Below are 57,671 nucleotides of genomic sequence, written 5' to 3' on the forward strand. Positions count from 1 at the left end.
TATCGGTGCGCGACGCGGCGCTGTACAAGCCCAGCATGCTTGCGCCTTCCCCGTTTCCGACCCTGAAAAAGCCGCTGACCTGCGTCGCGCTCTGCCTGCTCTGCGGCAGCGCGCTTGCCGCTTCGCCCACCGACTATCCGCCGCGCAAGCCCGGGCTCTGGGAGATGAGCTTGCAGACCGGTGGGGCCACCGGCGCGAAGACGCTCGCGGCGCACGTCACCCAGCAATGCATCGACACCGCGAGCGACAAGGCGATGCGCGAGATGGGCATGGGCATCGGCGAGAAGATGTGCAGCAAGCAGGAAATGCGGGCCGAGGGCGGCGGCTTCGTCGTCGATTCGGTGTGCCGCATCGACCTGGGCAGCGGCACCGCCAGCACCGCGACCACGCACGGCGTGATCAGCGGCGACTTTGGTTCCGCCTACCGCATGGTCATGCGTTCCACCTACGACCCGCCGATGATGGGCCGGACCCAGGGCGAGACCGTCATGGAAGCCAAGTGGCTCGGCCCCTGCAAGGCCGGCCAGAAGCCAGGCGACATGGTCATGCCGGGCGGGCAGACGATGAACGTGCTGGAAATGATGAAGCAGCAGCCGAAGAAGTAACGAGGCCGCGCCCGTATTCCGCTCAACCCATCAGGCTGACGTGGGCAGACACCACCCGCCAGCCTTCGGGCATGCGCACCCAGGTCTGGCTTTGCCGGCCGATGCGGTCGCTGCCGGCGCGCCTGAACTCGACGTTGGTCACGGCGAAGTCCTGGCCGAAGCTGGTGACCGAGGTGGCGGTGATCTCGCGCTCGAGGTTCACCGCCGGCCGGCCCTTGCGGAAATCGCGGATCGCGTCGTAGCCGTAGAGGTTCTCGCTCGCGCCATAGCGCAGCGTGTGGGGGGAGTTCCAGAACAGCATGTCGAGCACGGGCACGTCATTGCTCACGAGCGCTTGCTGGTATTGCGCGAAGACGGCTTCGACTTCGGCGAGGACGTCGGGGAGATTGATGGCGGTCATGGCGGCAGCGTAGTGCAAGTTGCATGCCGAATGGCTTCGCCACGTCGCCGATCCATCGGCGGTAGCGCTAACGCGTCGGTAGAATCGCAAGAATGAGCAGTTCCGCCAGCCCCACACGACGTCCTCGGCGCGGCAGCGGCGCCGTCACCCTGCATGACGTGGCCAAGCTGGCCGGCGTGGCGCCGATCACCGCCTCGCGGGCCTTGAGCAAGCCTTCGCAGGTGTCCGCGGACGTGCTGCGCAAGGTGACCGATGCGGTGAGCCGCACCGGATATGTGCGCAACGTGCTGGCCGGCGGCCTGGCGTCGGCGCGCAGCCGGCTGGTGGCCGCGGTGGTTCCGACCATCTCCGGGCCGGTGTTCCAGCAGACGGTGCAGGCGCTCACCGATGCGCTGGCGGCGCACGGCTACCAACTGATGCTCGGCCAGAGCGGGTACGTCGATTCACGCGAGGACGCGCTGCTCGAAGCCATCATCGGGCGGCGGCCCGACGGCATCGTCCTGACCGGCATCGTGCATTCGGCCGAGGGGCGCAAACGGCTGATGGCCGCGGGCATTCCGGTGGTGGAGACCTGGGACCTGACGCCCACGCCGCTCGACATGCTGGTGGGCTTCTCCCACGCCGAGGTAGGGCGCGCGGTGGCCGGATTCCTCGTTGCGAAGGGGCGCAAGTCGCTTGCGGTGGTGGCTGGCGATGACGAGCGTTCGATCCGGCGGCTGGCCGCCTTCCGGGAAGCGGCCCAGGCCGCCGGCCGGGGCGAGGTGCCGGTGGTGCGGATGCCCGCGCCGACCACGCTCAAGAGCGGCCGGATCGCGCTGGGCGAGTTGCTGGCACGCAGCCCCTCCGTCGACGCGGTGTTCTGCAGTTCCGACCTGCTCGCGCTCGGCGTGATGACAGAGGCGCAGTCGCGCGGCATCGCGGTGCCCGGCCGGCTGGCCGTGGTCGGCTTCGGTGACCTGGAGTTCTCGGCCGACCTGCATCCCGCGCTGACCACGGTCCGCATCGATGGCACCGCGATAGGGCGCCAGGCCGCCCAGTTCATCGTCGACCGGGCCGAAGGGCACGAGATCGCGCAGCGGGTGGTCGACGTCGGTTTTTCCATCGTCGAGCGCGAAAGCGCCTGAGTCTCCTTCAACCAGGTGACCGAAGGACTTGACGGCATGAACGGTAGCGCTATCATTCAATCTTCGACAAATAGATAGCGCTACCAAACCGAGATCGGCGCGAATTTCCAGGAGACAAGCTCATGAAGCAAGCAATCGCGGCGCTCGCCATCGGCGTGGCAACCGCCACAGGCGCCTTCGCCCAGGCTTGGCCCAGCAAGCCGGTGACCATCGTCGTGCCGTTCCCGGCCGGCGGTTCGACCGACATGGTGGGCCGCGCGATCGGCACCAGGCTCGGCGCGAAATTCGGTCAGTCCTTCGTGGTCGACAACAGGGCCGGCGCGACCGGCACCATCGGCGCCACGCAGGTCAAGCGCGCCGCGCCCGACGGCTACACCTTCCTCGTGACCTCGCTGGGCCCGCTGGTGATCGCGCCGCACCTGATCAAGGGCATGCAGTACGACGCGCTCAAGGACTTCGACCCGATCACCGTCGCCGTGCAGGCGCCCAACGTGCTGGTGGTGCCGGCCAATTCGGCGATGAACAGCGTGGCCGACGTCATCGCCAACGAGAAAAAGAACCCCGGCAAGATGACCTTCGCCTCGTCGGGCAACGGCTCCAGCGACCACCTCACGGCGGAGGTGTTCTGGCAGCAGACCGGCACGACCGGCCTGCACGTGCCGTACAAGGGTGGGGCGCCGGCCATCACCGACCTGCTGGGCGGCCAGGTCGATGCGTCGTTCCAGAACGTCAACGCCGTCGTGCAGAACATCAAGGCCGGCAAGCTCAAGGCGCTGGCCGTCACGGGCGACAAGCGCTCGCCGGTGCTGCCCGACGTGCCGACCCTCGGCGAAGCGGGCGTGAAGGGCGTCGACGTCTATTCCTGGCAGGCGCTGGTCGCGCCCAAGGGACTGCCGGCGGACATCAAGGCGCAGATGCACGAAGCCACTGTCGCCGCGCTCAACGATCCGGGCGTGAAGCAGCAGTTCTCGGCCATCGGGCTCGAGGTCGTCGCCAACACGCCGGCGCAGTTCGCCACGTTTCAGCAGGCCGAGTACGCGCGCTGGAAGAAGGTGATCGAGATCGGAAAGATCACGGCGGATTGAGTGTTGCTCCGCCCCAGCTTGGCCTCACTGCGCGTGGAGCGCCCACCCCCACCGGAGGCGACACCGACGGGTCGGCAACGCCGGCTCCGCAGTTGCGCTTGGCTCGTCCCCAAGTCGCCGCGCACTTCGCGTATCTGCTCCCACCCCGTACCGGGGGCGACACCGGTCGCCCGGCAAGCCGGTCCCGGGGAGTCTCACGAATCTTGATCGCGCTCGTCGAGATGCGCTTGCCCGACGAATCTGATTGCGCTTGATTCGGGCTCCCATTACTGTCACACCCCCACGTAGAACCATGAACGCACCCGCTTCCTCAGCCACCCCCGTCATCACCGAGTTGCGCGTGATTCCCGTCGCGGGCCGCGACAGCATGTTGCTCAACCTGAGCGGCGCGCACGGGCCGTTCTTCACGCGCAATCTGCTGATCCTCACCGACAGCTCGGGCAACACCGGCGTCGGTGAAGTGCCGGGTGGCGAGAGGATCCGGCAGACGCTGGAGGACGCGCGCGAGTTGATCGTCGGCCAGCCGCTCGGCTCGCAGCAACGGCTGGTGCAGGAGGTGCAGCAGAAGTTCGCCGACCGCGACAGCGGCGGGCGCGGCTTGCAGACCTTTGACCTGCGCATCGCGATCCACGCGGTGACGGCCATCGAGTCGGCGCTGCTCGACCTTCTGGGCAAGCACCTCGGCGTGCCGGTCGCGGCGCTGCTCGGCGAAGGCCAGCAACGCGAGGCGGTCGAGATGCTCGGCTACCTGTTCTACGTCGGCGACAAGGCGAAGACCGACCTGCCCTATGCCAGCGACCCGGGCGCGGACAACGACTGGTTCCGCCTGCGCCATGAAGCGGCCATGACGCCCGACGCCATCGTCAAGCTGGCAGAGGCCGCCCACGCGCGCTACGGCTTCAACGACTTCAAGCTGAAGGGCGGCGCGCTGCGTGCGGAAGAAGAGATCGAGGCCATCGTCGCGTTGCACGAGCGTTTTTCGCAGGCACGCGTCACGCTGGACCCGAACGGCGGCTGGCTGCTGAAGGACGCGATCCGCCTGATGCGCGACATGCGCGGCGTGGTCGCCTATGCCGAGGACCCTTGCGGCGCCGAGGAAGGCTTTTCGGGCCGCGAAGTGATGGCCGAGTTCCGCCGCGCCACCGGCCTGCCGACGGCCACCAACATGATCGCCACCGACTGGCGACAGCTCAGCCATGCGCTGGCGCTGCAATCGGTCGACATCCCGTTGGCCGACCCGCACTTCTGGACCATGGCCGGCTCGGTGCGCGTGGCGCAGACCTGCCGCGACTGGGGCCTGACCTGGGGCTCGCATTCGAACAACCACTTCGACGTTTCGCTGGCCATGTTCACCCACGTCGGCGCTGCCGCGCCCGGTCGCGTCACCGCGATCGACACGCACTGGATCTGGCAGGACGGCCAGCGCCTGACCAAGGAGCCGCTGCAGATCGTCGGTGGCCTGGTGCAGGTGCCGAAGAAGCCGGGCCTGGGCGTCGAGCTCGACATGGTGGAGGTCGAGAAGGCGCACCAGCTCTACAAGGAACACGGGCTCGGGTCGCGCGATGATGCGATCGCCATGCAGTTCCTCGTGCCGGGCTGGAAGTTCGATCCGAAACGCCCCGCACTCGACCGCTGATTTCAACCCCAACACAACCAAAAGGCTCGCCATGAGAGAAAACCGCTTGCGCACACTCTGGAAATCCGGCGGCGCCGCCATCAATGGATGGCTGGCCATTGCCAACAGCTTCTCGGCCGAGACGATGGCGCACCAGGGATGGGACTCGCTGACCATCGACCTGCAGCACGGCGTGGTCGACTACCAGGCCATGATCCCGATGCTGCAGGCGATCTCCACCACCGACACCGTGCCTGTCGTGCGCGTGCCCTGGCTGGACCCGAGCGCGCTCATGAAGACGCTGGACGCCGGCGCTTCCGCCGTCATCTGCCCGATGATCAGCACGCGCGAAGAGGCGCAGAAGCTGGTCGCCTACACGCACTACGCGCCGCGCGGCACGCGCAGCTTCGGCCCGATCCGCGCGCTGCTCTACAGCGGCGCCGACTACGCCACGCATGCCAACGACTCCATCGTCACTTTCGCGATGATCGAGACCGCGCAGGCGCTCGACAACCTCGACGCGATCATGTCGGTCGAAGGGCTCGATGCGGTCTACATCGGGCCGTCGGACCTGTCGCTGGCCCTGGGCTGCCGGCCGGTGTTCGACGACGTCGACCCGAAGGCACAGGAAGCCATCGACCACATCCTCGAACGCGCCAAGGCCCATGGCCTGGTCGCCGGCATCCACAACGGCACGCCCGAAGGCGCGATGAGCCGCATCGCCAAGGGCTTCCAGTTCGTCACCGTCAGCTCGGACGCGCGGCTCATGGCTGCGGGCTCGCAGGCGGTCTTGTCGAAGATGCGCGCCGAGCCGGTCGTCGCAACCTCGTCCGGCTCCTCCACTTACTGAACCCAGAAGGAACAACACATCATGAAGATCGGTTTCATCGGCCTCGGCATCATGGGCGCACCCATGGCCCTGCACCTCGTCAACGGCGGCCACCAGCTCTACTACGTCAAGCGCAGCAAGGTGAACGCAGAGATCGCGGCGAGCAATGCCGTGGCCTGCGCCTCCGCCAGGGAAGTCGCGCAGCAGGCCGAGGTCATCATCCTGATGGTGCCGGACACGCCCGACGTGCAGGCGGTGCTGTTCGGCGAGGGCGGCGTTGCCGAGGGCCTGTCGAAGGGCAAGACCGTGATCGACATGAGCAGCATCTCGCCGATCGAGACCAAGGCCTTCGCGAAGAAGATCGCCGATCTGGGCTGCGACTACCTCGACGCGCCGGTCTCCGGTGGCGAAGTGGGCGCCAAGGCCGCGAGCCTGACCATCATGGTCGGCGGCACCGAGGAAGCCTTTGCCAAGGCCAAGCCGCTGTTCGAGCTGATGGGCAAGAACATCACGCACGTCGGCGGCGTCGGCGACGGGCAGACCACCAAGGTGGCCAACCAGATCATCGTGGCGCTGAACATCGCCGCCGTGGGCGAGGCATTGCTGTTCGCGAGCAAGGCCGGCGCCGACCCGGCGAAGGTGCGGCAGGCGCTGATGGGCGGCTTTGCCTCGTCGCGCATCCTCGAAGTGCACGGCGAACGCATGATCAAGCGCACCTTCAATCCGGGTTTCCGCATCGCGCTGCACCAGAAGGACCTGGCCCTCGCGCTGTCGGGTGCCAAGGCCATCGGCGTCGCATTGCCGCAGACGGCTTCCGCCGCGCAACTCATGGGCGCCTGCGCCGCCAACGGCTGGGACCAGCTCGACCATTCGGCGCTGGTCAAGGCGCTGGAACTGATGGCTTCGCACGAGGTCGCGCAAGGCTGAGCCGCGAAGACCTGCAAGCGCCCGCCGGGTGGGCGGGTTTCCCTCGAAAAACAAGACGGAGACAGACAAATGCAAGATGACACTGGCCTTCAGGCGCGCCGCGGCTTCCTCAAGTCGGCGGCCGGCGCGGGACTCGCGGCGCTGGGCGGCCTGGCCGGCGCGCAGTCCTTCGACTTCAAGCCGGCGCAACGCTACCCCGACCCGGCGGTGCTGATCCTCGACCCGAGCTTTGCCAAGTACCGGCTCTACAGCAGCACGGTCGAGCAGGTCGGCACCGGCATGCGCTGGGCCGAAGGGCCGGTGTACTTCCCGGAAGGCGGCTACCTCCTGTGCAGCGACATCCCGAACAACCGCCTCATGAAGTTCGACGAGAAGACGGGCAAGTTCAGCGTGCACAAGGAGAACGTCAACTATGCCAACGGCAACACGCGCGACCGACAGGGCCGCCTGGTCACCTGCGAGCACTCGGTGACGCGGCGCATCGTGCGCACCGAGAAGAATGGCCAGGTGACGGTGCTGGCCGACAAGTTCGAGGGCAAGCGCCTCAACGCGCCGAACGACATCGTGGTGAAGTCCGACGACACCATCTGGTTCACCGATCCGATCTTCGGCATCGGTGGCGAGTGGGAGGGTGCGCGCGGTACATCCGAGCAGGCCACGACCAACGTCTATCGCCTCGCACCAGACGGCAACCTGACGGCCGTCATCACCGACCTGCTGAATCCGAACGGCATCGCCTTCTCGCCCGACGAGAAGAAGCTTTACGTGGTCGAGTGGAAGGGCACGCCCAACCGCAGCATCTGGAGCTATGACGTGGGCGCCGACGGCAGCGTGTCGGGCAAGACCAAGCTGATCGACGCGGGCGGCCCGGCGTCCATCGACGGCTTCCGTGTCGACCGCGACGGCAACCTCTGGTGCGGCTGGGGCTACACCGGCGCCTTCGCGCCCGAGGCCACCGACGTGCCCGGCGGCATGAAGGCGCACCAGCCGCTGGCCAGGCCGGAAGACATGGACGGCGTGAAGGTGTTCAGCCCGCAAGGCAAGCCGATCGGCTTCATCCGCCTGCCCGAACGCTGCGCCAACCTGGAGTTTGGCGGGCCCAAGCGCAACCGGCTGTACATGGCGAGCAGCCATTCGCTGTACGCGCTCTACGTGGAGTCGCACGGGGCGGTTTGAGACGCCTTAAAACCGACGCAGCCGTTACAGTTCACCGTGGTGAACAACGGTGAAAGGAGTCGGCGTGAAGAAGTGGTTCGTGTCGATGTGCCTGGCTTGCGCCGGGGTGGGCGCATGCGCTGAAACCGCATGGTTCACCGTGGTGGGCAATCCGCAATCGCCCGACGTGGACACGGTGCAGGTCGATCCCGTGGCCCTGACGCTGCCCAGCGGCGTGAAGAACATGTACATGCGGGTCAACCGGTCGAAGCGCCGGCTCAACTGGGACAAGCTGCCCTACCGTTCCTACGAGGCCCGGGTCGCCTTCGATTGCCGCGCGAACAAGGCCAGCTACATCATCGCGACCTTCTACCCCGAGCCCTTGTGGACCGGCCTGCCGGCCATCACCACCGAGTACACGACCGAGCCGAAGCCGATGCAGTTCCTCGACGTCGAGCCGAACCCGACCGACCGCATCATTCGGGCGGCCTGCCGCAGCGGCCCGACGTAGTCCGCTGCCCACAGCGCTTCGCGGCGCCCCGTTCCGTGCGCGCACGCGTGCGGCGGCCTACGATGGCACGCCATGAACGAGCCGCTGAACGAGCCGATGACCGAGCCGACGACCGAGCCGATGACCGAGCCCACCGCGCCATCCGGCAGTTCCGCCTCGCGTCCCGGCGATCTCGTCGTCGCGCGGCCCGAGGGCCTGTACTGCCCGCCCGGCGATTTCTACATCGACCCCTGGCGCCCGGTCGGGCGCGCCGTCATCACGCATGCGCACTCCGACCATGCGCGCGTCGGCCACGGGCACTACCTCGCGCAGGCCGACAGCGAAGGCACCCTGCGCAGCCGACTCGGCGCTGACATCCAGCTGCAGACGCTCGCCTATGGCGAGGCAATCGAGCACCACGGCGTGCGCGTGTCGCTGCATCCGGCCGGCCACGTACTGGGCTCGGCGCAGGTGCGACTTGAACATGGCGGTCGCGTGTGGGTGGCGTCCGGCGACTACAAGACCGAGCCCGACGGCACCTGCCCGCCCTTCGAGCCGGTGCCCTGCGACACCTTCATCACCGAATCCACCTTCGGCCTGCCGATCTACCGTTGGCCGACGCAAGCCGTGCTGTTCGCCGAGATCGACGACTGGTGGCGGCGCAATGCGGAGGAGGGCCGGGCGTCGGTGCTGTTCTGCTATGCCTTCGGCAAGGCGCAGCGCATCCTGCATGGGGTGGACGCGTCAATCGGGCCGATCGTCGTGCATGGCGCGGTCGAACCGCTGAACGCGGTGTACCGCGCGGCCGGCGTGGCGCTGCCGCCGACGGTGCGCGTGACCGACGCCGGCGTCGACGCGGCGATGCTCAAGCGTGCGCTGGTGCTGGCGCCGCCCTCGGCGCAGGGCACGCCATGGATGCGGCGCTTCGGCAACTATGCGGATGCCTTTGCCAGCGGCTGGATGCAGTTGCGTGGGACGCGGCGCCGGCGCGGCGTCGACCGGGGCTTCGTGATGAGCGACCACGCCGACTGGCCCGGCTTGCAGCTGGCCATCGCCGGCACCGGTGCCGAGCGCGTGCTGGTGACGCACGGCAGCGTGGCGGTGATGGTGCGCTGGCTCTGCGAGAACGGGCTCGATGCGCAAGGCTTCAAGACCGAGTACGGCGATGAAGACGTGGCGGACCGGGCGGAGGCGGCATTGGGATCGGGATCGGGAGCGGGAGCGGACTTGGCCGTACGCGAAGGACGCGAAGGTTCCGCGAAGGACGCGAAAGAACAGCCATGAAAAGGTTTGCGGCGCTGTATCGCGAACTGGACGCGACCACGTCGAGCCTTGGCAAGCAGGCCGCGCTGCAGCGCTACCTGCGCGTCGCGGCACCGCAGGACGCGGCCTGGGCCGTGTACTTCCTCGCGGGCGGCAAGCCGCGCCAGCTCGTGCCGGTGAAGCTGCTGCGCCTGCTCGCGCAGGAGGCGGCCGGCCTGCCGGAGTGGCTCTTCGACGAAAGCTACGAGGCGGTGGGCGATCTGGCCGAAACCATCGCGTTGCTGCTGCCGCCACCCTCGGAACAACACGACCTCGGCCTGGCGACCTGGGTCGAGCAACACCTGCTGCCGCTGCGCAAGACCGCGCCGGAGCAACTCGCCGACACGCTGCGCGCGCAGTGGCGACAACTCGCGCCGGACGAGCGGCTGGTGTACTTCAAGCTCATCACCGGCGCCTTCCGCGTCGGCGTGTCGAAGCTGCAGGTGACGCAGGCGCTGGCGGCCGTGGGCGGCATCGATGCCAAGCGCGTCGCGCAGCGGCTGATGGGCTACACGCACATCGGCGGGCAGCCGACCGCGAAAGACTATGCCGCGCTGATTGCAGCCGAGAGCGACGGCGAACAGAACCAGAAGACCAGCGGCCAGCCGTATCCCTTCTTCCTCGCGCATCCCTTCAACGTGGGGATCGAGCAGTTCGACGCACTGCTCGGGCCGCCCGCCGACTGGATCGTCGAATGGAAATGGGACGGCATCCGCGCGCAGCTCGTGAAGCGTGCCGGCGCGGTGTGGCTGTGGTCGCGCGGCGAGGAACTGGTGACGGACCGCTTCCCGGAACTCGCGACCATGGGCGAGGCATTGCCCGATGGCACCGTGCTGGACGGGGAGATCGTCGTATGGCGCGGCGATGAGACTTCCCCTGCGGGCGAAGGTCGCGTGCAGCCCTTTGCGGAGTTGCAGCGTCGCATCGGCCGCAAGACGCTCGGCGCAAAGCTGCTACGCGACATACCCGTCGTATTGCTCGCCTACGACCTGCTCGAATGGCAGGGCCAGGACTTGCGCGCGCTGCCGCAGGACGAGCGCCGCGCGTTGCTCGATGAACTGGTCGCGCAGCTGCGGCATCCGCAACTCATCGCGAGCCCGATGCTCACCGACGCAAGCTGGGCCGACCTGGCGCGCAAAAGGGAGGCCGCGCGCCAGATGGGCGTCGAAGGGATGATGCTGAAGCAGCGCCGCGCCGCGTATGGCGTGGGCCGCACCAAGGACGTCGGTACCTGGTGGAAGTGGAAGATCGATCCGCTCAGCATCGACGCGGTGCTGATCTATGCGCAGCGCGGCCACGGGCGTCGCGCGAGCCTCTACAGCGACTACACCTTCGCGGTGTGGGACGCAGCGCCGGGGCAGGAGGACCGCAAGCTGGTGCCGTTTGCCAAGGCGTACTCGGGCTTGACCGATGCGGAGATGGGCCGCGTCGATGCGGTCATCCGCAAGACCACTGTCGAGAGCTTCGGCCCGGTGCGCAGCGTGCGGCCGACGCTTGTGTTCGAGCTGGGGTTCGAAGGCATCGCGCGCAGCACGCGGCACAAGAGCGGCATCGCGGTGCGCTTTCCGCGCATGCTGCGGTGGCGAGAAGACAAGCCGGTGGAGGAGGCGGACACGCTCGACACGCTGGCCGCGTTGCTGCCGCCTGCTGCGGGAGCGGGAGTGGACACGGGCACGGGCACGAGCGCGGGCACGCGTCGGCGTGGCGCCGTGCAATCCGCGGACGATTCTCCCGATCCCGGCCTGTTGCCGGAGGACGAAGGCGCCTCGCCGTGAAGCAGGCCGATCTGCTCGCATGGTTTGCCTCGCGTGGTTGGAAGCCCTTCAAGTTCCAGCGCGACGTGTGGAAGGCCATCGCCGATGGACACTCCGGCCTGCTGCATGCGACCACCGGGGCGGGCAAGACGTACGCGGTGTGGCTTGGCGCACTGAAGGCTTTCGGCAAGGCGCCCGCGGCAACGCCGACCGCAGCCGGCACTCCATCTGCAACCACCACCACCAGAAAGTCAGCGCCACCCCTCACCGTGCTCTGGCTCACCCCCATGCGCGCCCTCGCCGCCGACACGCTGCGCGCCCTGCAGCAACCGCTCGAAGCGCTCCAACCCGACTGGACCTCCGGCGCCCGCAGCGGCGACACGCCCTCCGGCGAGCGCAGCGCGCAGAACACGCGCCTGCCGACAGTGCTCGTCACCACGCCCGAAAGCCTCTCCGTCCTGCTCTCCCGCGCCGACGCCAGGGACGTGCTCGACACCGTGCGGATGGTCGTCGTCGACGAGTGGCACGAGCTGCTCGGCAACAAGCGCGGCGTCCAGGTGCAGCTGGCGCTCGCGCGCCTGCGCCGCTGGAATCCGGCGCTGTGCGTGTGGGGCATGTCGGCCACGCTCGGCAACCTGCCCGCGGCCATGCGCACCCTGCTCGCCGGCCAAGAAGGCGTGATGGTGCAGGGCGAGGTGCCGAAGGACCTGGTCATCGATTCCCTGCTGCCCGGCCGTGCCGAACGCTTCCCCTGGGGCGGCCACCTGGGCCTGACGATGCTGCCGCAGGTCATCGACGAGATAGCAGGAAGCAGCACCACGCTGGTCTTCACCAACACGCGATCGCAGTCGGAGATCTGGTACCAGGCCATGCTCGAAGCCAGGCCCGAATGGGCCGGCGTGATCGCGCTGCACCATGGCTCGCTCGACCGCGCCGTGCGCGAGTGGGTCGAGGCCGGACTGAAGAAGGGCGAGCTGCGCGCCGTGGTCTGCACGTCGAGCCTCGATCTGGGCGTGGACTTCCTGCCGGTCGAGCGCGTGCTGCAGATCGGCTCGCCCAAGGGCGTGGCGCGGCTGCTGCAGCGGGCGGGGCGCTCCGGCCACGCGCCCGGTCGTCCGTCGCGCATCACGCTGGTGCCGACGCACAGCATCGAGATGGTCGAGGGCGCCGCCGCGCGCGCGGCCATCGCGGCCGGCCACATCGAGGCGCGCAGCACGCCGATCCAGCCGCTCGACGTGCTGGTGCAGCACCTGGTCACCGTGGCGCTCGGCGGCGGCTTCAGGCCCGACGACCTGTACGACGAAGTGCGCGAGACGGCGGCCTACGAACACCTCGGCCGCGCGAGCTGGGACTGGTGCCTGTCCTTCGTCACGCAAGGCGGTCCGTCGCTCGCGGCCTACCCCGACTACCACCGCGCCGTGCCCGACGCCGAAGGCATCTGGCGCGTGCCCGACACGCGGCTGGCCAGGCGTCATCGCATGAACATCGGCACCATCGTCAGCGACGCGAGCATGGCGGTGCAATACGTCGGCGGGGCGAAGATCGGCAGCGTGGAGGAAGGCTTCGTCGCACGCATGAAGCCGGGCGATTGCTTCCTGTTCGGCGGCCGCTTGCTGGAGCTGGTGCGCATCCGCGAGATGACGGCCTGGGTGCGTCGCTCATCAGGCAAGCGGCCGGCGGTGCCGCGCTGGAACGGTGGCCGCTTTCCACTGACGACCACGCTGGCCGACGCCGTCGTGCAGCAACTGGCGCTCGCAGGCGAGGGCCGCTACGAATCGCCCGAATTGCAATGCGTGCGCCCGCTGCTGGAGCTTCAGCAGCAGTGGTCGGCGCTGCCCACGCCGCAGACCCTGCTGGCGGAGTTGCTGAAGACGCGCGAGGGCTGGCACCTCTTCCTCTACCCGTTCGCGGGAAGGCAGGTCCACATGGGCCTGGCCAACCTGATCGCCTGGCGCGTGGCACAGGTGGCGCCGCGCACCTTCTCGATCGCCGTCAACGACTACGGCTTCGAGCTGCTGAGCGCCACCGAAGTCGACTGGCCGACGCTGCTGCCGCAAGTGCTGCAGGCGCGCGATGACAGCACGCTGCTGCACGAGGTGCTGGAGAGCCTCAACGCCACCGAACTCGCCCGGCGCCGCTTCCGCGAGATCGCGCGCGTGTCGGGCCTGATCTTCCAGGGCTACCCCGGCGAGAAGCGCAGCAACAAGCAACTGCAGGCTTCGTCGTCGCTGTTCTGGGAGGTGTTTCGCAAGTACGACCCGCAGAACATGTTGCTGCTGCAGGCCGAGCAGGAACTGCTGGCGCAGGAACTCGAAATCACCCGCCTGCGCGCCAGCCTCGCGCGCATCGCCGCGCAGCAACCCGTGGTGAAGACGCTGGCGCGACCCACGCCCTTCTCGTTCCCGCTGATGGTCGAGCTGTTCCGCGAGAAGCTCACGAACGAGAGCGTCGCCGACCGCATCGCGCGCATGGTCGAGCAACTGGAGAAGGCCGCCGGTGGTGCCGTGCCGATGGGGGATGTGGAGCGGGTGAAGAAGACGCTGGCGTTCGGGCAGGAGAACGTGTCGGTGCCGGGTGGCGAGCGGGCGGGGAGGGGGCGCCGGGAGCGCAAGGTTTCACGGCCGTTGCCGCCGTTGTGAGGGAGAGGGCGCGCCTCTTCAATGCCGCTGCCGGTTTTGCCCGAATGCATGCTTTCTTCCGCGTTGTCCCGGCAAGTGTCCAGGGCGTATAAACAGAGCATGGACGACACGATCGATCTACACAGGGAAGTCAACGCATTCTTCGACGCATTCGTCGTCGCCTTCAGCACTTTCGACGGCCGCCAGGTGGCGCGGCTGTATCGCGCGCCCTTTCTTGCCGTGCAAAGCGATGGCAGCGCGGTCTGCTTTCAGACGCAAGCGGAAGTCGAGGCGTACTTCCAGATGATGGTGGAGGACTACAGCGGCAAGGGTTGCCATTCGGGCCGCTTCGACGACCTGGTCGTGACGCCGCTCGGCAGCCAGGCCGTGGTGGCCAGCGTCACTTGGCACATCGGCGGCGTGATTGGGGAAACGCTCGCCACCTGGCGCGAGTCGTACAACCTGGTGCGCCTGGATGGCGTGCTGTACGTGGTCGCGTCCGTCGACCATGCCCGGTAGCCCCCTCAGCGCCCCTGGTTCGCCTTCACCCAGCGCACGATATCCGCCGCACCGATCGCGCCGGCCTGGCGCGCCACCTCGCGGCCGCCGCGAAAGAGGGCCAGTGTGGGAATGCTGCGGATGTTGAAGCGCGCACCCAGGTTCGGCACGGCCTCGGTGTCGACCTTGGCCACGCGCACATGCGGCTCCAGTTGCGCCGCGGCCTGCTCATAGCCCGGCGCCATCTGCCGGCATGGCCCGCACCAGGGCGCCCAGAAATCGACCAGCACAGGGATTTCGTTGCGCGCGACGTGGCGGTCGAACGCCGCTTCGTCCAGCGCGGCCGAATGCGCCGTGAACAGCGGCTTGTGGCAGTTGCCGCAATCGGGCGCGCTGCCCAGTTGCGCCTCGCGCACGCGGTTGGTGGTGTGGCAGTGCGGGCAGACGATGTGGAGTGACGGCGATTCGGTCATGGGCCGGAACTGGGGGCGGATTGGCGCAGTGCAAGGCTCAGGCGGTCCTGGGCGGAATCGCGTACGTGCCAACCACATGCGCGACCGGCTCCTCCAGTCCTTCGGAATAGAGGCTCACCTCGCCCACCGCCAGCGTCCGGCCCAGCTTGATGAGCTTGCACTCGCCAATGATGGCCCGGTCAGCCGATGGCTTGCGCAGGAAGTTGATGTTGAGGCTGGTGGTGACCGCCAGTGGGACGATGCCGATCTCCCCCAGCAGGGCCACGTACAGCGCCACGTCCGCGACGGTCATGAGCACCGGGCCGGCGACCGTGCCGCCCGGCCGCAGTTCGGCGATACCGACTTCGTGCCGGATGGTCGCGGCCTTGTCGCCCACGGAGAGCACGGTGCACTTGGATTGCGGAAACTCGGCGGCCAGGAAACTGGCGATCTCGGTCGCTGATGGCATGAAGGTCCTTCGGAAATCGCTGCCATCCTAACCAGCGCCCGGCCTTGGCTCGACGTGGCCGTCGTGCCCGTCGTGACGCTGCGCGCGTCGCTCGCGGGCTCAATTGCCTCAGCTGCCGGCGTCCTTCGGCGGATTCCGGGTGAACCACTCGGCAATGCCCGGCATCATGGGCTCGAAGGGATCGCCCACGCGCAGGCTCATGGCGCCTTCGATGACGTAGAACAGGTCGTCCTCGTCGTGCGAATGGGCGCCGGGCCCCTGCGTCGTCGGCTCGAGCCACCATTCCGAGACCGAGTAGCGCGACGCGGTTTCCGCTTCGTCGGCCTTGAACACGGCCGAGATCCGGCCCATCGGATAGGCGCGGCCCTCGCCAGGGGCCAGGACGACGGGCTTGCGCGGCGATGCAACTGGCTGGCTCATGCGGCTTCCTCTCGCTCGGTTGATCTTCAGGCGGTGGGCGCTGGACTGCTCGGATGGATCTACTGCCGCGGGCGGGCGCTGTCAAGCGTCCTTCGTGCGCCTTTACCTTGAAGTGTCCGGGCGCGTCGGTGCCGCGCGCCAATGCGCTCGCCTACAGCGGCGGCCGTCGCTGGTCGATCCACATTTGCACCGTGGGCCGGAGCCATTGGTGCGCCGCATACGTTTCGAGCCGCCGGGGCACCGGCTCGCCGCTCAGGATGAGCCGGTTCAGCATCAGTGCAAGGTCGACATCGGCGATGGACCATTGGCCGAACAGGTGCTTGGCGCCTTCCTGCAACAGGTTCTGCGCGGCCGCGCAGAGCTTGGCCGCGGCCTCTTGTGCAGTCGCGGAAAGCGCCGGCGGCCGGGCGCCGTAGAACAGGACTTCCGTGGGCCGCTCCTGCCGCAGCGGCATCAGGTCGCTGCGCAGCCATGCCTGGACTTGCCGCGCCCGCGCCTTGTCGCGCGGCTGCGTGGGATACAGCGGATGGCCTTCGAAGACCTCGTCGATGTATTCCGTGATCGCCGACGACTCCGACAACGCAAAGCCGTCGTGAACCAGGGCAGGCACGCGGCGCGTGAGCGACAGCGCCGCGAAAACCGCGGCATGCTGCTCACCGGCGCCGAGGTCCACGGTCGCCATCTCGAAGGCCAGCGCCTTTTCATGAAGCGCGACGAAAACGGACATCGCGTACGGGCTCGCGAACTGCGCATCGACGTGGAGACACAGGGAGGTCATGGATGGAGCGCTACGCGGGCGCGTGGCATACCGCCTCGATGTTGTGCCCGTCCGGATCGCGCACGAACGCCCCGTAGTAGTTCGGGTGGTAGTGCGGCCGCAGTCCCGGTGCGCCGTTGTCCTTGCCGCCCGCGGCCAGGGCCGCGGCATGGAAGGCGTCGACCTGGGCCCGTGTGTCGACGCGGAACGCGATGTGGATGGGCGGGACGTTCGCCGTGCCGGCGGCGATCCAGAAGTCGGGCTTGGGCGCGACGCCGAATCCCGCGTTGTCGCCGTGTCCGCTGAGGCTGGCGGGGACTTCCATCAACAGCGCATACCCGATGGGTGCCAGCGCCTCTGTGTAGAAGGCCTTGCTGCGGGCGAAGTCGCTGACGGTCAGGCCTGTGTGATCGATCATGAATGCCTCCTCTACGGGATGAATGACGGAAAGTGCGCTATGTGCCAAGGAACCGCTCGACCAGCGCGACGGTCAACGGCGGCATCTCCTGCATCGGATAGTGGCCCGAGTCGGCCAGTGCTTCGATGGTCAGCTGGTGGCACAGCGGCCCCAGTGAGCGCTCGACCGCCACGCGGCGCATCGGTGGCGCATCCTGCTCGCCGGTGATGGCCAGCACCGGCAGCGCAATGCGCGCACCCGGGTCGGGCAAGCCGTCGCGGGCGAACATGGCGACGTACGCGGCCGCCGCGGACGGCTCGGCGCAGGTGCGCCAGCGAGCGGCCTTGTACGCCGTCCAGCCCGGAGACAGGCGGGCGCCGAAGCGCTGCGTGAAGCTCTGCAGGCGCGTCTCGTCATCGGCCAGCGCGAGCCCTTGGGATGCCGCGAGCATCGCGTCGTCCGCGCCGAAACCCGCGGGCGGTGGCGGCGTCAGCACGACGGCCCGCGTGATGCGGTCGGCATGGTGTTGTGCGAGATGCAGCGCCACGAGCGAACTCATCGAATGCCCGACGATCGCGAATCGATCCCACCGAAGAGCCTGCGCCACTGCCATGACATCGGCTGCGGCCTCCGCCAGTGTGCAGGTGCCGGTGCGGTCACGCGACCTGCCGTAGCCGCGTAGATCGACGAGGGCGAAGGTGAAGCGTCTGGTGTCGAGGTACTTGCGCGCGTCGTCCCAGGTCGAGGTGTCGCACAGCCAGTCGTTCATGACCAGCACCGGGATCGGTCCGCGGCCGTACACCTCATGGCCGAGCACGGCGGCGCCGTCGACCACATGAGTGCGCGCGCCGGGCTCGTTGCTTTCCTGCTGCGTCGTCATTGGCGTTTGCTCCAGGCTTGGGGGGGTGGACCGTGGCCGCGAAGTATGCCCGCGACGATGTCCCATGATGCAGCTGCGTGGCATGGCCCCGCGTCAGACGATTTCGCGCGGTGATCCGACAATCCGGGCAGCACGCTTTTCGACGACCATCGCGTGGCGCCCAGAACGTCCCATCGGAAGACATGAATGACTGACCCGCAGCTCTCGTTCCTCAACCCCTACGCGCATGGCTTCGCCCGCGTCGCCGTCGCCGTGCCGCGCAATCGCGTGGCCGATCCGGTGTTCAACGCGGCGGAGGCGATCCGGCTCTACCGAGAGGCGGCGGCCGAAGGCGCCGTCGTCGTGGCCTTCCCCGAGCTGGGCCTGTCGGCCTACACCTGCGACGACCTGTTCCACCAGGCCGCCTTGCTCGATGCGTGCGAAGTCGCGCTGCAGCAAGTGGTCGAAGCCTCGGCCTCGATCGGCGCGGCGGCCATCGTCGGCCTGCCGCTGCGAGTCGACCATCGGCTCTTCAATTGCGCCGCCGTAGTCGCCGGCGGCAAGTTGCTCGGCGTGCTGCCCAAGACCTACCTGCCCAACTACGGCGAGTTCTACGAAGGCCGCCAGTTCAACGCCGCCGATTCGGCGCTGTCCACCGAGATCGACTGGCGCGGCGAGCGCATCCCCTTCGGCGCCGACCTGTTGTTCCAGTGCCGGCAGATCCCGCTGCTCAAGCTGCACGTCGAGATCTGCGAGGACGTCTGGGTGCCGATCCCGCCATCGAGCTATGCCGCGCTGGCCGGCGCCACGGTGCTGGTGAACCTGTCCGCCTCGAACATCACCATCGGCAAGTCGGCCTACCGGCACCAGCTGGTGAGCCTGCATTCGGCGCGGTGCCTGGCGGCCTACCTGTACTCGTCGGCCGGCATCGGCGAGTCGACCACCGACCTGGCCTGGGACGGCCAGGGCCTGATCTACGAAAGCGGCGAGATGCTGGCCGAGAGCGAGCGCTTCAGCAACAGCTCGCACATCGTCTCGGCCGACGTGGACCTGGAGCGCGTCTCGCGCGAGCGCATGCGGCAGAACTCCTTCGGCGTGTCGGTGCAGAAGCACAAGGCCGAACTGTCGAAGTGGCGCACGGTGCCCTTCGACGTGGCCGTGCCGGCGCAGCCGCCGCATGGCCTCATGCGAAAGGTGGAGCGCTTTCCCTACGTGCCGGCCAATGCCAGGACGCGCGACGAGCGCTGCCATGAGGTGTTCAACATCCAGGTGCAGTCATTGGTGCAGCGCATGGAGGCGACCGGCATCCGGAAGCTGGTGATCGGCGTCTCCGGCGGGCTGGATTCGACGCACGCGCTGATGGTCTGCGCGCAGGCCATGGACCGGCTCAAGCTGCCGCGCGCCGACATCCTGGCCTACACGATGCCCGGCTTCGCGACCAGCGACCGCACGCTCGCGCAGGCGCACAAGCTGATGACGGCGTCGGGATGCGCGGCAGAAGAGATCGACATCCGCCCGAGCTGCCTGCAGATGCTCAAGGACCTGAGGCATCCCCATTCCGACGAAGCTCCCAGGTACGACATCACCTTCGAGAACGTGCAGGCCGGCGAGCGCACCAGCCACCTGTTCCGGCTGGCCAACCTGCACAACGGCATCGTGGTCGGCACCGGCGACCTGAGCGAGCTGGCACTCGGCTGGTGCACCTACGGCGTGGGCGACCACATGTCGCACTACAACGTGAACGCCAGCGTGCCGAAGACGCTGATCAAGCACCTGGTGCGCTGGGTCGCCGACACCGGCCAGATCGGCAGTGACGGCAGCGACGTACTGCGCGCCATCCTCGACACCGAGGTCAGCCCCGAACTGATCCCGTCCACGCCCGGCGCCGACCAGCCGAGCCAGAAGACCGAGGACACCATCGGCCCCTACGAGCTGCAGGACTTCAACCTCTACTACACGCTGCGCTACGGCTTCCGCCCGACCAAGGTGGCCTTCCTCGCCTATACGGCATGGCACGACCGCACGCAAGGCGCGTGGCCGGACGATTCGCACGAACTGGTGCGCAACGAGTACGGGCTGCGCGACATCAAGCGCCACCTCGGCACCTTCCTCTGGCGCTTCTTCAAGACCAGCCAGTTCAAGCGCTCCTGCGTGCCGAACGGGCCGAAGGTCGGCTCCGGCGGCTCGCTGTCCCCGCGCGGCGACTGGCGCGCGCCGAGCGATTCGGAGGCTGAGGTCTGGCTGGCGGAATTGAAAGGTGTGCCGGACTAAGCCCACTCCCGAATGCGCCTGCGGCAGGCTTCGCTTCGCGCGGCCTGGATTCATACGCGCTGGGGCTGTCCACGAGAGGCTTCGGCGCACCGGGGGCATTCGATCTTTGCGACACTCGACGGACACTGCGCCCATGTCCGTATCCGAAACATCGCCTTGCCAGGTCCAATGGGCGGGTGAGTCCCTCTGCCTTCTGCCCCAACGCGCGCTCTGGTGGCCGGCCGGCGGCACGCTGTTCGTCGCCGACCTGCACCTCGGCAAGGCCGCGACATACCGCGCGCTGGGCCAGCCGGTGCCGGGCGGCACGACGCGGCAGAACCTCGCGCGGCTCGACGATCTGATCGCGCGCCATGCGCCGCGTCGCATCGTGTTCCTCGGCGACTTCCTGCATGCCGCGCAGTCGCGCACGGTGCTCGCCGCGGTGCAAGCCTGGCGCGCGGGCCATGCCGCCATCGCGATGACGCTGGTGCGCGGCAACCACGACAGCCGCGCCGGCGATCCGCCCGGTGCGCTGGACATCGACGTGGTCGACGAGCCCTGGCTGCTCGGTCCCTTCGCCTGCTGCCACCATCCGCAAGCGCACCCCACGCATTTCGTCCTGGCAGGTCATCTGCATCCGGTATGCAAGTTGCATGGGCGTGGACGCGACAGTTTGCGCTTACCCTGCTTCGTGAGCGAACCGGACCGCGCTATCCTGCCTGCCTTCGGGGAGTTCACTGGCGGCTGGCTGATGGAAGCGATGCCGCACCGGCGATTCCATGGCGTCGGTGGCAACAACGTATGGACGTTGCCGGCACTTTAGTTCCAGACCCTCGATGCTGTTCGACCATCCTTCCTTCGCCGCACCCGACCTGCGCGAGCGCGCGGCCCGGCTGCTGATCGCGTCCGCGCCCATGACGCAGCTCACCCTGGCCGACGCGATGATCATCGTGGACTCGATGGAGCCGGTCTTCGTCACCATGGGCACGGTGGTGATGGAGGAGGGCGAGACCGAGGACACCGGCTACATGGCGCTGGTGCTCGAAGGCGACCTGCGCGCCGAGAGCGGCAACGGCGTCGCCGGCGAGAGGCTGGTCATCTCGATGATCGGCCCCGGCAGCCTGCTCGGCGACATGGGCGCGATCGACGGCTCGCCGCGCTCGGCCACCTGCACCGCGCTCACCGACGTCAAGCTGGCCATCCTGTCGAGCGCCATGCTGCTGGCGCTGATCGATACCCATCCGGCCGTCGCGGCGCGGCTGCTGCTGGCCATTTGCACCGGCATGTCGGCGCGGCTGCGCGAGAACAACCGCAGGCTGCTGGCGTTGTCGAACGTCACCCGCGCGGTGCAACTGGAGCTGGACGCGACCCACTCGGTCAACCGCCGCCTCCTGGGAGCCTGACGAAGTCCTTTTCCTGTGCGACCTTTCCCAAAGTCGTGAGGGCCGCTTCTGAAAGCGCGCTCTGGCCATTGTCGAGGGGGGACGCCGACCGGACACTCCCCACTCGCAGCGCCAGATCGCGTGCACGGCCGGTGGAGAACCCGTCCGCGCAGCCCGCAATGAAGGCTCGCACGCCCACCGGCGGCGGCCTGGCGCACCCCGATCTCAGATTTCCCGATTGCCATGTATTCCCCAACGATCAGACCCGTCTTCAAGCGACGCTGGATTCCCGTCGCCATCGCCCTGGCGATCTCGCTCATGTGCACGCTCTTCGCGTTGACCGCCAAGGCCTCCGCGCCAGGCTGCCAGAACGCGAGCGCCAAGCACAGCAAGTACAAGCGAGCCGTGCCGAAATGCGCATCACAGATGGCGCGGCGCGACCACGGCGTTGACGTGAAGTCGGGAGCCACGCGTGCGTCCGGTTCGAGCGAGCGACTGGCCTCGGCCACCGCGCTCACCCGCGGGCCGCGGGCGAGCCAGTAACCTGGCGGCATGTCTTCCGTGGCGGGGGTTCGCAGGGGTTCCAAGGCAGCGGGAATGCGGACTTGACCGTACGCGAAGGACACGAAGGTTTCGCGAAGGATGCGAAAGGAAACCAAAAAATGCTTCTTTGGTTATCTTTTGACTTTTTTGCGTCCTTCGCGTTTCTTCGCGTCCTTCGCGTACGGTCAAGTCCGATTCCGTATTTCCTGCTTCAAACGCCCCCAGCTACCTCAGCCAGCCGCAATCCGGGCCAGCGAGCCGCATAGTCGCGGGCCTTGCGCAGGTACAGCGCACGGTGGTCGCACAGCGCATTCGGCGCCAGCACGCCGTCGTAGATCGCGTCGAGCCCGTGCGGCGCATACAGCGTCGGTCCGTGCGGGCCCGGTTGCAGTGCGACGCAGGTGCCGGCCACCAGGAAGCGGTCGATGCCGTCTCGGGCACAGCTCAGCGCCGGATAGTCATGCCCGAACCAGTCGCCGTACCAGGTATGGACGCGCGCCTGGTTCTTCGCCTCGACCACGATGCCGCGGTCTTCGAACAGGCGATGCACGCGTGCACCCACGGCCTGCTCGGCTTTCTCCGACAAATCGCTGCCATCGAAATAGAACAGGTCGTAGTCGCGGATGCCATCGGTCGGCGCGCGCCCGGCACGGAGGTTCCATACGGTCTGGAACAGGCAGCCCGCCACCAGCCACGCATCGGGCAGCGCCAGCGCCGGCATTCGCGCGAGGATGACGCGGTTGTGATCGTTGCGCAGCACCTCCTCGATGAAGCGTGCCGCTTGTTCCGCCGGCACGTTCACAGGATCACGGGCGCATCGGGCAGTTCGTTGCGCGAGGGCGTATCCGGCGCACTCGGGAAGTGTTCGACCAGCAAGGCCGACACTTCCTCCAGCGCCTGCGTCAGCCCGTCCTCGAAGCGGCCTTCGCGGAAGGCGGCGCCCATGCGCTTCGTCATGGCCGCCCATTCGGCGTCATCGACATGCGCATCGATGCCGCGGTCGGCCACGACCTCGATCGCGTGCTCGGCCAGCAGCAGGTAGACCAGCACGCCGTTGTTCTGTTCGGTGTCCCACACGCGCAGCTTGCCGAACAGCATGATCGCGCGCTGCCGCGCCGGGGCGTCGCGCCACAGGTAGGACATCGGCAGGCCGGCCTCGACGCAGATGCGGATCTCGCCCGTGTGGCGATGCTCGCTGGCGGCCACGCGGCGCGTCAGCCGCTCCAGCATGTCCTCGGGCAGCACGCGGCGCACCTGCGCCTCGTCGAGCCAGCGATGGCGCCAGATACGCCCGAGCCTGGAGAAGAAATCGGCCATGCCTACCAATCCCCCGAGGCGCCGCCGCCACCGAAATCGCCGCCCCCGCCGGAGCTGAAACCGCCGCCGCCCGATGAGCCGCCGCCAAAGCCGCCACCGCCGCCGAACCCCCCACCGAAGCCGCCCCCGCCAAAGCCGCCGCGCCGCCCGCCGCCCAACGCCGGCAAGCCGATCGCGCCCGACACCAGCGTGAACACCAGCGCCACGATGCCCGCGATCACCGCCAGCACGATGCTCGACGTGATCACCATCGCCACCACGCCCGCGCCCACGCCAGTGACCAGCGGCCCCAGCTTGCTGCCCAGGATCGAGCGTGCCACCCGTCCCACCACCAGCACGCCGAAGAACAGGAAGATGCCCAGTTCGCCCCAGTCCACGTCGCCAATGTGGAAGCCATCGTCGCCCTGGCCGCCGCTGTCGCGGGCCGTCGGCTCCGGCAGCGCCTCGCCATTGATGCGCGCGATGAGCTGGTCGGTGGCAGCGCTGAGCCCGCCCGCGAAGTCGTTGTTGCGGAAGCGCGGCTTCATCTCGTTGTCGATGATGCGCGCCGCCGCCAGGTCGGGCACCGCGCCTTCGAGCGCCTTGGCCACCTCGATGCGCATCTTGCGATCGTCCTTGGCAACGATCACCAGCACGCCGTCGCCGATGTCCTTGCGCCCGATCTTCCAGGTGCTCGCCACGCGGTACGCATAGCTCGCGATGTCCTCGGGCGCCGTGGTCGCGACCATCAGCACGACGATCTGCGAGCCCTTCTTCGTCTCGAAATCGGCGAGCTTGGCCTCCAGCACCTGGCGCTGCGTGGCATCGAGCGTGCCGGTCTGATCGATCACGCGCGCCGTGAGCGCGGGCACCGGCTGCACGTTCTGCGCGAAAGCCGTGCCCAGCACCAGCCACAACAGGAAGAGGGCGGCGAGGACACGCTTCACCAGTGCCGCCCCCGGCACGGTCCCTTCGGAAATCGCCTCGGACCCGGAATGACCAAGCCGACTGCGTCGTTCTCGGCAAGGGGCGGAAGCGCACGCGGTGCGCGAAGCCTGGAGGGAAGTCACATGTTTTGCGCGGAGACCGGGAGCGCGCCTATTTCTTCTCGAAGTCCACCTTCGGCGGCTTCGAGATCTCGGCCTCGTTCTCGACGCTGAAGGTTGGCTTCGGCGGATAGCCGAAGATCTTCGCCGTGATGTTGGTCGGGAAGCTGCGCGAGAGCACGTTGTACGCCTGAACCGTCTTGATGTAGTTGTTGCGGGCGACGGTGATGCGGTTCTCGGTGCCCTCCAGCGTCACGCGCAGGTCACGGAAGGCCTGGTTGGCCTGCAGTTGCGGATACTTCTCGGCCACCACCATGAGCCGCGACAGCGCGCCCGACAGTTCGCCCTGCGCCTGCTGGAACTTGTTGAAGGCCTCGGGGTTGTTGAGCGTCTCGGGCGTGACCTGGATCGACGTGGCCTTGGCCCGCGCTTCCACCACCTTGGTCAGCGTGTCCTGCTCGAAGCTGGCCTCGCCCTTCACGCTGGCCACGATGTTCGGCACCAGGTCCGCGCGCCGCTGGTACTGGTTGAGCACCTCGCTCCAGGCCGACTTGCTGCTCTCGTCGAGCGTCTGGAAATCGTTGTAGCCACAGCCCGTCAACGACAGGGCCACCATGATGATCAAGAGCCAGCGTTTCATCCTTCAATCCTTCCTGAACTGCAAGGCGGCGACGGTAGCATAGATGCCATGGCGGTCGATACCTTTCAAGCGATTCAGGCCGCGGGCCGCCATGTGCGACCGCCTGCACGTACCGCCACATCCACGCTGCTGCTGGCCGGCGCCACGGGCGCGCTGGGCAACGAGTTGTTCAACCGCCTGGCCGGGGCGCAACGGTATGCGCGGCTGCTGTTGCTCGCGAAGGAGCCGATCACCGATGGCTTGCGCGGCGTCGCGTCCTTGCAGGTGCCCGCCTTGCCGATCGCGCAGTGGCCCTTGTGCGCGGCGGACGTGGCGCTGGTGTCCTTCGATCCGCCCCGGCTCTTTCACGATCGCGAGCGTGCGCTGTGGACACCCGCGCCAACCGACCTGCCCGAGCTCGCGCGCTGGTTGAAGGCCTGCGGCGTGCGGACCATCGCCGTCGTGCAACCGCATGCGCAAGGCCGCATGCCCGACGCCCTCAAGCACGGCCTGGCCGGGCTCGACGAACATGCAGTCGTGGCGTTGGGCTTCGAGCGCGTGCTGCTGGTGCGCTCGGCGCAGAAGCCGGCGGCGCAGCGCTTCGCGAATCCAGCCGAGCGACTGGCCGCGTGGATGCTTTCGATCTTTCGCTACATGGTGCCGAGCAGCGAGCAGCCGGTGCGCGCGAGCAAGGTCGCGGAGTTCGTCGAGCGCGCCCTGCAAGTGGCGCCGCCGGGCGTGCACGTGGCCTCGCCCGAGATCGTGTGGCGGGCCACGCAAGGCAGCCTCGACGAGGTGGTGGACGGCTGGCTGGGAGGCACAACAAGGTGAAGCAGTCTGTTGTTGCCAGGAAATCATTCGGGGGCACCTGCGGAACCGGCGTTGCCGGGCCGCTGGGTGCACCCGCTTGAGGGGCTGAGGGCCGCGGCTCGAGGCCTGCCCGTGCAGGCTTGGACGGCCCGCCCGCAAGAGCAGCCGCCTCCTGCGGCCGCACGTGGCGCCGCAGGCGCATTCGGGGTCTATACCAAGTCGAACAACTCCGGCAGCACGTCGATATCGTGCGCATGGCGGATGCCCGCGATCACCGCCGTCATCAAGGGAAACCAGATCGAATCACGGGCGTTGCGCAGGTAGGCGCGGACATTGACGGTCCACTCGGCCGGCGTGCGGTACAGCGCCACCTGCGGGACAAAGGCCGGCGTGGCGTGCGCGTACATCGCGTACTCGGGAAAGCGGTCCTGCATCAGCTGCTCCTCGGCCCTGATCACCGCCGGATACAGGATCGCGAAAGCGGCGACCAGCACGGTCAACACCAGCAGGGAGCCCGTGAGCGCGCCCAGCCCGACCATGCCGATAAGGTTGCAGACATAGAGCGGATGGCGCGACATCGAATAAGGGCCGTCCTTCACCAGCATCGTTCCCTTGCGTCCGGAGATGTAGAGGGCGCACCACAGCCGTCCCACCAGCGCCAGGCTCACGAAGGCAATCGCCACGAGCACCATCGCGCTCATCAGCCACGGCGGCGGCGCTGCGGACTCCCCGAGCAACAGCGCGAGCAGGATGCTGCCCAGCAGAACCCGCCAGATGGCGATGCGGCGACGCACCAGGAATGGCGCGGGCGCCGGCCCGGCAAGGGTGGTCTGGGTGAGCATGCGATCCCCTGGAGTTGTCTGCGCAAGATCGGCCCAACGTGCCGGGCTGTCAAGACTTGACATTTCTTGCTTGACGACACTTATTTGTCAGTTGATCGTGAATCAAAGCCTCCCGACCATCGGACCGATCACGGGAGAGCAAGGCAAAATCGGGCCATGCCCAAGACCCCTCACCGAGCCGCCGCCCTGGGCGGCACCGCCGACGATGTCGAGGCCGCCTTCTACGAGTCGCTGCAGCGCGGCGACGTCGAGGCGTTGATGGCCTGCTGGTCCGACGAGGACGAGGTGTTCTGCGTGCATCCTGGCGGTCCGCGCCTGGTCGGGCCGGTGGCCATCCGGGCGGCCTTCGAGCAGATGTTCGGCAACGGCGCCATCCATGCCACGCCGGCGCACGTGCGCAAGGTCGAGTCGCTGGCCAGCGCAGTGCACAACGTGCTGGAGCGCATCGAGGTGCTCACCCCCGACGGCCCGCGCCATGCCTACGTGCTGGCCACCAACGTCTATCACAAGAACGCCGAGGGCTGGCGCATGGTCGCGCACCATGCCAGCCCCGGCTCCGCCCGCGAACCCGAGGACGCGAGCGAAGTCACGCAGACCCTTCATTGATGCAGACCTACGCAGCCCCGCGCTGGTTGCCCGGCGGCAACCTGCAAACCATCTGGCCCGCACTCTATGGCCGTCGCACCGAGGGCCCCGCACCGGTCTATCGGCGCGAGCGCTGGCCCACGCCGGATGGTGACTTCGTCGATGTGGACTTTCTCGAAGCGCCGGTGCGCAAGGGGCAGCCATTGCTGGTGCTGTTCCATGGGCTCGAAGGCTCGTCGCGAAGCCACTATGCCGAGGCCTTTGCGGCCTTTGCGGCGGCGCGCGGCATGGCCTTCGCGGTGCCGCACTTCCGCGGCTGCAGCGGTGAGCTGAACCTGGGGCCGCGCGCCTACCACTCGGGCGACTTCGAGGAGATCGGCTGGATCCTCGGGCGGCTTCGCGCGAAGCACGATGCCGCGGGCGGCGGCGAAATGTATGCAGCGGGCGTCTCGCTCGGCGGCAATGCGCTGCTGCGCTGGGCCGAGGAAGCGGGCAACGGCGCCAGCCGCATCGTGCGGTCCGTGGCGGCGGTGTCGGCGCCGGTCGACCTGGCCGCCGGCGGTCGCGCCATCGGCCAGGGCTTCAACAAGCTGGTCTACACGCGCATGTTCCTGTCGACCATGAAGCCCAAGGCGCTGGCCAAGCTGGAACAGCATCCCGGCCTGTTCGACCGCGAGGCGCTCGTCGCGGCCCGCGACCTCTACACCTTCGACAACGTCTTCACCGCGCCGCTGCACGGCTTCAAGGACACCGAGGACTACTGGCGCCGCGGCTCGGCCAAGCCGCACCTGTCGGAGATCCGCATCCCGGCACTGGTGGTCAACGCGGCCAACGACCCCTTCGTGCCGGCGGACAGCCTGCCGCGTCCGGGTGAGGTGGGGGCCAATGTCACGCTGTGGCAACCGGCGCAGGGCGGGCATGTGGGCTTTCCGTGCGGGTTGCCGCCGGGGCATGTGCAGACGATGCCGCAGGCGGTGGGGGAGTGGTTGCGGGCGCAATAGCGGTGGGCGGCTGCACCGCGCCTGTGGGGCTGCGGATGCCCGCAACCGGGTGGCGCGATGCGGCGCGATCAGGCATGGTGCAGATTCATTCGGACCCGGGCCGTGCGTGCCGGATCCATGCGCGCAAAATGCCCGCATGGATGACATCGTCAAGCAAGCCCTTGTCAAATGGCCCAACGTGCCGCATTGCTACGGCTGGCTCGGCCTCGATGCGCGTGGCAACTGGTATCTGCGCGACGATCGCACGCAGGCGGCCGGATCCTTCGTGGAGGCCCGGGGCTCGCTGCTGGAGCATGCCAAGCTGATCGACTTCATCCAGCGCAACTACGAACACGACGATGCCGGCCAATGGTTCTTCCAGAACGGGCCGCAGCGCGTGTATGTGGAACTGGAAGCGGCGCCTTTCGTATGGCGCATTGCCGAGGGCGACTTCGCCGTGACGGCGCACACCGGCGCTGCCGCCGAACCCACCGCCTGCCTGATGGACGAAGCGGGAAAGCTCTATCTCGTCGCGGATGCCGGCTTGGGCCTGGTTCACACGCAGGATGTGGGCGTGGCGGCCGAAGCCATCGAGCAGGGGCACTGGCAGCCGGAGGATGTCCTCGCCGCCGATCTGCCCGCGCGCTTTGGGCACGTCATGAGCCCCGCGGCGATGCATGCCGCGCAGCGCGCGTAGCGCTTCACCGGCATCCGGGCGGGTCGGCGTCGGCGCCGGGCAAAGGACTCGGTTTGCGTGCGGCAACGAGCGAGTCACGCGTGGCATCCACCGCGCCAATGAAAAAGCCGACCTCGGGGGTCGGCTTCGTCTTGCAGGGTCTGCGTGCTTACTTGGCCGGTGCCGGTGCAGCAGCAGGCGCCGCCTCGGCGGTGGTGGCGGCAGGGGCTGCCGCAGGAGCCGCCGCCGCAGCAGCAGCCGGTGCACCTTCAGTCGCAGCAGCAGGAGCCGCAGCAGCCGGCGCAGCAGGAGCCGCCGCACCATCCGCCGCCGGCGCGGCGCCTTCGGCCGGCCGTTCCGGCACGGGGAACTTGGCGCCACCCGCATTGGCCATGTAGACCACGGCACGGCCGATTTCCAGGTCTTCGAAGTCGCCACCGCCCTGGGGCGGCATCACGCCCTTGCCCTTCAGCGCATGTTCGAGCAGCGTGGCATAGCCCTGGCCGATACGCGGACCCCAGGCGGCAGCGTCGCCGTAGTGCGGTGCGGTCGGCAAGCCGGGTGCGCCATGGCAAGCGGCGCATTGCGTCTTGAACACCACTTCGCCTTGCGCGAGCGGACGGTTGGCGTCACGGATCTCGATGCTGCCGACGCGCTGCAGGCGGTCGGCCACTTCCTTGTCGCGCGCCTCCTTGGTGACACCGTACAGGTCAAGCTCGGTCTTGGCCGCGCCAGCGGGCTGCGAGCCCGACACCACGTAGGCAACCAGTGCAAAGATGATTCCGATCGGTACGACGAACGAGAATAAAACCGCCAGCAGAAGCTGCTTGGGATTCTTGATGGGGCCGGTGTGGGCTTCTTCTGTGGCCTGGTAGTGCGGGTCTGCGCTCATTGGCGTCCTCAAAATCGGGGGCTTCTCGGGGGTCTGCAAATCAACCGGCGATTATAGGGAGGGCCGTTGCATGCCCCGGGCTGCGAAACAAAGCTTCTTGCGCCCGTTCATCCCTTCCAGCCGCCCCCCAGCGCCTTGTACAGCGTGACCTGGTTCTGCAGTTGCTGCAGCCGCGCCTGCACCGCCGCCTGCTGCGCGACGAACAGCGCGCGCTGGGAGTCGAGCAGGTCGAGCGAGTTGGCAACGCCGTTGCGCCAGCGCAAGGTGTTGAGCTTCAGGCGCACGTTTTCCGCATCCGTCGATGCACGCAATGCGCGCACCTGCTCGCCGAACGTCTGCCGGCCAGCGAGCGCATCACCCACTTCGCGGAAAGCGCTCTGGATCGATTTCTCGTACTGCGCCACGGCGATCTCGCGGCCTGCGCGTGCCGAGTCGAGGTTGGCCTGGTTGCGGCCCGCATCGAAGATCGGCAGGGTGATCTGCGGTGCAAAGGCCCACGCCTTGGTGCCGCTGTCGAACAGGTTGGAGAACTGCGTGCTCGCCGTGCCGATCGACGTGGTCAGCGCCACGCGTGGGAAGAAGGCCGCACGCGCTGCGCCGATGTTGGCATTGGCAGCGATCAACTGTTGCTCGGCGGCGCGGATGTCGGGCCGGTCCGTCAGCAGGTCGGATGGCAGGCCGGCCGGCACATCGGCCATGGGCCTGGCGTCTTCGAGGCTGCGGATGCCGCTCATCGATTCGGCCGGCACCGGCGCGCCGAGCAGCAAGGCGAGCGCGTTCTCGTCCTGAATGCGCAGGCGTTGCAGTGCCGCGAGAGCCGCGCGCGCGTTCTCGGCGAGCGAACTGGTCGCCTGGAAGTCGATTTCGGACGACACGCCGTTGTCGAAGCGCATCTTGGTCAGGCGCTGCGAGTCTTCGCGCGTGGCCAGGGTCTGGCGCGTGATCTCCAGCAGTTCCTCGTCGGCCAGCAACTGCAGCCAGCCGTTGGCCACCGCTGCGATCAGGCTGATCTGCGCCGCATTGCGCGCCTCTTCCGTCGCGAGGTACTGGGCCAGCGCCGAGTCCTTCAGGCTGGTGATGCGGCCGAAGAAGTCGAGCTCCCAGGCTGTGATGCCGAGGTTGACCGAATACTGCGACAGCACGCTGCCGCCCAGGCCGATCGCCTGGTACGGATTGGGGCTGGTGCGCGAGCCATTGGCCGATACGCCGACGTTGGGGAACAGCGCCGAGCGCTGCACCTGGAACTGCGCGCGGGCCTGCTCGATGTTCTGCACCGAGACGCGCAGGTCGCGGTTGTTGGCGAGCGCCGTCTCGATGAGCCGGGCCAGGCGCGGGTCGGTGAAGAAGTCCTGCCAGGCCACGGTCGATGCGGCTGCGCCGCCGGGCTGCGACGGGTCGCCGGGGAACACGGTCGGCACCGGTGCGGCCGGGCGCTCGTAGGTGGGCGCGAGCGAACAGCCGGTCACGAACAGTGCCGCGGCCAACGCGAGTGGGATGAGTTTCATGCTGCGTGAAGACATGGCGTGCTCGCGATCAGTCATGGGCTTCCTGGATGCCGGCCGCCTGCGCGTGGCGCAAGTCCGCTTCATGCTGGCGCTTGCTGCCCTTGAACAGTGTGCGCACCACCACGAAGAACACCGGGACGAAGAGCACTGCCAGCGAGGTGCCGGTCAGCATGCCGCCCAGCACGCCGGTGCCGATCGCGCGCTGGCTGGCCGAGCCCGCGCCCGAGGCCAGCACCAGCGGCAGCACGCCGAGGCCGAAGGCCAGCGAGGTCATGATGATCGGCCGGAACCGCAGGTGCGCCGCCGCCAGCGCCGACTCGACGATGCCGCGCCCGGAGGCCTGCAGATCCTTCGCGAACTCGATGATCAGGATCGCGTTCTTCGCCGAGAGGCCGATGATCGTGATCAGCCCCACCTGGAAGTACACGTCGTTCGAATAGGCACGCAGCAGCGTGGCCAGCAGCACGCCCAGCACGCCCAGCGGCACCACCAGGATCACGGCCAGTGGAATGGTCCAGCTCTCGTACAGCGCGGCCAGGCTCAGGAACACCGCCAGGATCGAGAAGCCGTAGAGGATGATCGCCTGCGAGCCGGCGAGCTTTTCCTCGCGCGACTGGCCGGTCCATTCGAAACCGAAGCCGGCCGGTAGTTTCGCGGCCAGTTGCTCCATCTCGTTCATCGCCGCGCCCGAGCTGTAGCCCGTCGCGGCCGAGCCCGAGATGCGCACGGCCGGATAGCCGTTGTAGCGCACCGTCTGCTGCGCGCCATTGACCCAGCGCGTCGTCGCGAACGTGCTCAGCGGCACCGGCTGGCCCTGCACGTTGCTGGCGTTGAGCTGGAGCAGGTCGCCCGGCTGCATCCGCGCCGGCGCGTCGGCCTGCACCACCACGCGCTGCAGGCGTCCGCGGTTCGGGAAGTCGTTGATGTAGGCGGAGCCGAGCGCGGTCGACAGCGTCGTGTTGATCGCATCGAAGGTCACGCCCAGCGCGTTCGCCTTGTCGCGGTCGATGTCGATCTGCAGTTGCGGCGCATCCTCCAGGCCATCGGGGCGGACCTGCGTCAGCAGCTTGCTCTGGCTCGCCATCCCCAGCAGCTGGTTGCGCGCATTGATCAGCGCCTCGTGGCCCAGGCCACCGCGGTCCTGCAGGCGGAACGTGAAGCCGCTGGCATTGCCCAGCTCGGGAATCGGCGGTGGCGAGAGCGGGTAGATGAAGGCGTCGCGCACGCCCAGCAGCGCGCCGAACGCACGCTGTGCGAGCGCATCGGCCGAGTGGCCCGCTTCCCGACGCTGGTCCCAGTCCTTCAGCGTCACGAAGGCGAGGCCGGCGTTCTGCCCCTGACCGGAGAAGCTGAAGCCCAGCACGCCCACCATGCTCTGCACTTCGGGCTGCTTGAGGATGAAGTCCTCCACCTGCTTGACCACCGACAGCGTGCGTTCCTGCGTCGCACCCGGCGGCAACTGGATGTTGACGATGATGTTGCCCTGGTCTTCCTGCGGCAGGAACGAGGTGGGCAGGCTGCGGAACACGAACACCACCGCGGCGATGATCGCGACATAGATGATCAGGTAGCGCGCCGCGCGCTTCAGGATGCGCGCCACCAGGCTTTCGTAGCCCTTGGCGGTGCTGGAAAAGCCGCGGTTGAACCAGCCGAAGAAGCCGGTCTTCTCATGGTGGTGCCCGGCCTCGACCGGCTTCAGCAGCGTGGCGCACAGTGCCGGCGTGAGCGACAGCGCCATCGTGGCCGAGAAGGCGATGGAGGCCACCATCACCGCCGAGAACTGGCGGTAGATGTTGCCGGTGGAGCCGGCGAAGAACGCCAGCGGCACGAACACCGAGATCAGCACCACGGTCACGCCGATGATGGCACCCGAGATCTGCTTCATGGCCTTGCGCGTGGCCTCCAGCGGCGGCAGGCCTTCCTCGCTCATGATGCGCTCGACGTTCTCCACCACCACGATCGCATCGTCCACCACGATGCCGATCACCAGCACCATGCCGAACATCGTCAGCACGTTGATCGAGAAGCCCAGTGCGAACAGCACGGCAAAGGTGCCCAGCAGCGCGATCGGCACCACGATGGTCGGGATGATCGTGTAGCGCCAGTTCTGCAGGAACAGGAACATCACCACGAACACCAGCGCCACGGCCTCCAGCAGCGTCTTCACCACTTCGGTGATGGAGATGCTGACGAAGCGCGAGCTGTCGTACGGAATGGTCCACTTCACGCCTTGCGGGAAGTACTTGGCCAGCTCCGTCATCTTGGTGCGGATCGCCTTGGCCGACTGCAGCGCGTTGCCGCTCGGCGCCAGCTGCACGCCGATGCCCACGGCCGGCTGGCCGTTCAGGCGCGCCGAGGTCGAATAGGCCTGGCCGCCCAGTTCGATGCGCGCCACGTCTTTCAGCCGGACGGCGGAGCCGTCGGTGTTGGCGCGCAGCACGATGTTGCCGAACTGCTCGACCGAGGTGAGCTGGCCGTTGACCACGACCGTCGCCGCGATGGCCTGGCCGGTGACGTTGGGCAGGTCGCCGATCGACCCCGAGGCCACCTGCGCGTTCTGCCCGCGGATGGCGTTGTTGACGTCGCCGGCGGACAGGTTCAGGCCCTGCAGCTTGTTCGGGTCGATCCAGATGCGCATGGAGCGCTCGGTGCCGAACAGCTGCGCCTGGCCGATGCCGGGCACGCGCTGCAGTTCGGGCACGACGTTGCGCGAGGCATAGTCGCCCAGCGCGATCGGGTCGATGGCCGGGTTGTCCGACGAGAGGATCGTGAACAGCAGGAAGTTGTTGCGCGACTTGTCGACGCGAACGCCCTGCTGCGTCACCGCGGCCGGCAGCCGCGGCGAGGCGCGCGACAGGCGGTTCTGCACGTCCACCTGCGCGAGGTCGGGATTGGTGCCGGTCTCGAAGCTGATCGTGATGGTGCCGGTGCCGTCGGCCTGCGCCACCGATTCCATGTAGATCAGCCCGGGCGAGCCGTTCATCTCGCGTTCGATGACGGAGAGCACGCTGTCCTCAAGGGTCTGCGCCGACGCGCCGGGGTAGGCGGCGGTCACGACGATGGCGGGCGGCGCCACCGGCGGATACTGCGAGATCGGCAATTGCGTGATGGCAACGCTGCCCATCACGATGATGAACAGCGCGATCACCCACGCAAAGATCGGACGCTCGATGAAGAACTTGGCCATGCGGGCGGGCTCCTTACTGCTTCGCGGCCGGTGCCGGCTTGTCCGCCTCGGCGGGGGCGGCAGGGGCGGGGGCGGCGGGTTGCGCAGGGGCTGCGGCAGTGGCAGACTCCGCCGGCTTCCACGGCACGGCCTTCACCGGCGTGCCGGGGGGCAACATCTGGAGCTTCTGGAAGCCGTCCACCATCACCTGCTCGCCGGCCTTCAGGCCATCGAGCACGACCCACTGGTTGTTCTGCGCGGCGCTGATCTTCACGGTGCGCTTGGTGATCTTGCCGTCGGTTTCGACCACCGACAACGTGTCGCCTTGCTGGGTGCGCGTCACGGCCTGCTGCGGCACGGTGATGGCATCGTTGACCCGCGCCTGCTCGATGCGCACGCGCACATAGAGGCCCGGCAACAGGTTGCCCTTGGGGTTGGGCACCTCGGCGCGCAGCATGACCTGGCCGCTCGTCGCATCCACCGTCAGGTCGGTGAACAGCAGCTTGCCGGCCAGCGGGTATTCGGTGCCGTCCTCGAGCACGATGCGGACGCTGGCGGCGCCGGAGCCATCGGCCCGCTTGAACTGGCCGTCGTCCATCGCGCGGCGCAGCTTGATCACGTCGGTGGCCGATTGCGTGAAGTTCACGTAGAGCGGGTTGATCTGCTGGATCACCGCCAGCTGCGTCACGTCATTGCCCTGGCCGACCAGTGCGCCTTCGGTGACCAGCGCGCGGCCGATGCGGCCCGAGATCGGCGCCGTCACGGTGGCGTAGGCGAGATTGATGTTGGCGGTCGTCACCGCCGCGCGCCCCACGGCCACGTCGGCCACGCCCGATTTGGCTGACGCCACGGCGGTGGCGTATTCCTGCTTGCTGACCGCATTGGCCTCGACCAGCGGCTTGTAGCGATCGGCCAGCGCCTGGGCTTGCGCGGCGTTGGCCTCGGCACGCGCCAGGGCGGCTGCGGCGCTCTGCGCGGCCGCAGCGTAGGGGGCCGGGTCGATCTTGAACAGCGGCTGCCCGGCCTTCACGTCGCTGCCTTCGCGAAACAGCCGCTCCTGCAGGATGCCGGCGGCGCGGGCGCGCACCTGCGCCACACGCGAGGCTTCGAGACGGCCCGGCAGTTCGGTCACCAGGCCGATGTTGCCCGGCGTTGCCACGACCACGCCCACTTCCGGCGCCGGCGGCTTGCCGCCACCACCGCCGCCTGCGGGCGCACCGCCGCCTGCTGCCGGCGCCTCGCCCTTGCCGCACCCGGCAAGGGCCAGCAGCGTCACTGTGGTGACGGCGGCGACGAGTGCACGCATCGAAAACGACAAACGTTGAGTGACATGCGAGGCAGGCATGCGGTTCCTTCCAGTGAACAGCGAGGAGAGAGAGACGGGACCAGGCGCAGTCTGCAAAGCAAAAACCGTGGCAATGCCGAGACCTGGGCAGGCCCGCTAGTTTACATACGGCGGTGTATGTATATTGGTGCGCCGGTCGACCGGAACCTGTTTAACCGAGGAGGTGCATTGGCACGCCGTACGAAGGAAGAAGCACTCGCCACCCGCCACCGTCTGCTCGATGCGGCCGAGTTGCTGTTCCAGCAGCAGGGGGTATCGAGCACCTCGCTGCAGCAGATCGCCGAGCATGCGGGCGCCACCCGCGGCGCCGTCTATTGGCATTTCAAGGACAAGGCCGATCTGTTCCACGCGATGCTGGAGCGCGTCACCTTGCCGCTCGAGGCCGCGCGACGCATGGGTGAGCATCCTGCGCTGGACCCGCTGGACGTGATCGAGAACGCGATGGTCACTGCCTTGCGCCAGGTCGCGACAGATCCGCAGGTGCGCCGCGTCTTCGAGGTGGCAACGCACAAGGTCGAGTACGCCGGCGAGACCGCGTCCCTGCAGCGTCGCCATCAGGAATGCCGTGATGCCTGCGTGAGCGATTTCGAGGACGCACTGCGCCGGGCCGCGCGCAGTGCCAAGGTCAAGCTCACCGTGCCCGCGCCGATGGCCGCGCAGGGCCTGCATGCGCTGATCAGCGGGCTGATCCAGAACTGGCTGCTGGATCCGGAGGCCTTCGCGCTGGTGGCGACGGGGCGATGCACTTTCAATGCGTACCTCGCCGGCCTGGGATTCGCTCGAGGCAGTGGGCCAAAGGGGGTCGAGGCAAAAGCCCCTGAATATGCGGGTCATGCCACGCAATAGGCGATAATGCGAGGCTCCGGTTCAACACCGGCGCAAACCTCTCTCGCTGTATTTCAACGGATAGAATTCGGCCCTCCGAAGGCTGAGATCCAGGTTCGATTCCTGGCGGCGGGACCAAATGCAAAGGCCGGAAGCTTCCAAGAGCTTCCGGCCTTTTTCGTTTCTCCGCGAGGCAGGCTCACACAGCCTGCCAGCACGATCGCCTGTCGCTCAGTGTGCCGCGCTTTCTTCCATTTCCTTCCGCAGCATGTGCTTTTGCACCTTGCCCGTCGGCGTGTGCGGCAAATCAGCGCGCATGATGAACTCGCGCGGAATCTTGTACTTGGCGATCCGCTCCGTCAGAAAGGCGCGCAGGTTGTCGACGTCGACCGCAGCGCCCGGTTGCGGGACCACGAACGCGACCACGGTTTCGCCCCATTCCGGATGCGGACGGCCCACCACGGCCACGCCGGCGACAGAGGGATGCGCCGACACCGCGTCTTCCACTTCCTTTGAATAGACGTTCTCGCCGCCGGTGATGATCATGTCCTTGCTGCGGTCGGCCATGAAGAGGTAGCCATCGGCATCGAGCCGGGCCAGGTCGCCCGACTTGTACCAGCCGTTGCTCATGGACTTGGCCGTGGCGTCGGCGTCGTCGAGGTATTCCATCATGGCCGACTCGGCCTTGATCCAGATCTCGCCGATGTCGCCCGGCCTGGCATCGCTGCCGTCTTCACGCACCACGCGCATGTCGATGCCGGGCGTCGCGACGCGCCCGATGGAGCCGGCCTTGTCGATCTGTTCTTCCGGATAGAGCACGGTGCCGCCGGGGCCAGTTTCGGTCATGCCATACACCTGGAAGAAGCAGTCGCTCTTGTACGCCGCCGACAGCCTGCGGGCCACGTCGGCGCCGATCGGTCCGCCGCCGTAGATGTAGGCCCGCACCGAACTCAGGTCGAAGCTGTCGAAATCGGGGACCACCTGCAACGGCATCGTGTAGGCCACGGGCGCGCCGAAGAACAGCGTCACCTTTTCGTCCTGGATGACCTGAAGGAAGTGACGCGGATGGAACTCGCGCATGAGCACGACAGTGCCGCCGACGTACATCGTGCCCATGAACCAGTTGTTGAGCGGCGACGAGTGCCAGATCGGCATGGCGATCAAGGTTCGCTCGTTGCGCGTCATCGACAGCGCCGCCGCGGTGGTCAACGCGACATGGCACACGGCATGATGGCTGTGCAGGCAGCCCTTGGGCTTGCCGGTGGTCCCGGAGGTGTAGAGCACCTCGGCCGCATCGGCGGCGGCCGGGTCGCTGCCGTCGATGCCCTGCGCCTGCTCGACCGCAGCGTCGAAGGATGCATGGCCTTCCGCCGCCGAATCGGTGCTCAGCGCGGCGACGCGCACCGACAGCTTGTCGATCACCGGCGCCAGCGCACCGTCGAACACGCAGATGCGGGCGCCGGAGTGCGACAGCACGTAGTCGACTTCGGGGGCCTGCATCTTGTGATTCACCGGCACGACCACGCAGCCGAGCCGCCATGCACCGAGCATCGCGACCACGACGCCGGGCGTGTTGTAGCCCATCACCGCCACCTTGTCGCCGGCCACGGCGCCCTGGGCCTGAAGCACCGCGGCAGCACGGCGCGACTGGTCCAGCACCTGCGAGTAGGTATGGCTCTGGCCTTGATAGCGCAGGAACGGCTTCGATGGGTACTTGCGGACGTTGCTTTCGAAAAGCGAATTGATGTTCATGGTTTGTCTCCTTCGATGACTGGGGCTGCCTGGCGACGGCGCGCGCCTCCCGGCCGACCGCCGCCCGAGGCTATCTGCAGTCGTCGCCTGCAACACGCGCATTGGCGTCAATCCGCCGCCGATCTACCTCAGCGTTTTCCCTTGACTGTCACAACGGCGCATTTTCGGCCGCGGCCCGCTGCATAGAGTGACCGGCCGTGCAAGACATCACGACCCTAAACCAAGCGAGCACCGCATGAACGAAATGAACCACCTCAGCGCCCTTGACGCCGGCTTCCTGCACATGGAAACCGCCGAGACGCCCATGCACGTCGGCAGCCTGCACCACTTCGAGATGCCGGAAGGCTATGCCGGCAACTGGTTCGAGGACGTCAAGGCCCACGTCGCCCAGCGCATGCACCTGGCGCCGGTGTTCACGCGCAAGCTGGCGGCCATGCCCTTCGAACTGGCCAACCCGATCTGGATCGAGGACGACGACATCGACCTCGACCAGCACATCCGGCACGTCACGCTTCCGGCCCCCTGCAGCGAAGAGCGCCTGCATGCGCTGATCGCACGGCTGCACTCCACCTTGCTCGACCGCAGCCGCCCGCTGTGGGAGTTCTATGCCATCGACGGCTTGCCGGGCAACAGCCGCGCGTTCTACATGAAGCTGCACCACGCGGGCATCGACGGCAAGGCCGGCGTCGCGTTCGCGAGCGCCATGTTCGACGCGACGCCCGAGCCGCGCGTCATCCGCAAGCCTCATCGCCGCAAGTCAGCCGGCCGCTATCAGCTCGGCTTCGCGGAACTGCTCGGCGCAGCGGTCCAGAACAACGTCGCGCAAACGGCCAAGCTGGTCAGCATGCTCCCGCGCACGGCCCGTGCCATGTACGCGGCATGGGACGAGGGCAACAAGGAATGGGCCAAGGGCGCGGCAAGCAATGGCCTGCTCGCGCAATTGAAGACGATGAAGTTCAAGGCCGCCCCTCGCACCCCCTTCAACGTGACCATCACGAACCAGCGCAGTTTCACGGGCGTGAGCCTGCTCGTCGACGACGTGAAGCGGGTGGCCAAGCTCCACGGCGCGTCCGTCAACGACGTGGGCATGTGGATCTGCAGCACGGCGCTGCGTCGCTACCTCAAGGACGCGAACGAATTGCCTGACGAATCGCTGATGGCGGCCGTGCCCATCTCGGTGCGCGCCGAAGGCGACACCTCCGCCAACAACCAGGTCACGATGGGGCGCGTGGAGCTGTTCACCAACGAGGGTGATCCCCTCAAGCGGCTGGCGGGCATCAAGGCCTCGGCGCAGGAGATGAAGCGGAACGCCGGCGGCATGCGCGGCGCGATCCCGATGGATTTCCCCTCGTTGGGCGTACCCATGCTGGCCTCGGGCATGGCTTCGCTCATGGGCCGCTCCAAGCTGTCCGAGCGACTGCCGGCCGTTGCCAACGTGCTCATATCCAACGTGCCGCGTCCGCGCGAGCCGCTCTACATGGCGGGCGGGAAGATGAGCACCTACCTGCCGGTGTCGGCCATCTCCCACGGCATGGCGCTGAACATGACCATCCACGGCTACAACGACCAACTGGCATTCGGCCTGCTGGCCTGCCGCCGCACGGTGCCCGACATCGAGGTGCTGGGTTCCTACATCCTGCCGGCGTTCGAGGAGCTTTGCATCCTGTCGCAACACGTCGCGGTGCGCGAGGCAATGGCCAAGCCACGGGAAAAGCGCCGGCCGGAGAAAGCCCTCGCCGATTGACCCGGGCGTTCACCCGTCGAACGACGGGGCCACCAGGATGATCTTCCGGTATGCGAGCTTGAGGAAGCCCGCATCCTCGAGCTTGCGCAGTTCCATGTGCACGCGCTGCCGCGAGGCGCCGACCGCCGCGGCGAGGTCGTCCTGGGCAATCTCGAGCACCGTCTGTCCCTCGCCGTCCTTCTGCCCGAACTGCTCGGCGATGCGCAGCAGTTGCGCCCTGACACGCGAGGTCAGGGTGCGATAGCCGCTGGCGTTGATGATGTCGAACATCAACCCCACGCGATGGCTCAGGGCCACGGCAACGCCGATCGCGGCCTCCGGCACCTGGTGCAGCACTTCCATGAAGTCCTCGCTCGCCACCTGCAGGATGACAGCGGGGCTGTCGGCAATGATGTTGACGGCGAACGGCATGCCGCCGAGCACGTTGGGCACGCCGAACAACTCGTACTCCTTGAGCCAGCCCAGCAGGCTCTCGTCCCCATCGGAGGTCAGCGTGGAAGCTCGGACCCGGCCCTCAAGCACGATCATCACCGCCTGCAACTTGTCTCCGCGCGAAACGATGGACTGGCCGCGCTGCCAGTGCTTGCGCTGTCCTCGCTGCAGCAGCAACTCGACTGCCTCGGCTGGAAGATGCGCCAGCACCGGGCCGTCGGTGGCCATGGACCAGGGCGGATTCGACGGGGTGTTCACGGTCGCGACCATTCGCAATTATTTGCCTTGCCGGTTGATTGCGCCGCATCAATCAGGGAAAACGACAGGCAACGAATGCGCGACATTGTCACTAACGGGAAGGTCGCAGCGGCACAAGAGGCCTAACCTCCATGGGGTCGACGCGCTCACGGCGCGGAGGGAGGGAATCAAGTCCGACGAACTGCAACGCCAAAGTCGTGGCCGCCGCCATGACCCCAGGGCCACCGGCCGCCCTGTGCGGCGGCAGCGCGATTCACCCGGGATCTCAAGATGATTCGCCTCAATGCAAGGCAGTCACCGTGATCTTCCGAAGCCACGACACCACCAAAACAATGGGCGCACTCCGGGGCGCCGCCATGTGCCGCAACCCGCGGCATCAACCTGAGGAGACAAGAGAATGAGTTCCAGTGCGACAGTGGGTCTGGCGACCATGCCAACGCCGGCCGAGATGGGTCGGGCCGAATCGTTGTATTCGAAGGTTGGCTGGCGCCTGTTGCCGGTGCTGCTGGTGGCCTACATGGTCGCCTACCTCGACCGCATCAACATCGGCTATGCGCAGCTGGGTATGAAGCAGACGCTGCCCTTCAGCAACGAGGTCTACGGTCTCGGCGCGGGCATCTTCTTCATCGGCTACCTGATCTTCGAGGTGCCCAGCAACCTGATGCTGGTGAAGATCGGCGCGCGCAAGACGATGCTGCGCATCATGGTGCTGTGGGGCCTGGCGGCGACGGCGATGATGTTCGTCACCACGCCGACGGAGTTCTACGTGGTCCGCTTCCTGCTCGGTGCATTCGAAGCGGGTTTCTTCCCCGGCATCATCCTGTACTTCACCTACTGGTACCCGTCGATCCGGCGTGGCCAGGTGATCGCGATCTTCATGTCGGCCACCACCCTCATGAGCGTGGTGGCCGGGCCGTTGAGCGGCGCGACGCTGAAGTTCCTGGACGGCGTCAATGGCTGGCATGGCTGGCAGTGGTTGTTCCTGGTGCAGGGAATGCCAGCGGCGATCCTCGGCGTGGTCCTCTTCTTCTGGCTCGATGACAAGCCGGCCCAGGCGAAATGGCTGAGCCCGGCCGAGAAGAACCTGCTCCAGTTCAACCTCGAGAACGACATCGACACCAGCGGCAAGGCCGGTCACTCGTTCGGCAAGTCGCTGCGTGACCCCAAGGTGTACCTGCTGTCGCTGGCGTACTTCCTCCTGCTGGGCGCCACCTATGCGCTGGTGTTCTGGCTGCCCACGCTGATCCAGAGCTGGGGCGTGAAGGACGTGCTGATGGTCGGCATCTATGCGGCCATCCCCAATGCGGTGGGTGTGGTCGGCATGATCTGGCTGGGACGCAGTTCCGACAGGCATGGCGAGCGTCGCTGGCACTACTTCGCGTGCGTGCTCATCGCGGCCATCGGCCTGGGCATCACCACCTTGCTGACCGGCGCACTGGTGCCCTCGCTGGCGGCGCTGTCGTTCGCGGTGATCGGCGTCGCCGCCGCCACGCCGCTGTTCTGGACCGCGGTGACGGAGTACCTGCCCAGGTCGTCCGCGGCTGGCGGCATCGCCTTCATCAGCAGCCTGGGCGCCTTCGGGCCGTCGGTGAGCCCGTCGGTCAACGCGGCCATCACCAAGGCCACCGGCAACGGCGTCTACAGCATGTACGCGGTGATGGCGGCCTACATCGTCTCGGGCGCCCTCCTGCTGATGGTCGTGCGCGCGAAAAACAACGAGGGACAAATATCATGATCGGCATCCACCCCAACAACCAGGCCATCGACCTGAAGGACTACAACCTCTACACCAGCGACCCCGTGCTGCGCCGCGCGGTCAAGCGGGCCGGCGCCGAATGGTGCGATGCCGAACTCGTGGCCCAGGGTGCCGAATACGGCTCGGCCGAGACATTGCAGGCCGGCGAGGACGCCAATACCTACGAGCCCGAACTGCACACGCTCTCGCGCACCGGCGAGCGCATCGACTGGGTCAAGTTCCATCCGGCGTGGCACAAGATGATGGCCATGGCGCGCCGCAACGGCATGGCCAACCGGCCCAGCAACGACAGCCGCCCCTCCGCATGGGCCGCCTATGCCGCCACGCTCTACATGCAGTGCCAGGTCGAGGCCGGCTCCACCTGCCCGACGACCATGACCAAGGGCAGCGTCCCGGTGCTGAAACTCAATCCCGCCCTCTACGCCTCGATCGCCGACAAGCTCGCCTCGATGGAACATGACGAGCGCGACATCCCGGTCGCCCAGAAGCGGTCGATGACCGTCGGCATGGGCATGACGGAAAAGCAGGGCGGCAGCGACCTGCGCACCAACATCACCCGCGCGGTGCCCATCGGCAGCGGGCCGCTCGGAGAAGAGTTCGAGCTCACCGGCCATAAGTGGTTCTTCTCCGCGCCGATGTGCGATGCCCACCTGGTGCTGGCCAGGACCGATGAGCGCGGCGCCTCCTGCTTCTACGTCCCGCGCTGGAAGCCGGACGGCACCAAGAACCCGATCCACATCCAGCGCCTGAAAAACAAGGTGGGCAACCGTTCCAACTCCAGCAGCGAGGTGGAGTTTCATGGTGCCTGGGGCGTGCTGGTCGGCGAGGAAGGCCGCGGCATCCCGACCATCATCTCCATGGCGGCCATCACCCGCCTCGACTGCGCGCTCGCCGGCGCGGCCCAGATGCGTGCGGCCTTCGCCCAGGCGCTGCACTACACCCGCAATCGCCATGCCTTCGGCAAGGCATTGGTCGACCAGCCGCTGATGACCGAGGTGCTCGCCGACATGGCGCTCGAATCCGAAGCCGCCACGCTGCTGGTCATGGACCTGGCCGAGCACTTCGCGTCGACCGAACCGCTGGACATGGCCTGGCGCCGCGTCCTCACGCCGGCGGCCAAGTTCTGGGTCACCAAGCGCGCGATCGCCGTGACGGCCGAGGCGATGGAAGTGTTCGGCGGCAACGGCTATGTGGAGACCGGTCCGATGGGTCGCCTCTTCCGCGAGGCGCCGGTCAACTCGATCTGGGAAGGCTCGGGCAACGTGATGTGCCTGGACGTGCTGCGCGCCATTTCGCGCAACCCGAACGACGCGTTGATGGTGCTGGACCGCCTGGGCGAGATCGCGGCGAACGAGCCGCGAGTGCTGGCACAGGTGCAATCCCTGCGCGATGACTTGCAACTCCCGCCTGATGCGCTGGAACGCAAGGCTCGCCGCTTCACGAAGCGCCTGGCACTGACGGTGCAGTCCTGCCTGATGCTCCAGCATGCCGAGCCGATTGCGGCGCAAGCCTTCATCAACAGCCGCTTCGATCCGGAGTGGGGCGCGGTGGGCGGCATTACCTGCGGCACCGAAGACGCCGCTGCGTTGCTGCGCGCTGCCTGGGTTTGAGCGGAACCAGGGGAATCGGGGGAGCCCCCGCGACTCACTTTCAAGACCGGAGGATTCAAGGCTTCCGGTCTTTTTGCTTTCAGGCGCTCGGGAGTTCCGCCATCACCGCGGTGCCACAGACCCGGCCAGCTTGCCCGCCAGTCCACCGACACGATCGACCCGCCGCGCAATCGCGGCCTGCAGCAGTTGCGGCGCCGCCGCGAGCGTGAACCAGTGGCGTGCGCGCGTGATGCCGGTGTAGACCAACTCGCGCGTCACGATCGGGCTCGGCCGCTCCGGCAGCAGCAAGGCGGTGTGCGTGAACTCGGAACCTTGCGACTTGTGCACGGTCATCGCGAACACCGTTTCCACCGCGCGCAGGCGGCTGGGCAGCACCCAGTGGATGCCACCCTTGCCGTCGCCGGCGGCGAAGGCGACGCGCAGGATCCAGCGCGGTCGTGATTCGCCCGGCGGCGTCGTCGGCAATGCCAGCGTCATGCCCACGTCGCCGTTCATCAGGCCCAGTCCGTAGTCGTTGCGGGTGACCAGCACGGGGCGGCCCGGGTACCAGCCGCCGTGTTCGGCTTCGAGAAGGTTCTCGGCGCGCAGAAGCGCCGCGATGCGCAGGTTCAGGCCTTCGACGCCCTGCGGCCCGCCACGCAGCGCGCACAGCAACTGGAACTGGCCGTAGGCCGTCAGCACCTCTTGCGCCCACGCGTCGAATTCGGGCTGCGGCGCGTCGATGCCCGGCTGGCGCTCGCGCATCAGCGTCAGGTAGTGGCGGTAGCCGACCGGCGGGGCCACGGGCTGGTTGTCGCCCTCGACCCGACCTCGGCCCTGAGCGGCAAAGCCTTCCGCCGCGCCGTCGACCACCAGCCGCCGCAGCGTCGCGTCGTCGACGGGCCATTGCTGCGAGACGTCCGGATAGCGCCTGTCGAAGACGTGTTGCACCTTCAGGCCATCGCCGGCGTTGACGGCTTCGGCCAGCTTGCCGATGCCGCTCTGTGCGCTGAAGCGATGGCTCACGCGCAGCTTGACGACGGCCTGGTCGAGCGGCTTGCCGGTGGCGTCGCACAGTTCGGGGTCGAAGAATTCGCCGGTGACGGCCTGCAGCCACGCCGCCGTGTCGGCGTTGTAGTGGCCGGCGTCGGCGCGTGCGCAGAGGTCGCCCAGCACCGCGCCGGCTTCCACCGAGGCGAGCTGGTCCTTGTCGCCCAGCAGGATGAGGCGCGCGTGCGGCGGCAGCGCGGCGAACACCGAGGCCATCATCTCCAGATCCAGCATCGAGGCTTCGTCGAGCACCAGCAGGTCGAGCGGCAGCGGGTTGCGCGCGTTGTGGCGGAAGTGCCGCGTGTCGGGGCGGCTGCCGAGCAGGCGGTGCACGGTGCTGACGTCGGTCGGGATGGCGGCGCGCACGGCTTCGGCGTTGGGCAGGCCCGGCAGCGGCAGGCGCGCGACCGCGCCGGCGATGGATTCGTTCAAGCGTGCCGCTGCCTTGCCGGTGGGCGCTGCGAGGCGGATGCGCTGGCGTCCCGCCGCGCCGTGGCCTGCCGACAGTGCCAGGTGCTGCAGCACTGCCAGCAGGCGCACCACGGTCGTCGTCTTGCCGGTGCCGGGACCGCCGGTGATGATGCTGAAGCCCTGCCGCACCGCGATGGCGCAGGCGATCTTCTGCCAGTCGGTGCCCGTGCCGTCGCGGGGCGGGAACAGGGCGTCCAGCGCTGCCGCCAGGTCGGACTGCACCTCGGGTGCGGCGGCGGGCGTGGGCATCGCGACACGGTGGGCGATTGCGTCGCTCACCGATTGTTCGTACTGCCAATAGCGGCGCAGGTACAGGCGGTCGCCGGCGTGGACCAGTGGCGTCGCGCCGGGGCCGGGGGCGACCAGGGAGGGATGCTTGAGGGCCTTGTTCCACTTCGCAAGGGTGACGCCCGCAAGCAGGGTGGCAGGCGGCGTCGGCGGCAGGCCCTCGACTTCTCGAGCGAGGCCTTCGGGGGGCATCGACAAGGCCTGGCCCGCATCGGCCAAGGCGGCGCGCAAGTCCAGGCAGGCATGGCCGCGGCCCAGCTGGTGGCTGGCGAGCGCGGCGCCGAGGATCAGCAGCGGATCGGCGTCGGGCGCCTGCTGGGACAGGAACGCGGCGAAGCTGCGGTCCAGCGCGCGCAGCCAGCCCTGCGCGACCCATCGGTCCAGGTCGGCGAGCAAGGGCGCGTGGCGCGCCGGCAGGGGGCTCAGGAAGACGCGTGGCATGACGACGGGCGGGATCATCGGACGGCCTCCGTGCGCGGCGTCGCGGCGCCGCTGAAGAGCGCATCGAGCGCGTCGATCAGCACCCTCGGCGGCCGCTCGCAATGCAGGCCTTGCCCCGGCGCCGCATGTCCGCGCAGGAACACGTAGACGGCACCGCCCACGTGGCGCTCGTAGTCGTAGTCGGGCAGCCGCGATCGCAGCAGGCGATGGAGCGCGAAGATGTAGAGCACGTATTGCAGTTCGTAGCGGTGATGGAGCACGGCCTTGCGCAGGGCAGCGGGCGTGTAGTCGGCGTCGCGCGGGCCGAGCCAGTTGGACTTGTAGTCGGCCACGAAGTAGCGGCCCTCGTGCTCGAACACCAGGTCGATGAAGCCCTTGAGCATGCCGTTGACCTGCTGCGGCAGCAGCTTCGGGCGGGGCGCGGCATCGAGCGTGTGGCGCGTGACCAGCGCGTCCAGCGCGCGTGTGTCGACCTGCTGCGCGGCCAGCCAGAACTCCATCTCGATCTGGACGCGGCCCAGCGATGCAGGGCTCACGGGTGTCGGGGCCGAAATCAGCGCATCGAGCCGCAACGGAGTGCCGAGCCAGTCGAGCAGCCATTTACGCAAGGGCTCGATCCAGGTGCTCCAGCCGTTCAGGTTGCAGCGCCGCGCGATCAGGTCGGCCAGGTCGGCTTGTGCGTCCGCATCGGCATGCACGCGCGCGAAGCCCTTGCGGCCTACCCATTCGAGCAGGCCGTGCAGGAAGCTGCCGGGGCCGGCGCCGCGCGGGAAGCCGTGCAGCCCGCCGATCGCGGCTTCGGCTGCGTGCCCAGCGTCCGCGTCTTCAGCGACCGATTCGCTGCCGACGCGGCTCTCGGCGTAGATGTCCTCGGCGGCCGTGGCGGGGCTGGGCAGCATGGCCGGTGGCAAGGCGGGGGTCGTGTCGTCGACGGGCGTGTCGTCGATCGCGCCCACGCTGCGCAGGGCCGAGTAGCTGGCGATCCACCAGCTCTCGCGCGGGCCGGCGGGCAGCGGCGGTTCGGGCGCGGGCAGGACCGTGGTGGCTGGCGGCTGGTAGCGCGTGTCGTCGGGCGCGGGAGCGGCATGGACGGCGATGCCGTCGCCGCTGCGCGCCAGTTCAGCGAGCGCTTCGTTGAGTGCCGCGGGCGATAGCGGCTGGCCATTCCCCGCAGGTCGAGGAGGCTTTGCCTGCACGATCGGATCCCCGGCGGGGGGCGGGCCGGCCTTGACCCCGCCAAGGGGGTTCAGCAAGTACCCGAGCGCACTCCGCTCCACACCGGACAGCGGCGCCACGCCCACCCAGGTCGCAAAGCGCGCTCGGGTCAGCGCGACGTAGAGCTTGCGCAGGTCTTCGCCCAGGCGCTCCTCGTCCACCCGCGCAACGGCTTCGTCACCGGCCTGCAATGCCACCACGAGCCGGCCCTGGTCGTCGTGCCATTTGAGCGGCAGGTCTTTCGCCGTGGCGGCGCGGAAGGCGGTCGCGAACGGCAGGAACACCAGCGGGTACTCCAGGCCCTTCGACTTGTGCACCGTCACCACCTTGACCAGGTCGGCGTCGCTTTCCAGGCGCAGCTTGCGCGCGTCGTTCTCGTTGTCGGTCTCGCTTTCGCCGCGCTGCTCGGACAGCCAGCGGATCAGCCCGTGCTCGCCCTCGACCTGGACGCTGGCGTGCTGCAGGAGTTCGGCCAGGTGCAGCAGGTCGGTGAGGGTGCGGTCGTCGCCGGCGGCCAGGAGGCGCTGCGGCACGGCAAAGTCCTGCAGCAACTGGCGCAGCATCGGCAGCACGCCCTGGCGCTGCCACATCTGCTGGTAGCGGCGGAACTGCAGCACGCGGTCTTCCCAGGCCAGTTCGTCATGGTTGAGGCGGTCGAGTTCGGGCCAGCTCAGGGCGAGCACGGCGCAGGCCAGGGCGGCGCGCAGCGGACGGTCGTCGTCGGGTTCGGCACAGGCCATGAGCAGCCGTTCCAGCTCGACGGCGACCGGGCTCTGGAACACCAGGCCCTTGTCGGAGAGGTAGACGCTGCGCACGTTGCGCGCGCCCAATGCCTGGCGTACGGCCATCGCCTCGCTGCCCTTGTTGACGAGGATCGCGATGTCGCCCGGCTGGACGGGGCGCAGCGTGCCGGTGACGGCGTCGACGAAGCCGGTGGTGCCGGCCTGGCCGCCGGCCAGCAGGCGCACGATCTCGGTGGCGCATGCGGCGGACATCGATTGCTGCGCATCGCCGCTGCCGATGGTCTCGCCGCCTTCGACGGTCCAGCAGGTGAGGGCGGGTGCGGGCGCGTTGTCGCGGGTCCATCGCTCCTTGCGGCCTTGCGCTTCGACGGCGTGGAAGGGCAGGGGGTTGTCGTCCTCGCTGCGGAAGAGGAAGGCGCCCTTGCCGTCCTCGCGGTCCTCGGCCAGCCGGAACACGCGATTGACCGCATCGACCATCGCGGTGGTGGAGCGGTAGTTGGTGCCCAGCGTCGAATGGCGGTCGGCGGCGTCGCGACGCGCGGCGAGGTAGGTGTGGATGTCGGCGCCGCGGAAGGCGTAGATGGCCTGCTTCGGGTCGCCGATGAGGACCAGGGCTGTGTCCTGCGCGTTGGCCGCGACGCCGTACACCGCGTCGAAGATCCGGTACTGCAGCGGGTCGGTGTCCTGGAATTCGTCGATCAGCGCGACGGGGAACTGCGTGCGGATCAGCGCGGCCAGGCGCGGGCCGTTGGGGCCTTGCAGGGCGGCGTCGAGCCGGGCGAGAAGTTCGTCGAAGCCCATCTCCGCGCGGCGGGCCTGCTCGGTGGCCAGCCGCGCGGCGGCCCAGTGCGCGACGTGGCGCAGCACGTCGTCATGGGCGTCCGGCAGCGCGGCCAGGCGCTCGCGCAGGGTGAGCATGTCGTCGAGCGCGGGATGGTCCGGCGCCGGCACGCCCTTGGTGAAAGCTTCGGCGATGCCGCCGGGCGTCAGGCGGGTCCACGCGGTGCTGCCCTTCGGCAAGGGTTGCACCGCATCGCCGTGGGCCCAGTCGCGCAGGTCGCTCAACCACGATTGATAGAAGCGGGCTTGCAGCTTGCGGCCATCGACTTGCCTTGCGGCGCAGGCCTTGTCGAAGATCGCCTCCAGTTCGTCAGCCCACTTGGACCACGGCGCCTTGATCGCGGCCAGTTCGCGGGTCACCTCTTCGCGCGCGACCCGTAGCGCGACGGCAGGCTCCGTTCCCGCATCCAGCGATTGCGTCAGCGTCAGCAGGTTTCGGACCGACTGCGACAGCACCGCCGGCGTCGCCCACCACTCGCTCACCTGCGTCGCGTCCTCCAGCGTCAGCGGCGTGAAGAAGGTGCGCCAGTAGTCGCGCAGCACTTCGGCGCGAAGCTCGGCCTGGTCGGCTTCGAGGGTCTGCGTGAACAGAGCACCGCTGTCGAAGGCGTGCTCGCGCAGCATGCGGTTGCACCAGCCGTGGATGGTTGACACGGCGGCTTCGTCCATCCATTCGGCGGCCAGGCGCAGGGCGCGTGCGCAGGCCAGCCATTCGGTGGGCGGGTAGTCGGCGCGCAACTGGTGGAGCAGGTCGTCGCCGGGCGCTGCTGGTTCGACCGTGGCCGGGTCCACGGCGAAGGCTTCCGCCGCCTCGGCCAGGCGTGCGCGGATGCGATCGCGAAGCTCCTTGGTCGCGGCCTCGGTGAAGGTGACGACGAGGATCTCCGGCGGCGTCAGCGCGCGCGTGAAGGCCGCCGCGCCGCCGTGGCCGAGCACCAGCCGCAGGTACAGCGCGGCGATGGTGAAGGTCTTGCCGGTGCCGGCGCTGGCCTCGATCAGGCGGCTGCCGCGCAGCGGGAAGGACAGGGGCTGCAGCAAGGGAGGGGTCACGGCGCGGGTCATGCGTTCTCCCTGGCGGCGGCCGGTGCGCCCTTGGCTGACTTGATGCGGGCGTTGCCCACCGCGTCGCCCAGGGGCTTGAGCAAGGCCAATGTCCATTGCGCGAATTCGCCGCCAGACCAGAGCGCGTCGAAGTCGGGGAAGGCGCGCAGCAGGTAGTCGCTGAATTGCACCTCGCCGCTGCCGGTGACGCGCGCATCGCCGTAGCACTTGCGTGCCGCTTCGAACGCGGCTTCGTGCGGCGCATCGGCCTGCGTGCCGCCAGCGTCGAGCCAGGCGAAGGCCGTCTGCTGTGCCAAAGGCAGCGGACGGCACTGGCCCTGCTGCCATGCGTCCAGCAGCGCGGACCACCAGGCGCGCGCGTCCGCAGTGGCCAGCGGTTCCAGCTTCACGGTGCCGGCCTTGCTGATGATGCGGGTGGTGATCGAGTCGCCGGCCAGATGCGCGGCGACGTGGGCGATCCAGAAAGGCCCCAGCTTGTCGCGCCGGTAGCGGTCGTCCTTGACCAGGCTGCCGCTGTGGAGCACCAGCCTGCAGCGGTCGCCGTTGGCATTGGCGCGCAGGCCGTCGAGCCAGTCGACGAGGCGCAGCGATTCGTCCATGCCCTCGGGCAGGTGGTCCAGCGCCTCGTCGGGCAACACGCTGGGCCATTCGGCCTGCGCCCTGGCGTACTCGGCGAACATGGGCACCATCGGCTCGGCGAGTGCATGCTGCTGCAGCACGCCGAAGGGGCCTGCCGGCAGTGCGCCGCGACGGGCAATGCGTTCGAGCTGGTCGTTCATCGCGTCTTCGCGCAGGGCGCCGCCTTCCAGCGCGCTGCGTTGCGACTGGATCAGTTCGTCCTGCAGCTTCCAGTTCTCCAGCGCGTCGAGGTCGAAGGGCTCCTGGTCCTCGCTCGCGCTCTCGCGGGAATCGAGGAAGACGCCGAGGCGCAAGCGGAAGAAGGCGCGCGGCGGCTCCTTGAGGAAGTCGGCGAGCATGCGCAGCGTCAACGGGCCTTCGAATGGACGCGGTGGCAGTGCCTGGTCGTCTGGTGCGTTCTCCGGCGACGAAGTGTCGACGCGCCATCCGGTCGCGTAGCTGAACAGGCGGTCGTCGCCACCGAGCGTGAAGTAGGCGGGGTGGAAGGGCTGCAGCCGGTGCTCGACCGTCAGCGCGTGCAGCAGGCGCTGGCCCGCCTTGTCTTGCGGCAAGTCCTCGTCGCCGGCCCCTCGCCAGCCCGCGGCCAGGTGATCGCGCAACTGCGCCACCAGCACCGAGGGCGGTCGTTCGGAGTTGTCCAGGATGCTGTGCCCGACCCAGCTGATGTGCAGCTTCTCGCGCGCCGACAGCAGCGCCTCGAGGAACAGGTAGCGGTCGTCCTCGCGGCGCGAGCGGTCGCCGGGGCGGTAGTCGTGGCCCATCAGGTCGAAGTCCATCGGCACGCGGCTGCGCGGATAGTCGCCGTCGTTCATGCCCAGCAGCGCCACCACGCGGAAGGGGATGGCGCGCATCGGCATCAGCGTCGCGAAGGTCACTGCGCCGGCGAAGAAGGGCTGGTTGAGCGTCGGCTGGTCGATCTGGGCCAGCCAGTGTTCGCGCACCACCGACAGCGGCAGTTCCTCGACGAGGCCCGCGTTGTCGCAGGCGGCGAGCCAGTCCTGCAGCGAGGTCCCGAGGCGCATCAGCGTGAAGCCGTCGGCGTCTTCGCCCGCTTCGAAGAAGTCGGCGAGCAGCGCGCGCAGGCGTTCGCCCCATGCCTTGGGCGCGGCCGGCGTGGCGAGCGTGCGCCAGTGCGCTTCCAGCGTGGTCGACAGTTGGACCAGTGGGCCGAGCAAGGCGGCGTCGAGCCCGCCCACTTCATCGAGCGGCTCCACGCCGGCCCAGGCCTCGCTCGAACCCACGGCATAGCCCAGCAACATGCGCTGCAGGCCGAAGTCCCAGCTGTTCTGCGCCAGCGCCTCGGGCAGGTCCAGCGACTGGCGCTGCTCGGCATGCAGGCCCCAGCGGATGTTGGCCGCGGAGATCCAGCGGTGCAGCAGCGGCACCTGGCTTTCCTCGATGCCGAAGCGCGCGCGCAATGCGGGCACCTCCAGCCAGTCCAGCACGTCGCTCACCGCGATGCGCGACTGCGGCAGGGCCAACAGCTTTTCCAGTGCGCCCAGCAGCGGGTCGTGGTGGCGCTGGCCCTGGTCGGCCAGCGTGAAGGGGATGTGACGCGGATCGTCCGGCGTGAGCAGACCGAACACGGCCTGGACGTGCGGCGCATAGGCGGCCACGTCGGGCACCATCACGATCACGTCGCGTGGATGCAGCGTCGCGTCGGCGGCGAAGGCGGCCAGCAACTGGTCGTGCAGCACCTCGACCTCGCGCTGCGGGCCGTGCGTGACGTGGAAGGCAATGGAGCGGTCGGCGCGCGTGTCGACGGCGGGCCATTTGGTGCGCGTCTCCGGCAGCGGGCGCAGGTCGCGGATGTCGTCCTGCAACTGGCACAGCACGGTGTCGCCGGGGTTGGCGTCGAAGCAGGCGATGCGCTGGCCGATGGCCTCGAAGCGCGGAGCGTAGGCTTCCTGCTCGTCATGCAGGTCGAGCAGCCGGATGAAATCGCGGTCCTGCTTGCCCCACGCTGCCAGCAGGGGTTGTGCATGCAGGTGCATGGCTTCCTCGGCGATATCGCCCTCGCTGCCGGCGCGACGCCGCTGGCGCCAGCGCTGGGCGCGCAGCAGGTCCTTGTCGGCCACGATGTGGGACCAGTCGTGCTCGCAGGGGTTGTGCACGCACATCAGAACCTGCACCCAGCGCGCGAGCATCGCCAGCACTTCCAGCGACTGCTGCGGCAAGGACGAGATGCCGAACACCACCAGCCGGCGCGGCAACGCGGCCGGCCGCTCGCCTTGCCAGTCCGCAGCCCTGGCCATGAAGCGCTGGTGCACGGCGGCGCGACTGCTCGCCGCGCCCTCGGGGCCAACGTCATCGAGAAGCGCGCGCCAGAGCCTCGGCTGCCAGCGGAGTTCCGGCGGGACGGGTTGGCGGCCGCCCCGGCTGGCCACGATCTCGTCCCGGCCCGCGGCCCAGTCCGCGAGCCAGTCGGCGCGGTAGACCTGGTACTGGTCGAACAGGTCGGCCAGGCGCTCGGCCAGCTGGTGGCGCTTGCGCAGGTCGCTGTCGTCGACGAGGAAGCGTGACAGCGGCGCGAACACGTCCTCGGCCAGCAGCGCGGGCAGCAGGCGCATGAGGCGCCAGACCAGCAGCGTCTTGTCGAAGGGCGATGTTGCCGGCACGCCCTGTGCGCCGAGCACGGCCCGGTAGGCCTGCCAGATGAAGCTGGAAGGCAGCTCGGTCTGGATCGCGGCGGCAACGCCCACGCCGCCCTGGTCCGCATCGCGCGCCAACGAGAGCTTGAGCCACTGCGCCACGCCGTTGCTCTGCACCAGCACCCATTCGTCTTCCAGCGGCGCCAGGGGGTGGCGCGCCATCCAGGCCAGCATGAGGTCGCGCAGGGCTTCGGGGTGGTTGCTGTGCACGGCCATGAAGCCGGGGAGTAGAACGGTGTCTGTCATTGCGAGGTCGGAAAGCCAGGGGGCCGGATCATGGATGGGGATGGAGTTTCGTTGCTGGCAGGCTCGCCGGATGCGGCAGGGTCAAAAAGATTGCCCTTCGCCGGGCCCGGCCTTGGGCTTTACCCGATGCGCCCCGAGGGTCCGGGCGCTTAAATGGTACTTTCCGTTCAAACGGGGATTCGACCGTGGATGCACGCGTGGGGACAACAAGCAGCAGCCCGCTCTACCTGCTGGAGCGCAGCGATGTCGGGCTGGTCCAGCTCGACCGCGACCTCAAGGTCGTGGCGATGAACAGCTTTGCCCGGCGCGCGCTGCCGGTGGAGGACAAGCAGCCCTTCGAGAAGATGGTGCTGTCGTTCCACCCGGAGCGCTCCCAGTCCAAGGTCAAGTTCCTGCTCGACCAGGCTGAATGCCCCGTCAGCAATCCGCCGCCGATGACGATGATCATCAACATCCCCGAGAGCGTGTTGCTGATCAAGGTGAGCAAGATGTCGGACGGTCGCGGCGACACCTTCGGCTACACGCTGGTGTTCTACGACATCACCGATGCCGTGACGCGCGACGACGCGGCCGGCCAGCGGCCCGGCACCAAGCGCCAACTGCTCAAGATACCGACCGTCTCGGGCAACCGCATCGTGCTGGTGGATGCGTCCACCGTGCGCTACATCCGCTCCGAGGGCCACTACACCTGGGTGCACACGGCGCAGGGGTCGAGCTTCTGCAACCTCACCATCAGCGACCTCGAGGGACGGCTCGACAGCGGCTCCTTCCTGCGCATCCACCGCAGCTACGTGGCCAACCTCGACTTCGCCGAGCAGATCGTGCGCGACGACGGCAAGGTCATGCTCAAGCTCAGCGGTGGCGACGACCATGGCTTGCCGGTGGCGCGCACCAGCGTGCCGCGGCTGCTCGACCGGCTCGGCATCGCCGAGACCGCGGCCGAGCGCTGAGGAGACTCTGAACAAGTCCTTCGCGGATCGCGCATCCTCGGCGCTCGCCCTCGCGAGGACTTGTTCAGAGTCTCCCTGACCGCAGCCCGTTCTGCGTTCTTCGTGCGCTGAACGCCGCCGTTCGTGTACGGCGGCGCGCGGTTCGTGCAATGCCTGCGCTTGCTGCACCGCACTGTAGATATGGTCGAAGCCGTTGCATTTGGAGACAGCGACCATGACGCCAGCAGCATTCGAATACCACGCGCCCCGTTCGGTCGCGGATGCCATCCGCCTGCTCGGCGAACTCGGCCCCGATGCCAAGCTGCTGGCGGGCGGCCACAGCCTGCTGCCGATGATGAAGCTGCGCTTCGCCACGCCGACGCACCTGATCGACCTGGGCAAGGTGCCGGGGCTGCGCGGCATCCGCCAGGTCGGCGACGCGATCCACATCGGCGCGATGACGACGGAGAACGACCTGCTGACCTCGGCGCTGCTGGCCGACAAGCTGCCCTTGCTGGTCGAAGGCGCGGGCTGGATCGCCGACCCGCAGGTGCGCTACAAGGGCACGATCGGGGGCGACATCTCGCATGGCGACCCGGGCAACGACCATCCTGCCCTGATGCTGGCGCTGGACGCATCGTTCGTGCTGGCCGGCGCGCAGGGCGAGCGTGTCGTGAAGGCCGATGGCTACTTCCTCGGCATGTATTCGACGCTGCTGGAGCCGGATGAGATCCTCTCGGAGATCCGCATACCGATCCCGCCGCCGGGCACGGGATGGTCGTACCAGAAGCTCAAGCGCAAGACGGGCGACTTCGCCACGGCGGCCACAGCGGTGCAGTTGCAGATGGATGGCGCGAAAGTCGCCAGCGTCCGCATCGCGCTGACCAACGCAGCGTCAACCGCGCTCAGGGCGAACGATGCCGAGCAATCCCTTATCGGCCAGTCCATCGACAACGCGAGCCTCGCCGAAGCCGCGCGCCTCGCCATGGCCATCTGCGACCCGACCGCCGACCAGCGCGGCGACGCCGAATACAAGGTCGCGATGTGCGGCGAGATGACGCGCCGCGCCTTGCAGGCCGCGTGGGCCCGCACCCAACACTGACACCAGGAGACAGCAGGATGGCGAACATTCACACCGTGTCGTTCAAGCTCAACGGCAAGCCCGTCGACGTGTCGGTCGAGCCGCGCGAACTCTTGATCCACACGTTGCGCGAACGGCTCGCGCACACCGGCCCGCACATCGGCTGCGAGACCTCGCATTGCGGGGCCTGCACGGTCGACCTCGATGGCATGTCGGTCAAGTCATGCACCGTGCTCACCGTGCAGTGCGAGGGCGCGGAGATGGTGACCATCGAAGGCCTGGAACAAGCCGGCGTGCTGCACGCGCTGCAACAGGCCTTCCATGAGGAACACGGCCTCCAGTGCGGCTACTGCACGCCCGGGATGATCACGCGCGCCTGGCGGCTGTTGCAGGAGAACCCGGATCCGAGCGAACAGGAGATCCGCTACGGCATCGCCGGCAACCTGTGCCGATGTACCGGCTACCAGAACATCGTGAAGGCGGTGCAGTCCGCCGCGAAGAAGCTCGCCGCCGCAAAGGCCGCCAGCGCAGCGCCTGCCGCCGCTGCCGCGGCCGAGGAAGCCACCCCGGCACAGCAGCCTGTCACGGCCTGACAGCGCCCATCCCCACCCGATCACCACCGGAGGTTTCCATGGGCGACATGTCCGAACTCCAGCAGCGCGAACTCAATCTGCAAGGCATGGGCACCTCCCTGCTGCGCAAGGAAGACGCGCGGTTCATCCGCGGCCAGGGCAGCTATGTCGACGACATCAAGCTGCCCGGCATGCTCTTCGGCGCAGTCGTGCGCAGCCCCTACGCGCATGCGCGCATCAAGTCCATCGACAAGTCGAAGGCACTGGCTGCGCCGGGCGTCGTGGCGGTGCTCACGGCCGATGACCTCAAGCCGGTCAACCTGCACTGGATGCCCACGCTCGGCGGCGACGTGCAGGCGGTGCTGGCCGACAAGAAGGTCTGCTTCCAGATGCAGGAAGTGGCGATGGTGCTGGGCACCGACCGCTATGCCGCGGCCGATGGCGCGGCGCTGGTGGAGGTCGACTACGAGGAGTTGCCGGCCATCGTCGACCCCAAGAAGTCGATGGACCTCGACGCGGTGGTCATCCGAGAGGACATCGCCGACAAGACCGAGGTGGGCCACGGCCCGCGCACCCATCCCAACCACATCTTCACCTGGGAGGCCGGCGACAAGGCCGCGGCCGATGCGGCCTTCGCCAGCGCGGAGATCACGGTGCGCGAGGAGATCCTGAACCCGCGCGTGCATCCCTGCCCGCTGGAGACCTGTGGCTGCGTCGCCTCCTTCAACAAGGCCACCGGCTACCTCACCGTCTACATGACGACGCAGGCACCGCACCTGGTGCGCACGGTGCTCGCGATGCTCTCGGGTGTGGCGGAAAGCAAGATCCGCGTGGTCGGCGGCGACATCGGCGGCGGCTTCGGCAACAAGGTGCCGGTGTATCCGGGCTACGTGGTGGCGATCGTCGCGTCGATCGTCACGGGCGTGCCGGTGAAGTGGATCGAATCGCGCATCGACAACATCTCGACCACCGGCTTTGCGCGGGACTATCACGGCGTCGGCGAACTGGCCGCCGACAGCCAGGGCCGCATCAAGGGCCTGCGCTTCACCGCACTCGCGGACCACGGCGCCTTCAACTCGCATGTGTCGGCGACCAAGCTGCCGGCGGGCCTGTTCTCGATCTGCACCGGGTCGTATGCGATCCCGAATGCCTACTGCCGCGTCGATGCGGTCTACACCAACAAGGCGCCGGGCGGCGTGGCGTACCGCTGCTCGCTGCGGGTGACGGAGGCGGTGTATCTCATCGAACGCATGATCGATATCCTGGCGCTCAAGCTCGGCATCGACAAGGCCGAGATTCGCCGGCGCAACTTCGTGAAGACGGAGGACTTCCCCTACACCACCTCGCTCGGCTGGACGCTGGACAGTGGCAACTACGAGCCCGCGCTGGACAAG

Annotated in this window: 48 protein-coding genes, 1 tRNA gene and 1 pseudogene (1 of these 50 running past the window's edge); 29 read left to right on the forward strand and 21 right to left on the reverse strand. The window is 68.1% G+C overall.

Annotated features, from left to right (window positions below):
- The first annotated feature begins 35 nt into the window (after positions 1-35).
- The gene (locus HB681_RS29690) at positions 36-605 is read left to right on the forward strand and encodes a DUF3617 family protein (RefSeq protein WP_213958468.1); all 570 of its coding nucleotides are present in this window, start codon (positions 36-38) and stop codon (positions 603-605) included.
- 22 nt (positions 606-627) lie between these two features.
- Here the strand turns inward: HB681_RS29690 and hpxZ are convergent, their stop codons facing one another.
- Positions 628-1,005, reverse strand: coding sequence for an oxalurate catabolism protein HpxZ (gene hpxZ, locus HB681_RS29695; protein ID WP_213958469.1), 378 nt, complete (start codon positions 1,003-1,005; stop codon positions 628-630).
- Positions 1,006-1,097: 92 nt separating this feature from the next.
- Between hpxZ and HB681_RS29700 the strand changes: the two genes are divergently transcribed.
- The 11 genes and pseudogenes from HB681_RS29700 (at position 1,098) to HB681_RS29750 (ending at position 14,423) form a co-directional block, all read left to right on the forward strand.
- Positions 1,098-2,129, forward strand: coding sequence for a LacI family DNA-binding transcriptional regulator (locus HB681_RS29700; protein WP_213958470.1), 1,032 nt, complete (start codon positions 1,098-1,100; stop codon positions 2,127-2,129).
- 122 nt (positions 2,130-2,251) lie between these two features.
- Entirely contained in the window at positions 2,252-3,214 is a 963-nt protein-coding gene (locus HB681_RS29705; protein WP_213958471.1) for a tripartite tricarboxylate transporter substrate binding protein, read from the forward strand.
- A gap of 292 nt (positions 3,215-3,506) precedes the next feature.
- Positions 3,507-4,850: a glucarate dehydratase gene (gudD, locus tag HB681_RS29710; RefSeq protein WP_213958472.1), complete on the forward strand. Its 1,344-nt coding sequence runs from the start codon at positions 3,507-3,509 to the stop codon at positions 4,848-4,850.
- Between the two features lie 31 nt (positions 4,851-4,881).
- Complete coding sequence (locus HB681_RS29715; protein ID WP_213958473.1) at positions 4,882-5,679, forward strand: aldolase/citrate lyase family protein; 798 nt, start codon at positions 4,882-4,884, stop codon at positions 5,677-5,679.
- Positions 5,680-5,697: 18 nt separating this feature from the next.
- Positions 5,698-6,585, forward strand: coding sequence for a 2-hydroxy-3-oxopropionate reductase (locus tag HB681_RS29720; protein ID WP_213958526.1), 888 nt, complete (start codon positions 5,698-5,700; stop codon positions 6,583-6,585).
- 69 nt (positions 6,586-6,654) lie between these two features.
- Positions 6,655-7,761 carry an SMP-30/gluconolactonase/LRE family protein gene (locus tag HB681_RS29725; protein ID WP_213958474.1) on the forward strand — a complete coding sequence of 369 codons (1,107 nt, stop codon included), beginning with the start codon at positions 6,655-6,657 and terminating at the stop codon, positions 7,759-7,761.
- 64 nt (positions 7,762-7,825) lie between these two features.
- Positions 7,826-8,251 carry a surface-adhesin E family protein gene (locus HB681_RS29730; RefSeq protein ID WP_213958475.1) on the forward strand — a complete coding sequence of 142 codons (426 nt, stop codon included), beginning with the start codon at positions 7,826-7,828 and terminating at the stop codon, positions 8,249-8,251.
- 120 nt (positions 8,252-8,371) lie between these two features.
- Entirely contained in the window at positions 8,372-9,514 is a 1,143-nt protein-coding gene (locus HB681_RS29735) for a ligase-associated DNA damage response exonuclease (RefSeq protein WP_213958527.1), read from the forward strand.
- A pseudogene (locus tag HB681_RS29740) lies at positions 9,511-11,175 on the forward strand (ATP-dependent DNA ligase); the annotation flags it as partial. The gene HB681_RS29735 and the pseudogene HB681_RS29740, both read left to right, overlap by 4 nt.
- Positions 11,176-11,303: 128 nt before the next feature.
- On the forward strand, positions 11,304-13,925 hold the full coding sequence (locus HB681_RS29745; protein ID WP_345944779.1) for a ligase-associated DNA damage response DEXH box helicase: 2,622 nt from the start codon (positions 11,304-11,306) through the stop codon (positions 13,923-13,925).
- Positions 13,926-14,024: 99 nt separating this feature from the next.
- Entirely contained in the window at positions 14,025-14,423 is a 399-nt protein-coding gene (locus HB681_RS29750; protein WP_213958477.1) for a hypothetical protein, read from the forward strand.
- A gap of 5 nt (positions 14,424-14,428) precedes the next feature.
- On the opposite strand, the gene trxC is transcribed toward HB681_RS29750, so the two are convergent.
- The 6 genes from trxC to HB681_RS29780 form a co-directional block, all read right to left on the reverse strand.
- Entirely contained in the window at positions 14,429-14,875 is a 447-nt protein-coding gene (trxC, locus tag HB681_RS29755) for a thioredoxin TrxC (protein ID WP_213958478.1), read from the reverse strand.
- 37 nt (positions 14,876-14,912) lie between these two features.
- Positions 14,913-15,323, reverse strand: a complete 411-nt coding sequence (locus tag HB681_RS29760) for a PaaI family thioesterase (protein ID WP_213958479.1) — start codon at positions 15,321-15,323, stop codon at positions 14,913-14,915.
- Positions 15,324-15,431: 108 nt separating this feature from the next.
- Complete coding sequence (locus HB681_RS29765) at positions 15,432-15,743, reverse strand: hypothetical protein (RefSeq protein WP_213958480.1); 312 nt, start codon at positions 15,741-15,743, stop codon at positions 15,432-15,434.
- Positions 15,744-15,894: 151 nt separating this feature from the next.
- Positions 15,895-16,521, reverse strand: a complete 627-nt coding sequence (gene yfcF / locus HB681_RS29770) for a glutathione transferase (RefSeq protein ID WP_213958481.1) — start codon at positions 16,519-16,521, stop codon at positions 15,895-15,897.
- A 10-nt stretch (positions 16,522-16,531) separates the two neighbouring features.
- Complete coding sequence (locus HB681_RS29775; RefSeq protein WP_213958482.1) at positions 16,532-16,918, reverse strand: VOC family protein; 387 nt, start codon at positions 16,916-16,918, stop codon at positions 16,532-16,534.
- 37 nt (positions 16,919-16,955) lie between these two features.
- Positions 16,956-17,777: an alpha/beta hydrolase gene (locus HB681_RS29780; protein WP_213958483.1), complete on the reverse strand. Its 822-nt coding sequence runs from the start codon at positions 17,775-17,777 to the stop codon at positions 16,956-16,958.
- 186 nt (positions 17,778-17,963) lie between these two features.
- Between HB681_RS29780 and HB681_RS29785 the strand changes: the two genes are divergently transcribed.
- The 4 genes from HB681_RS29785 to HB681_RS29800 all read left to right on the forward strand — a co-directional run bounded on the left by HB681_RS29785 (position 17,964) and on the right by HB681_RS29800 (position 21,931).
- The gene (locus HB681_RS29785; protein WP_213958484.1) at positions 17,964-20,027 is read left to right on the forward strand and encodes an NAD(+) synthase; all 2,064 of its coding nucleotides are present in this window, start codon (positions 17,964-17,966) and stop codon (positions 20,025-20,027) included.
- Positions 20,028-20,160: 133 nt separating this feature from the next.
- Positions 20,161-20,829, forward strand: a complete 669-nt coding sequence (gene pdeM, locus HB681_RS29790; RefSeq protein ID WP_213958485.1) for a ligase-associated DNA damage response endonuclease PdeM — start codon at positions 20,161-20,163, stop codon at positions 20,827-20,829.
- 13 nt (positions 20,830-20,842) lie between these two features.
- Positions 20,843-21,409, forward strand: a complete 567-nt coding sequence (locus tag HB681_RS29795; protein WP_213958486.1) for a cyclic nucleotide-binding domain-containing protein — start codon at positions 20,843-20,845, stop codon at positions 21,407-21,409.
- Between the two features lie 222 nt (positions 21,410-21,631).
- Positions 21,632-21,931 (forward strand): hypothetical protein, encoded by a 300-nt coding sequence (locus HB681_RS29800; protein WP_213958487.1) that lies wholly within the window; start codon positions 21,632-21,634, stop codon positions 21,929-21,931.
- Between the two features lie 211 nt (positions 21,932-22,142).
- Here the strand turns inward: HB681_RS29800 and HB681_RS29805 are convergent, their stop codons facing one another.
- The 4 genes from HB681_RS29805 to HB681_RS29820 form a co-directional block, all read right to left on the reverse strand.
- Positions 22,143-22,652 (reverse strand): nucleotidyltransferase family protein, encoded by a 510-nt coding sequence (locus tag HB681_RS29805; protein ID WP_213958529.1) that lies wholly within the window; start codon positions 22,650-22,652, stop codon positions 22,143-22,145.
- 77 nt (positions 22,653-22,729) lie between these two features.
- Positions 22,730-23,248, reverse strand: a complete 519-nt coding sequence (locus HB681_RS29810) for a TPM domain-containing protein (RefSeq protein ID WP_213958488.1) — start codon at positions 23,246-23,248, stop codon at positions 22,730-22,732.
- Positions 23,249-23,250: 2 nt separating this feature from the next.
- The gene (locus HB681_RS29815; RefSeq protein WP_345944780.1) at positions 23,251-24,174 is read right to left on the reverse strand and encodes a TPM domain-containing protein; all 924 of its coding nucleotides are present in this window, start codon (positions 24,172-24,174) and stop codon (positions 23,251-23,253) included.
- 151 nt (positions 24,175-24,325) lie between these two features.
- The gene (locus HB681_RS29820; RefSeq protein ID WP_213958490.1) at positions 24,326-24,913 is read right to left on the reverse strand and encodes a LemA family protein; all 588 of its coding nucleotides are present in this window, start codon (positions 24,911-24,913) and stop codon (positions 24,326-24,328) included.
- 48 nt (positions 24,914-24,961) lie between these two features.
- Here HB681_RS29820 and HB681_RS29825 point away from each other — a divergent pair, with 48 nt between their 5' ends.
- Positions 24,962-25,723, forward strand: a complete 762-nt coding sequence (locus tag HB681_RS29825; RefSeq protein ID WP_213958491.1) for a hypothetical protein — start codon at positions 24,962-24,964, stop codon at positions 25,721-25,723.
- A gap of 188 nt (positions 25,724-25,911) precedes the next feature.
- On the opposite strand, the gene HB681_RS29830 is transcribed toward HB681_RS29825, so the two are convergent.
- On the reverse strand, positions 25,912-26,544 hold the full coding sequence (locus HB681_RS29830; RefSeq protein ID WP_213958492.1) for an isoprenylcysteine carboxylmethyltransferase family protein: 633 nt from the start codon (positions 26,542-26,544) through the stop codon (positions 25,912-25,914).
- A 156-nt stretch (positions 26,545-26,700) separates the two neighbouring features.
- On the opposite strand from HB681_RS29830, the gene HB681_RS29835 reads away from it, so the two are divergent.
- The 3 genes from HB681_RS29835 to HB681_RS29845 all read left to right on the forward strand — a co-directional run bounded on the left by HB681_RS29835 (position 26,701) and on the right by HB681_RS29845 (position 28,806).
- Positions 26,701-27,150, forward strand: coding sequence for a nuclear transport factor 2 family protein (locus HB681_RS29835; RefSeq protein ID WP_213958493.1), 450 nt, complete (start codon positions 26,701-26,703; stop codon positions 27,148-27,150).
- Positions 27,150-28,130 carry an alpha/beta fold hydrolase gene (locus tag HB681_RS29840; protein ID WP_213958494.1) on the forward strand — a complete coding sequence of 327 codons (981 nt, stop codon included), beginning with the start codon at positions 27,150-27,152 and terminating at the stop codon, positions 28,128-28,130. The genes HB681_RS29835 and HB681_RS29840 overlap by 1 nt, the downstream gene beginning before the upstream one ends.
- Before the next feature lie 136 nt (positions 28,131-28,266).
- A complete protein-coding gene (locus tag HB681_RS29845) occupies positions 28,267-28,806 on the forward strand; it encodes a DUF2946 family protein (protein ID WP_213958495.1) in 540 nt (179 codons plus the stop codon).
- A 148-nt stretch (positions 28,807-28,954) separates the two neighbouring features.
- On the opposite strand, the gene HB681_RS29850 is transcribed toward HB681_RS29845, so the two are convergent.
- From HB681_RS29850 to HB681_RS29865, 4 genes are all read right to left on the reverse strand, one after another.
- Positions 28,955-29,677, reverse strand: coding sequence for a c-type cytochrome (locus tag HB681_RS29850; RefSeq protein WP_213958496.1), 723 nt, complete (start codon positions 29,675-29,677; stop codon positions 28,955-28,957).
- A 107-nt stretch (positions 29,678-29,784) separates the two neighbouring features.
- Entirely contained in the window at positions 29,785-31,197 is a 1,413-nt protein-coding gene (locus HB681_RS29855) for an efflux transporter outer membrane subunit (protein ID WP_275946420.1), read from the reverse strand.
- 13 nt (positions 31,198-31,210) lie between these two features.
- On the reverse strand, positions 31,211-34,369 hold the full coding sequence (locus tag HB681_RS29860; protein WP_213958497.1) for an efflux RND transporter permease subunit: 3,159 nt from the start codon (positions 34,367-34,369) through the stop codon (positions 31,211-31,213).
- Between the two features lie 13 nt (positions 34,370-34,382).
- On the reverse strand, positions 34,383-35,693 hold the full coding sequence (locus HB681_RS29865; RefSeq protein ID WP_213958498.1) for an efflux RND transporter periplasmic adaptor subunit: 1,311 nt from the start codon (positions 35,691-35,693) through the stop codon (positions 34,383-34,385).
- 168 nt (positions 35,694-35,861) lie between these two features.
- Here HB681_RS29865 and HB681_RS29870 point away from each other — a divergent pair, with 168 nt between their 5' ends.
- Both HB681_RS29870 and HB681_RS29875 read left to right on the forward strand, forming a co-directional pair.
- On the forward strand, positions 35,862-36,539 hold the full coding sequence (locus tag HB681_RS29870; protein WP_213958499.1) for a TetR family transcriptional regulator: 678 nt from the start codon (positions 35,862-35,864) through the stop codon (positions 36,537-36,539).
- A gap of 42 nt (positions 36,540-36,581) precedes the next feature.
- Positions 36,582-36,656, forward strand: a tRNA-Arg gene (locus HB681_RS29875).
- Positions 36,657-36,749: 93 nt separating this feature from the next.
- Here the strand turns inward: HB681_RS29875 and HB681_RS29880 are convergent.
- Complete coding sequence (locus HB681_RS29880; protein ID WP_213958500.1) at positions 36,750-38,270, reverse strand: AMP-binding protein; 1,521 nt, start codon at positions 38,268-38,270, stop codon at positions 36,750-36,752.
- A gap of 235 nt (positions 38,271-38,505) precedes the next feature.
- On the opposite strand from HB681_RS29880, the gene HB681_RS29885 reads away from it, so the two are divergent.
- Positions 38,506-40,014 (forward strand): wax ester/triacylglycerol synthase family O-acyltransferase, encoded by a 1,509-nt coding sequence (locus tag HB681_RS29885; protein WP_213958501.1) that lies wholly within the window; start codon positions 38,506-38,508, stop codon positions 40,012-40,014.
- Between the two features lie 9 nt (positions 40,015-40,023).
- On the opposite strand, the gene HB681_RS29890 is transcribed toward HB681_RS29885, so the two are convergent.
- The gene (locus HB681_RS29890) at positions 40,024-40,716 is read right to left on the reverse strand and encodes a Crp/Fnr family transcriptional regulator (RefSeq protein WP_213958502.1); all 693 of its coding nucleotides are present in this window, start codon (positions 40,714-40,716) and stop codon (positions 40,024-40,026) included.
- Between the two features lie 385 nt (positions 40,717-41,101).
- Between HB681_RS29890 and HB681_RS29895 the strand changes: the two genes are divergently transcribed.
- Positions 41,102-42,439, forward strand: coding sequence for an MFS transporter (locus tag HB681_RS29895; protein ID WP_213958503.1), 1,338 nt, complete (start codon positions 41,102-41,104; stop codon positions 42,437-42,439).
- Positions 42,436-44,070: an acyl-CoA dehydrogenase family protein gene (locus HB681_RS29900; RefSeq protein ID WP_213958504.1), complete on the forward strand. Its 1,635-nt coding sequence runs from the start codon at positions 42,436-42,438 to the stop codon at positions 44,068-44,070. The genes HB681_RS29895 and HB681_RS29900 overlap by 4 nt, the downstream gene beginning before the upstream one ends.
- Positions 44,071-44,172: 102 nt before the next feature.
- Here the strand turns inward: HB681_RS29900 and recD are convergent, their stop codons facing one another.
- From recD to recC, 3 genes are read right to left on the reverse strand one after another with little or no spacing between them, the layout of a single operon-like run.
- Entirely contained in the window at positions 44,173-46,317 is a 2,145-nt protein-coding gene (gene recD, locus HB681_RS29905) for an exodeoxyribonuclease V subunit alpha (RefSeq protein WP_213958505.1), read from the reverse strand.
- Complete coding sequence (gene recB / locus HB681_RS29910) at positions 46,314-50,159, reverse strand: exodeoxyribonuclease V subunit beta (RefSeq protein ID WP_213958506.1); 3,846 nt, start codon at positions 50,157-50,159, stop codon at positions 46,314-46,316. Before recB ends, recD begins: the two co-directional genes overlap by 4 nt.
- On the reverse strand, positions 50,156-53,695 hold the full coding sequence (recC, locus tag HB681_RS29915; RefSeq protein ID WP_213958507.1) for an exodeoxyribonuclease V subunit gamma: 3,540 nt from the start codon (positions 53,693-53,695) through the stop codon (positions 50,156-50,158). Before recC ends, recB begins: the two co-directional genes overlap by 4 nt.
- A 185-nt stretch (positions 53,696-53,880) precedes the next feature.
- On the opposite strand from recC, the gene HB681_RS38845 reads away from it, so the two are divergent.
- The 4 genes from HB681_RS38845 to HB681_RS29935 form a co-directional block, all read left to right on the forward strand.
- A complete protein-coding gene (locus HB681_RS38845; RefSeq protein ID WP_213958508.1) occupies positions 53,881-54,645 on the forward strand; it encodes a PAS domain-containing transcriptional regulator in 765 nt (254 codons plus the stop codon).
- 214 nt (positions 54,646-54,859) lie between these two features.
- Positions 54,860-55,726, forward strand: coding sequence for a xanthine dehydrogenase family protein subunit M (locus tag HB681_RS29925; RefSeq protein ID WP_213958509.1), 867 nt, complete (start codon positions 54,860-54,862; stop codon positions 55,724-55,726).
- 17 nt (positions 55,727-55,743) lie between these two features.
- On the forward strand, positions 55,744-56,298 hold the full coding sequence (locus tag HB681_RS29930; RefSeq protein WP_213958510.1) for a (2Fe-2S)-binding protein: 555 nt from the start codon (positions 55,744-55,746) through the stop codon (positions 56,296-56,298).
- A gap of 38 nt (positions 56,299-56,336) precedes the next feature.
- On the forward strand, positions 56,337-57,671 hold the 5' portion of the coding sequence (locus tag HB681_RS29935) for an aerobic carbon-monoxide dehydrogenase large subunit (protein ID WP_213958511.1). The gene runs 1,083 nt beyond the window's last position; only the first 1,335 of its 2,418 coding nucleotides appear in the window; its start codon is at positions 56,337-56,339; its stop codon lies off the right edge, out of view.

This window comes from Variovorax sp. dw_954, assembly GCF_018449755.1.
Classification (GTDB): Bacteria; Pseudomonadota; Gammaproteobacteria; order Burkholderiales; family Burkholderiaceae_C; genus Variovorax.

Coding starts and splice junctions, on each gene's coding strand:
- HB681_RS29835 (WP_213958493.1), top strand. CDS start 26,701: ATGCCCAAGACCCCTCACCGAGCCGCCGCCCTGGGCGGCACCGCCGAC.
- gudD (WP_213958472.1), top strand. CDS start 3,507: ATGAACGCACCCGCTTCCTCAGCCACCCCCGTCATCACCGAGTTGCGC.
- HB681_RS29810 (WP_213958488.1), bottom strand. CDS start 23,248: ATGGCCGATTTCTTCTCCAGGCTCGGGCGTATCTGGCGCCATCGCTGG.
- HB681_RS29765 (WP_213958480.1), bottom strand. CDS start 15,743: ATGAGCCAGCCAGTTGCATCGCCGCGCAAGCCCGTCGTCCTGGCCCCT.
- HB681_RS29750 (WP_213958477.1), top strand. CDS start 14,025: ATGGACGACACGATCGATCTACACAGGGAAGTCAACGCATTCTTCGAC.
- HB681_RS29820 (WP_213958490.1), bottom strand. CDS start 24,913: ATGAAACGCTGGCTCTTGATCATCATGGTGGCCCTGTCGTTGACGGGC.
- pdeM (WP_213958485.1), top strand. CDS start 20,161: ATGTCCGTATCCGAAACATCGCCTTGCCAGGTCCAATGGGCGGGTGAG.
- HB681_RS29840 (WP_213958494.1), top strand. CDS start 27,150: ATGCAGACCTACGCAGCCCCGCGCTGGTTGCCCGGCGGCAACCTGCAA.
- recD (WP_213958505.1), bottom strand. CDS start 46,317: ATGATCCCGCCCGTCGTCATGCCACGCGTCTTCCTGAGCCCCCTGCCG.
- HB681_RS29925 (WP_213958509.1), top strand. CDS start 54,860: ATGACGCCAGCAGCATTCGAATACCACGCGCCCCGTTCGGTCGCGGAT.
- recB (WP_213958506.1), bottom strand. CDS start 50,159: ATGACCCGCGCCGTGACCCCTCCCTTGCTGCAGCCCCTGTCCTTCCCG.
- HB681_RS29900 (WP_213958504.1), top strand. CDS start 42,436: ATGATCGGCATCCACCCCAACAACCAGGCCATCGACCTGAAGGACTAC.
- HB681_RS29850 (WP_213958496.1), bottom strand. CDS start 29,677: ATGAGCGCAGACCCGCACTACCAGGCCACAGAAGAAGCCCACACCGGC.
- recC (WP_213958507.1), bottom strand. CDS start 53,695: ATGACAGACACCGTTCTACTCCCCGGCTTCATGGCCGTGCACAGCAAC.
- HB681_RS29800 (WP_213958487.1), top strand. CDS start 21,632: ATGTATTCCCCAACGATCAGACCCGTCTTCAAGCGACGCTGGATTCCC.
- trxC (WP_213958478.1), bottom strand. CDS start 14,875: ATGACCGAATCGCCGTCACTCCACATCGTCTGCCCGCACTGCCACACC.
- HB681_RS29735 (WP_213958527.1), top strand. CDS start 8,372: ATGACCGAGCCCACCGCGCCATCCGGCAGTTCCGCCTCGCGTCCCGGC.
- HB681_RS29805 (WP_213958529.1), bottom strand. CDS start 22,652: ATGCCGGCGCTGGCGCTGCCCGATGCGTGGCTGGTGGCGGGCTGCCTG.
- HB681_RS29705 (WP_213958471.1), top strand. CDS start 2,252: ATGAAGCAAGCAATCGCGGCGCTCGCCATCGGCGTGGCAACCGCCACA.
- HB681_RS29890 (WP_213958502.1), bottom strand. CDS start 40,716: ATGGTCGCGACCGTGAACACCCCGTCGAATCCGCCCTGGTCCATGGCC.
- HB681_RS29780 (WP_213958483.1), bottom strand. CDS start 17,777: ATGACGACGCAGCAGGAAAGCAACGAGCCCGGCGCGCGCACTCATGTG.
- HB681_RS29775 (WP_213958482.1), bottom strand. CDS start 16,918: ATGATCGATCACACAGGCCTGACCGTCAGCGACTTCGCCCGCAGCAAG.
- HB681_RS29690 (WP_213958468.1), top strand. CDS start 36: ATGCTTGCGCCTTCCCCGTTTCCGACCCTGAAAAAGCCGCTGACCTGC.
- HB681_RS29700 (WP_213958470.1), top strand. CDS start 1,098: ATGAGCAGTTCCGCCAGCCCCACACGACGTCCTCGGCGCGGCAGCGGC.
- HB681_RS29725 (WP_213958474.1), top strand. CDS start 6,655: ATGCAAGATGACACTGGCCTTCAGGCGCGCCGCGGCTTCCTCAAGTCG.
- HB681_RS29795 (WP_213958486.1), top strand. CDS start 20,843: ATGCTGTTCGACCATCCTTCCTTCGCCGCACCCGACCTGCGCGAGCGC.
- HB681_RS29860 (WP_213958497.1), bottom strand. CDS start 34,369: ATGGCCAAGTTCTTCATCGAGCGTCCGATCTTTGCGTGGGTGATCGCG.
- HB681_RS29785 (WP_213958484.1), top strand. CDS start 17,964: ATGACTGACCCGCAGCTCTCGTTCCTCAACCCCTACGCGCATGGCTTC.
- HB681_RS29830 (WP_213958492.1), bottom strand. CDS start 26,544: ATGCTCACCCAGACCACCCTTGCCGGGCCGGCGCCCGCGCCATTCCTG.
- HB681_RS29880 (WP_213958500.1), bottom strand. CDS start 38,270: ATGAACATCAATTCGCTTTTCGAAAGCAACGTCCGCAAGTACCCATCG.
- hpxZ (WP_213958469.1), bottom strand. CDS start 1,005: ATGACCGCCATCAATCTCCCCGACGTCCTCGCCGAAGTCGAAGCCGTC.
- HB681_RS29715 (WP_213958473.1), top strand. CDS start 4,882: ATGAGAGAAAACCGCTTGCGCACACTCTGGAAATCCGGCGGCGCCGCC.
- HB681_RS29845 (WP_213958495.1), top strand. CDS start 28,267: ATGGATGACATCGTCAAGCAAGCCCTTGTCAAATGGCCCAACGTGCCG.
- HB681_RS29865 (WP_213958498.1), bottom strand. CDS start 35,693: ATGCCTGCCTCGCATGTCACTCAACGTTTGTCGTTTTCGATGCGTGCA.
- HB681_RS29895 (WP_213958503.1), top strand. CDS start 41,102: ATGAGTTCCAGTGCGACAGTGGGTCTGGCGACCATGCCAACGCCGGCC.
- HB681_RS29885 (WP_213958501.1), top strand. CDS start 38,506: ATGAACGAAATGAACCACCTCAGCGCCCTTGACGCCGGCTTCCTGCAC.
- yfcF (WP_213958481.1), bottom strand. CDS start 16,521: ATGACCTCCCTGTGTCTCCACGTCGATGCGCAGTTCGCGAGCCCGTAC.
- HB681_RS29930 (WP_213958510.1), top strand. CDS start 55,744: ATGGCGAACATTCACACCGTGTCGTTCAAGCTCAACGGCAAGCCCGTC.
- HB681_RS29825 (WP_213958491.1), top strand. CDS start 24,962: ATGGCGGTCGATACCTTTCAAGCGATTCAGGCCGCGGGCCGCCATGTG.
- HB681_RS29760 (WP_213958479.1), bottom strand. CDS start 15,323: ATGCCATCAGCGACCGAGATCGCCAGTTTCCTGGCCGCCGAGTTTCCG.
- HB681_RS29855 (WP_275946420.1), bottom strand. CDS start 31,197: ATGTCTTCACGCAGCATGAAACTCATCCCACTCGCGTTGGCCGCGGCA.